Source organism: Acinetobacter chengduensis, from assembly GCF_003664645.1.
Classification (GTDB): domain Bacteria; phylum Pseudomonadota; class Gammaproteobacteria; order Pseudomonadales; family Moraxellaceae; genus Acinetobacter; species Acinetobacter chengduensis.
Genome location: NZ_RCHC01000017.1, coordinates 1 through 57,369 on the forward strand (window position 1 = coordinate 1; position 57,369 = coordinate 57,369).

At 40.4% G+C, this 57,369-nt stretch carries 58 protein-coding genes and 1 pseudogene (1 of these 59 only partly in view); 23 read left to right on the top strand and 36 right to left on the bottom strand.

The genetic code is table 11. The annotated features are described in order from the left end of the window. Positions 1–122: 122 nt before the first annotated feature. The 9 genes from D9K81_RS13745 to rplM all read right to left on the bottom strand — a co-directional run bounded on the left by D9K81_RS13745 (position 123) and on the right by rplM (position 6,160). The gene (locus D9K81_RS13745) at positions 123–548 is read right to left on the bottom strand and encodes a roadblock/LC7 domain-containing protein (protein WP_120375936.1); all 426 of its coding nucleotides are present in this window, start codon (positions 546–548) and stop codon (positions 123–125) included. A gap of 9 nt (positions 549–557) precedes the next feature. Next, a complete protein-coding gene (locus D9K81_RS13750) occupies positions 558–1,103 on the bottom strand; it encodes a GTP-binding protein (protein ID WP_120375937.1) in 546 nt (181 codons plus the stop codon). Positions 1,104–1,119: 16 nt separating this feature from the next. Beyond that, the gene (locus D9K81_RS13755; protein WP_120375938.1) at positions 1,120–2,109 is read right to left on the bottom strand and encodes a hypothetical protein; all 990 of its coding nucleotides are present in this window, start codon (positions 2,107–2,109) and stop codon (positions 1,120–1,122) included. Positions 2,110–2,205: 96 nt separating this feature from the next. Next, entirely contained in the window at positions 2,206–2,565 is a 360-nt protein-coding gene (locus tag D9K81_RS13760; RefSeq protein WP_106986564.1) for a roadblock/LC7 domain-containing protein, read from the bottom strand. Positions 2,566–3,257: 692 nt separating this feature from the next. Beyond that, on the bottom strand, positions 3,258–3,908 hold the full coding sequence (locus D9K81_RS13765; RefSeq protein WP_120375939.1) for a hypothetical protein: 651 nt from the start codon (positions 3,906–3,908) through the stop codon (positions 3,258–3,260). Between the two features lie 19 nt (positions 3,909–3,927). Beyond that, positions 3,928–4,356, bottom strand: a complete 429-nt coding sequence (locus tag D9K81_RS13770; RefSeq protein ID WP_120375940.1) for a ClpXP protease specificity-enhancing factor — start codon at positions 4,354–4,356, stop codon at positions 3,928–3,930. An 8-nt stretch (positions 4,357–4,364) separates the two neighbouring features. Beyond that, on the bottom strand, positions 4,365–5,018 hold the full coding sequence (locus D9K81_RS13775; protein ID WP_120375941.1) for a glutathione S-transferase N-terminal domain-containing protein: 654 nt from the start codon (positions 5,016–5,018) through the stop codon (positions 4,365–4,367). A 314-nt stretch (positions 5,019–5,332) separates the two neighbouring features. Next, positions 5,333–5,719 (bottom strand): 30S ribosomal protein S9, encoded by a 387-nt coding sequence (gene rpsI, locus D9K81_RS13780; RefSeq protein ID WP_106986570.1) that lies wholly within the window; start codon positions 5,717–5,719, stop codon positions 5,333–5,335. Between the two features lie 12 nt (positions 5,720–5,731). Next, the gene (gene rplM / locus D9K81_RS13785; protein ID WP_003656097.1) at positions 5,732–6,160 is read right to left on the bottom strand and encodes a 50S ribosomal protein L13; all 429 of its coding nucleotides are present in this window, start codon (positions 6,158–6,160) and stop codon (positions 5,732–5,734) included. Between the two features lie 471 nt (positions 6,161–6,631). Between rplM and pdxA the strand changes: the two genes are divergently transcribed. From pdxA to D9K81_RS13800, 3 genes are read left to right on the top strand one after another with little or no spacing between them, the layout of a single operon-like run. Further along, positions 6,632–7,600, top strand: coding sequence for a 4-hydroxythreonine-4-phosphate dehydrogenase PdxA (pdxA, locus tag D9K81_RS13790; protein WP_120375942.1), 969 nt, complete (start codon positions 6,632–6,634; stop codon positions 7,598–7,600). 30 nt (positions 7,601–7,630) lie between these two features. Beyond that, positions 7,631–8,440, top strand: a complete 810-nt coding sequence (gene rsmA, locus D9K81_RS13795; RefSeq protein WP_120375943.1) for a 16S rRNA (adenine(1518)-N(6)/adenine(1519)-N(6))-dimethyltransferase RsmA — start codon at positions 7,631–7,633, stop codon at positions 8,438–8,440. 5 nt (positions 8,441–8,445) lie between these two features. Beyond that, positions 8,446–9,294 (top strand): symmetrical bis(5'-nucleosyl)-tetraphosphatase, encoded by an 849-nt coding sequence (locus D9K81_RS13800; RefSeq protein WP_120375944.1) that lies wholly within the window; start codon positions 8,446–8,448, stop codon positions 9,292–9,294. 55 nt (positions 9,295–9,349) lie between these two features. On the opposite strand, the gene D9K81_RS13805 is transcribed toward D9K81_RS13800, so the two are convergent. From D9K81_RS13805 to D9K81_RS18785, 8 genes are all read right to left on the bottom strand, one after another. Next, positions 9,350–9,784, bottom strand: coding sequence for a DUF2147 domain-containing protein (locus D9K81_RS13805; protein ID WP_407923639.1), 435 nt, complete (start codon positions 9,782–9,784; stop codon positions 9,350–9,352). Positions 9,785–9,939: 155 nt separating this feature from the next. Then, positions 9,940–10,389, bottom strand: a complete 450-nt coding sequence (locus D9K81_RS13810) for a DUF2147 domain-containing protein (protein WP_120375946.1) — start codon at positions 10,387–10,389, stop codon at positions 9,940–9,942. A gap of 52 nt (positions 10,390–10,441) precedes the next feature. Continuing rightward, a complete protein-coding gene (locus D9K81_RS13815) occupies positions 10,442–10,891 on the bottom strand; it encodes a DUF2147 domain-containing protein (RefSeq protein ID WP_121523446.1) in 450 nt (149 codons plus the stop codon). Positions 10,892–11,051: 160 nt separating this feature from the next. Continuing rightward, positions 11,052–11,492: a DUF2147 domain-containing protein gene (locus D9K81_RS13820; RefSeq protein ID WP_120375948.1), complete on the bottom strand. Its 441-nt coding sequence runs from the start codon at positions 11,490–11,492 to the stop codon at positions 11,052–11,054. Positions 11,493–11,586: 94 nt separating this feature from the next. Beyond that, positions 11,587–12,261, bottom strand: a complete 675-nt coding sequence (locus D9K81_RS13825) for an LrgB family protein (protein ID WP_120375949.1) — start codon at positions 12,259–12,261, stop codon at positions 11,587–11,589. 10 nt (positions 12,262–12,271) lie between these two features. Further along, complete coding sequence (locus D9K81_RS13830) at positions 12,272–12,643, bottom strand: hypothetical protein (protein ID WP_120375950.1); 372 nt, start codon at positions 12,641–12,643, stop codon at positions 12,272–12,274. Positions 12,644–12,678: 35 nt separating this feature from the next. After that, positions 12,679–14,019, bottom strand: coding sequence for a ribosome rescue GTPase HflX (hflX, locus tag D9K81_RS13835; RefSeq protein WP_120375951.1), 1,341 nt, complete (start codon positions 14,017–14,019; stop codon positions 12,679–12,681). Positions 14,020–14,087: 68 nt separating this feature from the next. Beyond that, positions 14,088–14,216 (bottom strand): hypothetical protein, encoded by a 129-nt coding sequence (locus tag D9K81_RS18785; protein ID WP_265091322.1) that lies wholly within the window; start codon positions 14,214–14,216, stop codon positions 14,088–14,090. Between the two features lie 185 nt (positions 14,217–14,401). Between D9K81_RS18785 and D9K81_RS13840 the strand changes: the two genes are divergently transcribed. Beyond that, a complete protein-coding gene (locus D9K81_RS13840; RefSeq protein ID WP_120375952.1) occupies positions 14,402–15,217 on the top strand; it encodes a lysophospholipid acyltransferase family protein in 816 nt (271 codons plus the stop codon). A 28-nt stretch (positions 15,218–15,245) separates the two neighbouring features. Here D9K81_RS13840 and D9K81_RS13845 read toward each other — a convergent pair whose 3' ends face one another. Then, entirely contained in the window at positions 15,246–16,877 is a 1,632-nt protein-coding gene (locus D9K81_RS13845) for a phospholipase D-like domain-containing protein (protein ID WP_120375953.1), read from the bottom strand. Between the two features lie 103 nt (positions 16,878–16,980). Here D9K81_RS13845 and D9K81_RS13850 point away from each other — a divergent pair, with 103 nt between their 5' ends. Both D9K81_RS13850 and D9K81_RS13855 read left to right on the top strand, forming a co-directional pair. After that, complete coding sequence (locus D9K81_RS13850; RefSeq protein ID WP_120375954.1) at positions 16,981–17,991, top strand: metallophosphoesterase; 1,011 nt, start codon at positions 16,981–16,983, stop codon at positions 17,989–17,991. 160 nt (positions 17,992–18,151) lie between these two features. After that, positions 18,152–18,505: a hypothetical protein gene (locus D9K81_RS13855; protein WP_120375955.1), complete on the top strand. Its 354-nt coding sequence runs from the start codon at positions 18,152–18,154 to the stop codon at positions 18,503–18,505. 96 nt (positions 18,506–18,601) lie between these two features. Here the strand turns inward: D9K81_RS13855 and D9K81_RS13860 are convergent, their stop codons facing one another. Continuing rightward, entirely contained in the window at positions 18,602–19,912 is a 1,311-nt protein-coding gene (locus D9K81_RS13860; protein WP_120375956.1) for an MFS transporter, read from the bottom strand. A 143-nt stretch (positions 19,913–20,055) separates the two neighbouring features. Next, positions 20,056–20,700, bottom strand: a complete 645-nt coding sequence (gene trhA, locus D9K81_RS13865; RefSeq protein ID WP_171406940.1) for a PAQR family membrane homeostasis protein TrhA — start codon at positions 20,698–20,700, stop codon at positions 20,056–20,058. A gap of 108 nt (positions 20,701–20,808) precedes the next feature. Between trhA and D9K81_RS13870 the strand changes: the two genes are divergently transcribed. Further along, entirely contained in the window at positions 20,809–22,029 is a 1,221-nt protein-coding gene (locus D9K81_RS13870; protein ID WP_120375958.1) for a class I SAM-dependent methyltransferase, read from the top strand. Positions 22,030–22,053: 24 nt separating this feature from the next. Then, on the top strand, positions 22,054–22,488 hold the full coding sequence (locus D9K81_RS13875) for a GNAT family N-acetyltransferase (RefSeq protein WP_120375959.1): 435 nt from the start codon (positions 22,054–22,056) through the stop codon (positions 22,486–22,488). A 55-nt stretch (positions 22,489–22,543) separates the two neighbouring features. Here the strand turns inward: D9K81_RS13875 and D9K81_RS13880 are convergent, their stop codons facing one another. The 3 genes from D9K81_RS13880 to D9K81_RS13890 all read right to left on the bottom strand — a co-directional run bounded on the left by D9K81_RS13880 (position 22,544) and on the right by D9K81_RS13890 (position 26,548). Further along, on the bottom strand, positions 22,544–22,885 hold the full coding sequence (locus tag D9K81_RS13880) for a hypothetical protein (RefSeq protein ID WP_120375960.1): 342 nt from the start codon (positions 22,883–22,885) through the stop codon (positions 22,544–22,546). Positions 22,886–23,198: 313 nt separating this feature from the next. After that, entirely contained in the window at positions 23,199–25,331 is a 2,133-nt protein-coding gene (locus D9K81_RS13885) for a 3-hydroxyacyl-CoA dehydrogenase NAD-binding domain-containing protein (protein ID WP_120375961.1), read from the bottom strand. A gap of 11 nt (positions 25,332–25,342) precedes the next feature. Beyond that, the gene (locus tag D9K81_RS13890) at positions 25,343–26,548 is read right to left on the bottom strand and encodes an acetyl-CoA C-acetyltransferase (RefSeq protein WP_120375962.1); all 1,206 of its coding nucleotides are present in this window, start codon (positions 26,546–26,548) and stop codon (positions 25,343–25,345) included. 222 nt (positions 26,549–26,770) lie between these two features. Here D9K81_RS13890 and D9K81_RS13895 point away from each other — a divergent pair, with 222 nt between their 5' ends. Continuing rightward, positions 26,771–27,214, top strand: a complete 444-nt coding sequence (locus D9K81_RS13895) for an NUDIX hydrolase (protein WP_120375963.1) — start codon at positions 26,771–26,773, stop codon at positions 27,212–27,214. 120 nt (positions 27,215–27,334) lie between these two features. On the opposite strand, the gene D9K81_RS13900 is transcribed toward D9K81_RS13895, so the two are convergent. Next, complete coding sequence (locus D9K81_RS13900) at positions 27,335–28,345, bottom strand: AraC family transcriptional regulator (RefSeq protein ID WP_120375964.1); 1,011 nt, start codon at positions 28,343–28,345, stop codon at positions 27,335–27,337. Positions 28,346–28,555: 210 nt separating this feature from the next. On the opposite strand from D9K81_RS13900, the gene D9K81_RS13905 reads away from it, so the two are divergent. The 4 genes from D9K81_RS13905 (at position 28,556) to ygiD (ending at position 33,176) form a co-directional block, all read left to right on the top strand. Further along, a complete protein-coding gene (locus tag D9K81_RS13905) occupies positions 28,556–29,689 on the top strand; it encodes a CaiB/BaiF CoA transferase family protein (RefSeq protein ID WP_120375965.1) in 1,134 nt (377 codons plus the stop codon). A gap of 291 nt (positions 29,690–29,980) precedes the next feature. Further along, complete coding sequence (locus D9K81_RS13910) at positions 29,981–31,624, top strand: nitrite/sulfite reductase (RefSeq protein WP_120375966.1); 1,644 nt, start codon at positions 29,981–29,983, stop codon at positions 31,622–31,624. Continuing rightward, a complete protein-coding gene (locus D9K81_RS13915; protein ID WP_120375967.1) occupies positions 31,617–32,102 on the top strand; it encodes a DUF934 domain-containing protein in 486 nt (161 codons plus the stop codon). Before D9K81_RS13910 ends, D9K81_RS13915 begins: the two co-directional genes overlap by 8 nt. Before the next feature lie 219 nt (positions 32,103–32,321). Further along, the gene (gene ygiD, locus D9K81_RS13920; protein WP_120375968.1) at positions 32,322–33,176 is read left to right on the top strand and encodes a 4,5-DOPA-extradiol-dioxygenase; all 855 of its coding nucleotides are present in this window, start codon (positions 32,322–32,324) and stop codon (positions 33,174–33,176) included. A gap of 81 nt (positions 33,177–33,257) precedes the next feature. On the opposite strand, the gene D9K81_RS13925 is transcribed toward ygiD, so the two are convergent. The 3 genes from D9K81_RS13925 to D9K81_RS13935 form a co-directional block, all read right to left on the bottom strand. Further along, a complete protein-coding gene (locus tag D9K81_RS13925; RefSeq protein WP_121523450.1) occupies positions 33,258–33,710 on the bottom strand; it encodes a VOC family protein in 453 nt (150 codons plus the stop codon). Between the two features lie 291 nt (positions 33,711–34,001). Beyond that, positions 34,002–35,177, bottom strand: coding sequence for a thiolase family protein (locus D9K81_RS13930; protein ID WP_120375807.1), 1,176 nt, complete (start codon positions 35,175–35,177; stop codon positions 34,002–34,004). Between the two features lie 108 nt (positions 35,178–35,285). Next, complete coding sequence (locus D9K81_RS13935; RefSeq protein ID WP_120365738.1) at positions 35,286–35,807, bottom strand: GspH/FimT family pseudopilin; 522 nt, start codon at positions 35,805–35,807, stop codon at positions 35,286–35,288. Between the two features lie 376 nt (positions 35,808–36,183). Between D9K81_RS13935 and omp38 the strand changes: the two genes are divergently transcribed. Together omp38 and D9K81_RS13945 are read left to right on the top strand one after the other, a co-directional pair. Continuing rightward, positions 36,184–37,200, top strand: a complete 1,017-nt coding sequence (gene omp38 / locus D9K81_RS13940; RefSeq protein ID WP_120375808.1) for an outer membrane protein Omp38 — start codon at positions 36,184–36,186, stop codon at positions 37,198–37,200. Between the two features lie 132 nt (positions 37,201–37,332). Further along, positions 37,333–37,863: a cysteine peptidase family C39 domain-containing protein gene (locus D9K81_RS13945; RefSeq protein WP_120375809.1), complete on the top strand. Its 531-nt coding sequence runs from the start codon at positions 37,333–37,335 to the stop codon at positions 37,861–37,863. Positions 37,864–38,020: 157 nt separating this feature from the next. On the opposite strand, the gene D9K81_RS13950 is transcribed toward D9K81_RS13945, so the two are convergent. From D9K81_RS13950 to D9K81_RS13960, 3 genes are all read right to left on the bottom strand, one after another. Then, entirely contained in the window at positions 38,021–39,487 is a 1,467-nt protein-coding gene (locus tag D9K81_RS13950) for an amino acid permease (protein WP_121523452.1), read from the bottom strand. A 9-nt stretch (positions 39,488–39,496) separates the two neighbouring features. Next, entirely contained in the window at positions 39,497–40,522 is a 1,026-nt protein-coding gene (locus tag D9K81_RS13955; protein WP_120375811.1) for a methyltransferase, read from the bottom strand. A gap of 66 nt (positions 40,523–40,588) precedes the next feature. After that, positions 40,589–41,959, bottom strand: a complete 1,371-nt coding sequence (locus D9K81_RS13960; RefSeq protein ID WP_120375812.1) for a uracil-xanthine permease family protein — start codon at positions 41,957–41,959, stop codon at positions 40,589–40,591. A 173-nt stretch (positions 41,960–42,132) separates the two neighbouring features. Between D9K81_RS13960 and typA the strand changes: the two genes are divergently transcribed. Together typA and mscL are read left to right on the top strand one after the other, a co-directional pair. Then, entirely contained in the window at positions 42,133–43,962 is a 1,830-nt protein-coding gene (gene typA, locus D9K81_RS13965; protein WP_120375813.1) for a translational GTPase TypA, read from the top strand. 272 nt (positions 43,963–44,234) lie between these two features. After that, complete coding sequence (mscL, locus tag D9K81_RS13970) at positions 44,235–44,663, top strand: large conductance mechanosensitive channel protein MscL (protein WP_120375814.1); 429 nt, start codon at positions 44,235–44,237, stop codon at positions 44,661–44,663. 96 nt (positions 44,664–44,759) lie between these two features. Here mscL and D9K81_RS13975 read toward each other — a convergent pair whose 3' ends face one another. Next, the gene (locus D9K81_RS13975; RefSeq protein ID WP_120375815.1) at positions 44,760–45,182 is read right to left on the bottom strand and encodes a hypothetical protein; all 423 of its coding nucleotides are present in this window, start codon (positions 45,180–45,182) and stop codon (positions 44,760–44,762) included. Between the two features lie 222 nt (positions 45,183–45,404). Between D9K81_RS13975 and eat the strand changes: the two genes are divergently transcribed. From eat to D9K81_RS18440, 6 genes and pseudogenes are all read left to right on the top strand, one after another. Next, the gene (gene eat, locus D9K81_RS13980) at positions 45,405–46,844 is read left to right on the top strand and encodes an ethanolamine permease (protein WP_120375816.1); all 1,440 of its coding nucleotides are present in this window, start codon (positions 45,405–45,407) and stop codon (positions 46,842–46,844) included. Positions 46,845–46,869: 25 nt separating this feature from the next. Further along, positions 46,870–48,258 carry an ethanolamine ammonia-lyase subunit EutB gene (locus D9K81_RS13985; protein WP_120375817.1) on the top strand — a complete coding sequence of 463 codons (1,389 nt, stop codon included), beginning with the start codon at positions 46,870–46,872 and terminating at the stop codon, positions 48,256–48,258. A gap of 13 nt (positions 48,259–48,271) precedes the next feature. Further along, positions 48,272–49,090: an ethanolamine ammonia-lyase subunit EutC gene (eutC, locus tag D9K81_RS13990; protein ID WP_120375818.1), complete on the top strand. Its 819-nt coding sequence runs from the start codon at positions 48,272–48,274 to the stop codon at positions 49,088–49,090. Between the two features lie 786 nt (positions 49,091–49,876). Next, positions 49,877–51,409: pseudogene (locus D9K81_RS13995) on the top strand (mechanosensitive ion channel); the annotation flags it as partial. Positions 51,410–51,528: 119 nt separating this feature from the next. Further along, a complete protein-coding gene (locus D9K81_RS18435) occupies positions 51,529–51,696 on the top strand; it encodes a hypothetical protein (RefSeq protein WP_171406938.1) in 168 nt (55 codons plus the stop codon). Between the two features lie 149 nt (positions 51,697–51,845). Continuing rightward, positions 51,846–51,995, top strand: a complete 150-nt coding sequence (locus D9K81_RS18440) for a hypothetical protein (protein ID WP_171406939.1) — start codon at positions 51,846–51,848, stop codon at positions 51,993–51,995. Between the two features lie 100 nt (positions 51,996–52,095). On the opposite strand, the gene D9K81_RS14000 is transcribed toward D9K81_RS18440, so the two are convergent. The 5 genes from D9K81_RS14000 to D9K81_RS14020 form a co-directional block, all read right to left on the bottom strand. Then, positions 52,096–53,292: a BaiN/RdsA family NAD(P)/FAD-dependent oxidoreductase gene (locus D9K81_RS14000; RefSeq protein ID WP_120375820.1), complete on the bottom strand. Its 1,197-nt coding sequence runs from the start codon at positions 53,290–53,292 to the stop codon at positions 52,096–52,098. 217 nt (positions 53,293–53,509) lie between these two features. Further along, the gene (locus D9K81_RS14005; RefSeq protein WP_120375821.1) at positions 53,510–54,373 is read right to left on the bottom strand and encodes a 1-aminocyclopropane-1-carboxylate deaminase/D-cysteine desulfhydrase; all 864 of its coding nucleotides are present in this window, start codon (positions 54,371–54,373) and stop codon (positions 53,510–53,512) included. 85 nt (positions 54,374–54,458) lie between these two features. Continuing rightward, positions 54,459–55,574: an HlyD family secretion protein gene (locus D9K81_RS14010; RefSeq protein ID WP_120375842.1), complete on the bottom strand. Its 1,116-nt coding sequence runs from the start codon at positions 55,572–55,574 to the stop codon at positions 54,459–54,461. A 70-nt stretch (positions 55,575–55,644) separates the two neighbouring features. After that, positions 55,645–57,303: an MFS transporter gene (locus tag D9K81_RS14015; protein WP_120375822.1), complete on the bottom strand. Its 1,659-nt coding sequence runs from the start codon at positions 57,301–57,303 to the stop codon at positions 55,645–55,647. Between the two features lie 11 nt (positions 57,304–57,314). Then, positions 57,315–57,369, bottom strand: partial view of a TetR/AcrR family transcriptional regulator gene (locus D9K81_RS14020; RefSeq protein WP_120375843.1) — the final stretch only. 494 nt of this gene lie beyond the right edge of the window; the window shows 55 of its 549 coding nt (coding positions 495–549); the start codon falls outside the window, past its right edge; the stop codon is at positions 57,315–57,317.

Below are 57,369 nucleotides of genomic sequence, written 5' to 3' on the forward strand. Positions count from 1 at the left end.
ATGAGGGAATTTAGGGGGAATAAAGAAGGGTTGGGATATATCGACTGAAAATGCACAAATAAAAAACACCCAGACCAAAAGGCTTTGAGTGTTATAGATGTAAATAATGAAATTAATGCTTTTTAATCATCAAAATTTTGATCCGCATTTTTAATGGTATTACTAGAGTTTTTCAATGCATAGAGTAACTGTCCAAGTAAAACATCTTTGTCTGCAAGGACAACAAGAATCATAGGATGTTGTTTAGCTGGAACCGAACTTAATATGGCCTTACCATTTTCAGCATCTAGAGTAATCGATTGACAGCCAATTAAGTGAATCTCTTGTGTAAATGCAGTCACCATTGCAAGGATTGAGCTACTGACTGCAGCTAATTTTCCGTTATTATAGATATCTCTTTTATGTAGTGTTGCGAGTTCAAAACCATCTGTTGAACAAACCATTGCAAAATTTACGCCACGGACATTAGACATAAGATTTTGTAATTCTTGTTTTGCAACCTGAATGAGTTCAGGTGAAGCAGCACGTTTTTCTTTGATCTTAAACATAAGTGCTCCTTAGGCGCTGATATTGTGGTTAACTTCAACAGAGGTAATTAATGCTTCTAAGAGTAGAAGGGCATCATCTTTTTTACGCGCATCAATAAAAAATAAAGGTGAAAATAGATCTTGGCTAATGAGCCACTCTTTATACATACTCAAAGAATTTGTACTGGTATTGTCATCAACGTGTGTAATACCAATGGCAATGTTATCTGTGTAGTTTTGAAAGGTTTCTAAGTAACTTTCAAGCTCTTGTAGAGGAGCTTCTGTGTTGTGATCAATCAGAATAATCGCTCCGATTGCACCTTTACAAATAACAGGCCAAATAAAATCAAAACGACTTTGACCAGGTGTACCATATAGTCCAATTTTTACACCATCTTCTAAAGTCACTTCACCATAATCAATACCTACAGTGGTTTGTAATTTTTCATGGCTATCTTGATCCGTGTTGAAGGCTTCTGTTAAGAGTACAGGTACATCAGAAAGCGAGCGAATGGCTTCCGTTTTACCGGCGCCCATAGAACCTGCAAATACAATTTTGTATTGCTGTAAAATCATAGATATTCTCCCTATATCAGAACCCGAATTTTCTGCGTATTTTTCCAAAAAAACTTTTGATCATGCTCTCTTCAGGTTTTTCATCAAGAATTTCTGGTGGGTTGTAATGGTTGTCCCAAATATTAATTTTACTTAGGTTTCCTGTCGCCATATTGGCTGCAATAAACCTGCGTACAGTATTGATTGGGATGTTATGTTGTTCTGAAATTTTGGACATTTTGGCACCTTGAATGAAGCATGCAGACATTTGAAAAATTTGTTTTCGATGCTCTTTGTCTTGCGGTTTTGGCCAAAAATGTATTCGATAGTGGCCATCTTCTGGTGCAATTTGATAAAAATTTGGAGAGAACCAAAACAGGTTCCAAATCCAATCTTGCAAAATGTGACTGTCTTTTCTCGAGGCTTTGATGAGATGTGATGTAGAAGCAAATTCATAATTAAAACTAAAATCAGTCTCAAAAGATTTGCGTTCAGGATTACAGAAAACTAAGTTTTGCATAATATCAATCACACCTAAAGCACCTTGCGAATCTGAGATATACAGCTTGTGGTGGCCTTCATCGATGTTATACATTGCTTTGAAATAGCTTTCAGTATATGGGTGGTCGCTATTTAAAATAGATTGCGCTGTTTTTTTTAAAGGGATAACAGGTTCATCAAGAGGAGGAGTGAAGTCATTATGGATAATATGCTGATCTATCCATTGATTTAAATCTTGTGTACTTTGAATTGGTAAATAGAGCGTATTATTTTCCAATTTACCAGATAGGCTATTGTCTTTGGCAATTTTTAACCATGGAAAACTTTTATTATTTAAAATGCGTTGAATCCCTTCTGTATCAAAGAAATTTTCATGAATAAATAAGCAGTCTAAATTAATGTCGGTTGCAGTTTTCCATTGAATGTTAAATTTATTGTCAATTATATTGCTTAGCTGGCCTTTGAGCTCTTCAGCATCGTGAATACTTAAACCAGAAATTGCAATATTAATATATTGCTTATTCATTTTTATCTCTCTATCAACTTGAGGGAATGTGATTTAGAAATCTCTGGGAAAATAAAACCCCCTTATATACTGAAGATATAAGGGGGTACTTTTGAATCAGGTGAAATCAAGATTTTTTTCGTACGCTTTTAACTCATGGCGTGCCATTGCTAAGTTTGCTTTTGCACGATCAAGTACTAAGTATAAGAAAACATTTTCATTTTTTTCTAATGGGCGAATCAAGTGATATTGTTTGCCTAAAGTAATTAGAATATCAACGATGCTATCGTTTAGATTTAATGACTGTGCTACACGACGTTTAGCACGAACAACTTCGGTATTACCAGCAGCTGCTAATTCTAGGTCAATATCACCACCACCTTGGGTTGCTAGTGCAAGGCCACTTTCTCCGTCTACAAGTGCTGCAGCATGAAAACCATCAATACTTGTGAGTGAATCTAATGATACTTTAGCCATAGTTATTTCTCTCTTTCGGTTATACATGTTGTTTATTTATTGTTTGTAACGGTAATTAATTTCAGAGGTTAATTACTTAAATTTATTATTAGCAAAGCTGTATATCTTTTCAACGAAATTATTTTTATACGTTACAAATGCATAATTCTTAGATTAAGATTGTGAAAAAAAACGAATAAATAATGTGCTGTAGTTATCATTTGTTGTTTAAAAAATTGTTTAAATCAGACTAAATTGCTAAGTTTTTTTACAAATATTTCAATGTTACAAAATGTAATTTGTACGAAAAAGCATGAAAATTTACAGGTTTTAAAGTTTTGATTACAAAAGTACACAAAAAAGACGAATAATTGTGCGTAATATTTTGACCCTTAAAAATTAATTTGAAAAATGTATATAGAGGAAAAATCTGTTTTTATTCAAAAATGATACATATTAAAATTATATATATTAATAACTTAACTTTTAGGAAGAGTTTTAAGCTTTGCATTAGATATGTGATTTTATTTGATGCTGTTCTTTTGTTTACTTTATTAGAATAACTGCTAAGTAACTCATTTGTAATTGGCCCAAATGTGTTTTAGGCGTGTTTGTTTGGTAAATAATGGGGTAGAAAAAAGCCCAGTTTTAAGTGCTGGGCTTATCTTGAGGCGTGCAATGAGAAGCCATTGCGACAGCTTTTTTATCTTGTATTAAGCAAAAATATTGCAAGCCGCTGAGGCCAAAACCCATAAAACTGCAAGTGCTACAATCGGTTCTACAATTTTAGACCATGTTGGGATATTTGTAACAGTTTCAATTTGCTCGTGATTATCTTGTGTATGTTGCTGGCTTACCATTTGATTAAACTCCTTCATAGATGTCTCTAATGATATATCGTCCTGGGGAATTGGTTTAGAGCCAATGAGCTCTGTTAGGTTGTTTGTTGACCAAACCCAGTCATTTGCTTGCCCAGATAGATGTTCAATCTGACCAATCAGTAGCTCTCTAATACTATTTTGTGTATGGCTACCAGTATCATGCAGTTGTTTAAGTTCATGGAGTTGAAGTGAAAATACTTCACCGATGATTGTTTCGAGTTCTGCTTTAGCAAGACTTGATTGATTATGTGGAGAGGTGGTGAGGTGTCGTGCAACTTCTTGTATATACAGTGGATCAAGAGTGTTGATCTCTTGATAGACTTTGCTGTCATTTTCACGCCATTGTTGAATTAACTCACCAAGGGTTAGTGCATTAATCTCTTGAATATGCTCGCGACGTTCTTGGCGGTTAAGTTGACTTAAAAGCATTGGCTTTTGAGTGTCAATTTGTTCTGAGAAATATTGTACTAAATCAAAAGCCATGCATGTGCTCCGTAAATTTTTAATCCAGCAACCTTAAACTTGGTTTTTTCTTTGGTTGCTCTGTTTGTTCTTCATTGCTTGATTTTAAAGCATTTTGATCTGTATTGATATGTTCATATTCACTTGGATCAAAGAATAAACCTTGACCGTTTTCGCGGGCATATAATCCAATCACTGCATACATCGGAACGTATAAATCACGTGATACACCACCAAAGCGTGCAGAAAAGCTAATTGCTTCATTGCTTATATGTAGTGCGTGTACTGCATGTGGTGCAAGGTTTAGCGTGATTTGACCATCTTGAATAAATTGTTCTGGTACGCTGGTATGTGGTTGTGTGGCATCCACAAGAAGATAAGGCGTGAGTTGATTGTCACAAATCCATTCATAAATAGCACGCGCTAAATATGGGCGAGTGGGGGTAATATTTAATTCTTGTTCAGACATAATGAAACCTATGCTTTAGCTAATGACATACCATAACGATTTTTTTCCTGCAGTGTCATGGATTTGATAAATGCAGGACGGCTAAAAATACGTTGGCAATATAAGTGTATTGGGCGACAGTGCTGTGCAGGGAGTTCGATTCCCATGCTCTTTAAGCGAAGGAATATTGGTGCAAGCATGCAATCTAAAATACTTAATTGTTCAGACATAAAATACGGAAAATGTTGAAACAATGGGGTAAGTGAAATAAGCGTATCGCGTAATTGCTTTTGTGCTTTAACTCGGTTAGTTTCGTTTAGTGTATCTGGATGGCGGAGCATGATATCCGCTAATTTCATCCAATCTTGTTCAAAACGCCAAATATATTGGCGTTGCTCTGCTCGAGGCATTGGTGCATCGGCATACAGCTTATTTTGGCGATAACGATCGTCCAAATATTCTGAAATGATGGCAGTATTAAAAAGTTTTAACTCATTTTCAATCATCATTGGTAATTGGTTATAAGGATTTAGGCTGGCTAGATCCTCATCATCTTCATCAACAATAATTAAATTATATTTTATTTGTTTCTCAGCAAGGACATATCGAATCCAATGTGAGCGAAAGTCATCCGCATGGCTGTAAAGCGTAATCCCTTGGAGTGGTGCATTTTCGACTGACATAATCCGAGACGATGAGAAATGAATAAGATAGGATACTAAAAATAGACCATAAAATCACGGAAACTCTTTGATTAAGGTAGAAGTGCCTTGGTTCTCATTCGGCTTAATCATGAAAGGGTTAAAAATAGGGTGTGGGTATAGAATATTCAGAAATGGGCTAAATTTAGAATAAATTTGAGTGCTGAATTTTTAATAGTTTATTTTGAATAATCTAAAAATAGATTTTATGATAAATGGATCTGTATTTGATTTGAATCAAACATAAAAAAAGCCTTGGAACATCCAAGGCTTTTTGTCCGAATTCGAAAAACGAATTAACGTTTAGAGAATTGAGGACGTTTACGAGCTTTACGTAAACCAAGTTTCTTACGTTCAACTTCACGAGCATCACGAGTAACGAAACCAGCTTGACGTAGAGCAGGTTTAAGAGTTTCGTCAGAAGCGATCAACGCACGAGTAATACCGTGACGGATAGCGCCAGCTTGACCACCGATACCACCACCAGCAACAGTGATGTAAAGGTCATATTTAGTAGTAGCTTCTAAAAGCTCTAGAGGTTGGTTAACAACCATACGAGCAGTCTCACGACCGAAGTATTGTTCTAAAGAACGGTTGTTAATTACGAGTTTGCCTGTACCAGCTGACAAGAAAACACGTGCAGTTGCGGTCTTACGGCGACCTGTACCATAATTAGTAGCCATGTGCTGTATCCCTTAGATGTCCAAAACTTGTGGCTGTTGAGCAGCGTGTGGATGCTCAGTACCTGCATACACTTTCATCTTCTTGATCATTGCATAACCAAGAGGACCTTTTGGCAACATACCTTTAACAGCTTTTTCAAGAACTGCTTCTGGTTTGTGAGCGATTAACTTTTCAAAGTTAGTTTCGCGGATACCACCAGGGAAACCAGTGTGGCGATAGTATTTCTTATCAAGTGCTTTTTTACCAGTCACTTGTACTTGCTCAGCATTGATAACAACGATGTAGTCACCAGTGTCAACGTGAGGAGTATAAGAAGTTTTGTGCTTACCGCGTAAACGACGAGCGATTTCAGTCGCAAGGCGACCTAAAGTTTTGCCAGAAGCATCAACAACGTACCAGTCGTGTTGAACTTCAGCTGGCTTAGCGCTGAGAGTTTTCATTAAACCACTACCTATTATAGTTGGTTTGGACTATGGAAGCTGTCCAAACAAAAGGAGACGCGATTCTAAACGAAAACGTGAAGAATCACAAATGAAAATATGAATTTCAAGCGCTGTATTCTAGTATATTTCTTCAGCAATAAACAGCTTTAAATTTAAAAATGATAAAAAAGCAGATAAAAACAAAATAGGCCCGATTTAAAGCTTATTTAAGTGCTATCACCCATGTAGTGAAGGGGTATCTATTGCCTGTTTTGATAGTGCTCATCTACCTGCATTTTATTTAAATTGAATATCGATGTTTGATACTTGATGTTACCGATGTATTGATCATGTGACTGAGGGCCATTACCAGTCATTTATAAATTCACAGCGATTGTTAAAGTCGAACAATAGGGTTTATTAATTTAATTTCAGCTGAAATCAAGATCGCGCAGTATAATAAGTACATCGCACACACTGGATAAACACATGTTGCCTTTATATATTACGAGCGGCGAACCCGCGGGCATAGGACCTGATATCTGTTTAAGCTTAGCAAGCCGATTAGATGAACGGCCCATTGTGGTTCTGGTGGATAAAAACTTATTATTAAAACGTGCGCAACAATTAAAGCTAGATGTTGAAATTATTGACTATGTAGGGCAGGTCGAGGCGACAGAAGTCGGTCAATTATATGTTGAGCATGTGCCATTGGCCGAAACAGTAGTTGCAGGTCAGCTGGATGTGCATAATGCGGCTTATGTATTAGAACAACTACGCCGTTCTGCTGATTATGCCATGCGTGGAGCAAGTGTAGGTGTTGCCACAGCCCCTGTACAAAAGTCGATTATTAATGATGCTGGCATTCATTTCAGTGGGCATACGGAATTTTATCAAGAATTTGCAGGCGTAGAACGCGTTGTTATGATGCTCGCGACCAAAACTTTACGTGTGGCATTGGCTACAACGCATTTGCCTTTGCGTGCAGTTGCCGATGCGATTACGCCTGAGCGTCTACATCAAGTGATTGATATCTTAATTCATGACTTAAAAACCAAATTTAAAAAAGATCATCCGCATATTTTGGTGTGCGGTTTAAATCCGCATGCGGGCGAAGATGGCTATTTGGGTATGGAAGAGATTGAAGTGATTAATCCCGTGCTTGAGAGTTATCGTGCTCAGGGTGTAAATATAAGCTTGAGTTTACCTGCTGATACTTTATTTACCCCTGAAAATTTAAAAGATGCAGATGCGGTTTTGGCGATGTATCACGATCAGGGTCTACCTGTGTTAAAATCTCAAGGATTTGGTGAAGCCATCAATATTACTTTGGGCTTACCGTTTATTCGTACTTCTGTCGATCATGGCACAGCACTCTCCCTCGCAGGTACAGGACTTGCGAAAAGCTCAAGCTTGCATGTGGCTGTGGATTTGGCGCTTGATTTAGCGCGTCATTGATCTTGTTTTATTTACACGTTGGAAATGTCTATGTATCAAATTAATGCCCTAAACCCCAAAGACGAAGGGCATCACACGCGTAAGCGTTTTGGGCAAAACTTCTTACATGACCAACGTGTCATTGCGAAAATTGTACGTTCGGTAAACCCACGTTCTGGCGATAATGTTGTGGAAATCGGGCCTGGTCTGGCAGCTTTAACTTCACCTTTGATTGGTGAATGTGATGCTTTAACCGTGGTGGAGCTTGATCGTGATTTGGCAGCAGGTTTACCCGGGCGTGTACCACATCCTGAGCGTTTAACCATTGTAGAAACAGATGCACTGAAATACGATTTCACTGAATTGTTTGAAGATGGTCGACCGCTACGTGTAGTGGGTAACTTACCCTATAACATTTCAACGCCACTGTTATTCCATCTCTTAGAGTTTGGCGATAAAGTCAAAGATATGCATTTTATGCTTCAAAAAGAAGTGGTTGATCGTATTACGGCATCGCCAAACACCAAAGAATATGGTCGTTTGTCAGTGATGATTCAGTACTACTGTAAACCAACTTTCTTGTTTGAAGTGCCACCTGGCTCATTCAATCCACCACCAAAAGTAACCTCTGCGGTATTCCGTTTAGAACCTTATGCAGATAAACCGATTGTGGCAAAAAATGAAAAAGCCTTGGCGCGTTTGGTATCGCATGTATTTACACAGCGTCGTAAAACTTTGCGTAACAGCTTAAAAGGTATGTTGGTTGAAGATGGTTTTGAAAATGCTGGTGTTGATCCAATGGCACGTCCGGAAACATTAAGCTTAGCTCAATTTGTCGCTTTAGCTGATCAAATGGTTTAAAACGTATGACACGCGCAGTTCGATATAATTATGTAATTGGTGATGTTCAGGGCTGTTTTGAAGCCTTGAAAGCCTTACTCAAAGAAATTAAGTTTGATGCAGATCAAGATTTTATTTGGTTTGCAGGAGACTTGGTTGCCCGTGGAGAGAACTCCATTGGTGCAATTCGCTTTATCAAAAAGTTAGTTGATAATGGCGTAGCTGCAACTGTGTTGGGCAATCATGATTTAAATTTGTTGGCCGTTGCGCGTGGAATTAAAGAAATTAAGCCAGAAGACAACACTGATGATGTGATTCATGCCTTAGAAAGTGATGACTTAATCGAGTGGCTTCGTCAGCAACCTTTATGTTTATTTCCTAATGAACATACTGTGATTACGCATGCGGGTATTCCATGTAATTGGAGCGTAGAGCAAGTGGCGCGTTTGGCTAAAGAAGTTGAAGCTGTGCTGGCAAATGAAGACTTTGCGGTATTGGATGATTTTTTGGCGAATATGTATGGGAAGAAGCCAACGCTGTGGTCAGAAGACTTAACTGGTCATGAGCGCTTACGCTGTATTACCAACTATTTGACTCGTATGCGCTTAACCGATGCAGAAGGTCGTTTAGAGTTTAGCTTTAAAGATGCTTTAGATGAGCCGATGCCAGAAGGTTTTAAACCTTGGTTTGAATTTGAATCAAAAGTAGCGCAAACACATCAAATCATTTTTGGTCATTGGGCCGCATTACAAGGCAAAACGATTTCTCTGCAGATTCAAAATGTAGATGGTGGATGTGTTTGGGGTAATCAGTTGATTGCTTACCGTTTGGAAGATCAGAGTCTGTTTTCGGTAGATAATCCAGTGCAGTTGTAGATATCATAAAATCATCACAAAAAAGCCCCTATTTGTAGGGGCTTTTTTTATTGGATTAATCTAAACGAATCCAAGTTTGGTTGCGACCTAAGACCGATACGCCGATACTGGCGCGGATGGTTAAGCGTTTGCCTGTGCTATTTAAGCGGATTTTAGCGTCGTACATTTTTCCAGACAGTGGGTCAATAATACGGCCTTTTTCATAATTGTTGGTGCCTTTGATATGCTTCAAACCTTTAATGATTTCCATACCTAAAATTGGCTGATTCGTATACGGGGCAGGGCACTTATTGCAGGTCTTTTGCGGTGTATAGCCTGGGCGTGGTGTCACTTTAACAATTTTACCCGTATAAGTATTATTTTCTTCTTGTTGAATGGCAATAATTGCTTTGGCTTCACCTGATTTATCATCAATTTGTTGCCAAATACCAGAGATGTCTTCTGCAAAGGAGTGCCCTGCAAAACACAAGGTACTTATAGCAAGCAACATACTTTTCAACATGATCGTCCAAACCCCTAAAAAAGCTTTTCAATATGCGGGCCTATGTTATAAAGTTTACTAGAATAGTCAACTTTATTTTTTAAAAAATGATCAATATAAAGTAGAAAAACCGCCTTGTGGCGGTTTGTGATAGGTTTAAAAAATTAGTCTTGACGAAGCCATGTTTGGCTACGGCCGAGGGCTGAAACCCCCATATAGCCACGTAGCGTTAGGCGTTTACCATTGCCATTAATACGGACTTTGGCATCATAGACTTTGCCTGAAAGTGGGTCGATCACGCGACCTTTTTCATAATTTTCTGTGCCTTCCACATGCTTTAACCCAGTCAGGATATCCATCCCTAAAATAGGTTGATTGGTATAAGGTGCAGGGCAATTATTGCAGGTCTTTTGCGGTGTATAGCCTGGGCGTGGTGTCACCTTAATAATTTTACCTGTAAACGTACCATTACTTTCTTTGCGAATTTCTATCAATGCTTTTGGCGAGCCAGATTTATCATCAATTTGTTGCCAAAGGCCTGATAAGTCTTGAGCGGCGACAGAGCCCGCCATAAATGTACCAACCAAAAGTGAGATAATTTTGAGCTTTTTCATCATTCTATCCTTTTTATGATTTTGAGCTTATTGGGCAAAGAAAATGAAGTCATTATTCTTGGCGAATCCACATTTGTGTACGGCCAATGGCTGAAATTCCAATATAGCCACGGAGGTGTAAGCGTTTGCCATTGGACATTAACTTACCTTTTAGGCTGTACATTTTTCCAGATAAAGGATCCAGAATTTTTCCTTCGTCATAACTATTTTCATCAACTAATTTTAGGTTTTTAAATACTTCTAAGCCTAAAATAGGTTGATCTGTATAAGGGGGTGGGCAATTTACACATTTCTCACGTGGTGTATAACCAGGTCGAGGTGTGACCTTAATAATTTTTCCACTAAAAGAGCCGTTAGTATCCTTCTTAATTTCAATTAATGCTTTAGGTGAACCTGTTTTATCGTCAATCTGTTTCCAAATCCCTGTGAGGTCTTGAGCAAAACCCGATGTACTTAAAAAGAGTAAACCGATGAGAGATGCCCATTTTGTATTTTTATGCATCGTTCTTCTTCCTAGTTATTAAACCGTTCAATCTTTGAACTTAGTTTCATGTTAGGTAAGAATCTCTTGACGTGCAACTAACTTTTGGTAAAAAACTTCATAAAAAATGAATTTTGCCAAGAAAAATGTGACGAAATTCATACTTTATTTTGACGAATTATTAGTCTTGGCGAATCCATGTTTGACTACGACCTAATGCAGAGACACCCACATAGCCACGTAAAGTTAAACGTTTGCCATTTGGGCTTAATTTTGCCTTTGTGCTATAAATTTTTCCTGATAGTGGATCAAGGATTTGGCCACGATCATAATTATTGTCCGTAGTCTCACGTAAACCTGTCAGTACATCTAAGCCTAAAATGGGCTTATTGGTATAAGGTGCAGGGCAACCTACACAGGTTTCTTTAGGCGTGTAACCTGCACGTGGTGTAATTTTAATGACTTTAGCCGCATAAGTTCCATTACTGGTTTGACGGATTTCTAAAAGTGCTTTTGGTGAGCCTGTTTTATCATCAATATTTTGCCAAAGACCGGTTAAATCATTTGCAAAAGCTAAGCTAGAGAGTGAGCTAAGGACTAGTGCTGACATCAATTTAAGCATGAATAAAAGCTCCTATTTATCTGTTAATTCATTCACTTAACATAGTGTAAGTGGAATAAACGAATGAGACAATGGGGGAAAAATGATCACTCAGTCATAATTTTTGTAGCATTAAAATGAAAGTTGGTAGCCAAATTGCAGTGAATACTGCATTAACTGCCATACCAAAAGCAGCGTAACGGCCAGCCACGCTACCACGTTGCCATGCTTGTGCTGTTCCAATGGCATGTGCCGCTAAGCCTAAAGCAAGACCAGATGCACGTTCATCATTGATGTGTCTAAGAATCAAAGGTGAAAAAGCTGCACCAATGACGCCAGATAAAATCACAATTAAAATGGCGAGGCTTACAGGGGCTTGTAATAAGGTCGCAATATTAATTGCAATAGGCGTGGTCACTGCACGTGTCGCAAAGGCCATGATAGTGGCATCTGACAAGTGCAATAAATAGGCAAGACCCATTGGAAGAGCTACAGCACTGATACTAGCGAAAATAAGAATACTCACAATGCCTTTTAGTGGCAGATCATCATAACGCATGGCTGCGAGTGGTATAGCTAATGCAACCGTTACATAGCCAAGTAAGTGATTAAACACAGGGTTCACTTCAGCCATATAACGCTCATAAGGAATACCAAAGACTGCAAGAAGTGCGATGACAAAACACATGGCGATCACAATGACTGGAATTTGTGGTAGCACTTTATTAATGGGTTTGGCGCAGATATAGGCCACGAAGGTTAATGCGAAGGCGAGGAGGATGGTAAGCATGAATTTTCTCCTATAGCCATGTTTTAGAAATTTTGGCATACACCCAAAGCGGGATGAGTGTGCTGACAACCAATACGGTTAAAAATAGTGGGATTTCTTTGCCCATGTGCATGAGCATGAGCAAAGAACCAGCACTAATTGGCAAGAAAGCAAAGGCGCTTTCTTTCATAATTTTATTGTTGGTATCAATCATGCGGGCGGGTAGATGCTTGAATTTACGCCACAATAACAGCACCGCTAGTAAGCTCAATAGCCCGACTAAGTTTCCAAGTTCTGGATGGTTAAATTGGCCCATTAGCCAGACAGCACCCTCACGAAAAATAATAATCAGTGCAATTGTGCCTACCCAGGCTTTCCAATCGAGTGTTTTGATCCAATCCATTCTTGATCTTTCATTAAAATTTTATTTCTTTTGTTTTAACTGATTTGATCATCTATTTCAAATTCTTCTAGTGGACGTTGGAACTGCTGAGCACGTTCACCTAAGATTTCTTCAAGCGGTAAATGTGCTTGTTTGATTAATTGTTCAAGTTTATGTGGTGCCATAATGACATGTAATTTTAAGTTGCCATGATCATCATAGTGTTCTGATTGAATCACATTGAGTGCATAAAATTGTGTGCGTAATTTGCCATAAGCGGGTTTCAGCGAGAGTTCAAAGCTTTGCATGTGGCCCATTAAGCATTCATGCACAGCTTGACGCAAATAATTGAGTCCTTGCGAGGTATGTGCAGATACATACACGCGTTCAGGTTGGTGCGGGCAATGGTAGACAATTTTAGCTTGTTCACCAGACTGATCAATTTTGTTGTAGACCCGTAATACCGGAACATCAGCACCAATTTCATTGAGGACTTTTTCAACTGCTTCAATTTGCTCAAGCATCTCTGGGCTACTTGAGTCGATCACATGCAGTAATAGGCTGGCTTCGACGGTTTCTTCTAGCGTTGCTTTAAATGATTCAACCAAAGAATGCGATAAGTTACGTACAAAACCAACCGTGTCCGCCAAGACTAAATTACCAATCCCGTCCCAAGTTAAACGACGTAATGTTGGGTCGAGTGTGGCAAATAGTTGGTCAGCTGCGTATACATCACTGTCTGCCAAGATATTAAACAGTGTTGATTTTCCAGCGTTGGTATAACCCACTAAAGATACGGTCGGTACAGCGGCTTTTTTACGCGCAATTCGACCCTGCATACGTGTTTGACGAACTTTTTCAATGCGGTCTTTGAGTTGTCCCATACGAATTCGGAGCAAACGACGGTCAGTTTCTAGCACGGTTTCACCTGGGCCTCTTAGACCAATACCGCCTTTTTGGCTGTCTAAATTGCCACGACTTCGGATTAAGCGTGAAGACATGTGCTGTAACTGTGCTAATTCAACTTGCAACTTACCTTCATAGGTTCGCGCACGTTGTGCAAAAATGTCGAGAATCAGTTCAGTCCGATCCACAACACGGCAGTGCATAATTTTTTCAAGATTACGTGCTTGGGCAGGCGTGAGCGCATGGTCAAAAATGACCAAATCTGCTTCTAGTGCCTGTACTTCTTCGGCAATTTCTTCGGCTTTACCTGAACCAATAAACAGTTTGGCATCGGGCTTAATACGCGAGGCATGGATATGTTGTAGAATTTCAGCACCTGCCGATTGTGCAAGTAAGTGAAACTCTTCAGCATCTAGGTCATCTAGCATTTGTACTGCCACACTGACCAAAATAACGCGATCGCCACTATGCTGTTTATTCAAATGATTCACCCAGCCAATAATTTATAGATTAAAAAGCTATTTTAGGCGAAAACACAGTGTCCGAGTAAAGAACTGCTTTAAAATACCCATGAAAAAAGCAGGGCAAAGCTCAGCATAAAGCCAATATATAACAATGAAATCCCACCAATCATGGCTAAGGCTGCGTGTTTTGAAAGTTGCTCTGGTTTAAGATTCGTGTTGTGCATCAGAATGTAAATCTATTAATTCGATGATTACATGTTAATTGATTTGTTTAATCGATTGAAACAAGAAAAAGAAATCACAACTTTCGGTTTTTATGATCAATGTAAAATTTTAATCCTCAGTATAGTATGATGCAGTGAAGGCATTTCATACGACGAAATACAATATTTTTAGTAGTGATCATTTTATGACTCAACCCTTAGTACATTCACAAAAAAATTCTAAAGGCTTCTCCAGATTTGTTCTTTATGTTCAAAAAGTCGCGGCTATGTTGGTTGCTGTGAGTGCTGGGTTTTATTTGGTATTTCGTCACCGTTTATATAAAGATCCGAACAATCCTAAAAATACCCGTTATGTACAGTACTTTTGTCGAAAACTTTGTAAGGTATTTAACATTGATGTGAAAGTACATGGTGAAATACCGCGTGAACCTGCACTTTGGGTGAGTAATCACATTTCTTGGTTAGATATTGCAGTTTTGGGATCAGGCGCACGAGTGTTCTTTTTAGCCAAAGCAGAAATTGAATCTTGGCCTTTATTGGGTAAATTAGCCAAGGGTGGCGGGACTTTATTTATTAAACGTGGCTCAGGCGATTCCATGCGAATTCGTGAGCAAATGACCGATTTTTTAAAACAAGATAGCCCAGTGTTGTTTTTCCCAGAAGCGACTACGACAGATGGCACACGAATTAAAAAAGTACATGGGCGCTTATTAGGTGCAGCAATTGAAGCCAATAAGCCTGTGCAAATTTGTTTAATTTGTTATGTGAATCAGCAGGGCGAACTCGATATGGTCGCGCCATTTATTGATGACATGACTTTTGCACAGCATGTACAAAATGTTCTCGAAATGCCACAAGTTACTGCGCATTTGATGAGTTTACCTGCCATTGATTCGGCAGGGCATACAGTGGACAGCTTAACAGCAGAAGTACAGCAGAAGATGAATGAGGGATTGATTGAGCTACAAGCTCAAGTGCTTCGTAAGCCTGCTGTTGTTTAAGCATATTTAGGTTTTTGCCAAGTTGGCTTTACATAAAGCCTTCAATTGGTAGCCATGCAATCATTTTCATGCCAGCACGTTGCCACCATTTCATGCGCGGTTCTTTTTTGTAGATTCGGGTTTTCTCATTGGCCAGCTTAATTTTCCAATTAATATTTTGGTTGGCATCTAAAACTAATTTGTAGGCAAACTTACTTAAATTTTCATCCATTGTTTGGTGTACTGCTTTGGCCAATTGTGGGCTGTAAAGTAGTACGCCAATTTCAGTATTTAAATAAGCTGAGCGTGGGTCAAAGTTAAATGAGCCAATAAATACTTGCTTTTCATCCAGTGCCATAAGTTTGGCATGTAGACTTGAACGACTTAACCCTTTAATGCTGACTTTGGCTTTCTTGGCCAATTCATCGGTATTGGAATTTAAGTTTTCAATATTTGGGTTGGCCAAAAACTCATATAGTTGCACGTCATTTTTAAGCAAATCTTCCCGATATTTTGCATAGAATGCGTGTACCACGGGCACGTCATTGGCTTTAAATGAGTTGGTTAGAATGCGGACTTTTGTACCATTTGTCGCCAACTCTCCTAATTGTTTTGCACCTTTTTTCTCTGGTACAAAATATGCAGAAACAATATCTACACTTTGATTAGGGCGTTCTAAATGATTAAGCAATTGGAAGTTTAAGTGTTCTTCTTTTTTTGCTTTGGCTTTAATCTTACTAGGTGAATCTTTGACGACTTCTGCTTTAACCCAGTCCAGTTGAATGCTGTTGTTGAGCCAGTTTTCAAAGGCATGTGAGCGTGTGGCCAAGTTTAAGTAGTTTTGAACTGTTACTTCTTGATCGTGTTTTTCTAACTGTTGCTTTAAATCTGGAAAGCGCAAAGTGTAATGGCGTGCGTTGACCAATTGTTTAACTGGAAATGCATAGTCATCGTTCCAGTATTCATCAAAAGAATGCACAATTTCATCGGATGCTGAGCCAACCAACATCACATCAACATCAGAAAATTGATAGTTATCGCTGACATTGTAATATTGATTGCTCATATTACGACCACCAATTAAGGCGATTTGATTATCCGCAATAAAGCTCTTGTTATGCATACGACGGTTAATGCGTTTTAAGTCGAGTAGCATATCCATCGCTCGATAATGCCGAAAGCGATAGGGATTATAGAGTTTGACGTCAATATTGGTATGTTGGTCGAGCGCCAGATAAATACCTTCCATCTTTTTAGAATTGTTATCGTCAATTAATAAACGAACTTTCACACCACGATCTGCTGCTTGAATAATTGAATGCAGGGCCATGGAGCCAATTTTGTCATTGTCCCAAATGTAATATTGTAGATCGAGGGTTTTTTCTGCTTTATTGATTAATTCTAAGCGGGCTGCTAGTGCTTCTAGTGGATCATACAAGACGTGATAGCCTGTTAAACCTGGGTTGGCATCACGTAATGGAGTAATAATTTTACCTAAAGTGGTTTGCTCTGTTGGAATACTAAAACCGTATTCAACAGGTTGTTGAATTTGCTTGGGCAGTGTTGTACATGCAGGAATACCTAAACATAAGCTCACACTGAGTAAAACCGCAGTTCTAGTGGTTGGACGCGATGTTTGACTGGTGGCTAAGTGCTGAGCTTTGGGCTGGGCATTCGTCATATAGTAAGCAAATTTAAAAATTAGATTTGAGTATAGTGTCGAGCTATGAAAAGATAAATATAGTGACTAAGAAAACTGATCGATTAACTGATAGAGCAGATATATGTGGAATATGAATTCCGTGGTGATTTATTTTTATATAGCAATGGGACTCTTGGCCATTTGGGCCATATCTCAAGCATGGCTGAGTCAATCACGAACGGAAACAATTCATCCTTTTAAAGCCTTTATTCACCTGTTGGCTTTTTACTGCTCTTATTTATTAATTCCCCTGTTTTTCTTTAGCTTTTATGCAGGATGGAGCGGTTATTACGCCGTACACGAAGCTGTTTTTATTGCTCTTATTACGGGGTTATTATGCTATGCACGCTTTATAGAGCCCCATTACATACAGGTCAAAAAGCTCAAATATCAGCTCCATGAAGACCGTAAAATGCTGAAGCCAGTCAAAATTGCACTGATCGCAGATTTACATATCGGTTTATTTTCAGGGCATGAACGTCAGCTCAAGCAAATTGTTCAAAAATTAAATGAACAAAAGCCTGACTTAGTGGTGGTTGCTGGTGATTGGACTTATGAGCCTGAACATAAACTGGCTGAAGAACTGGCCGTACTACAGCAAATTGATGCACCTGTTTATTCAGTCAATGGTAATCATGACGAGCAATATCCAGGGCCACCCATACAAGAGCTACTTCACCGTGCTTTAAGCCAAAACAAAGTGATGGACATTGAAGGACAGGTGGTTGAGTTTAATGAATTTCGTTTAATTGGTATTGGCGATTTATGGGCAGGTAAAGCAGATATGCGCTTTATGCCTCAGCTCCCACAAGATAAGCCTTGGATTATTTTATCGCATAATCCAGATACCGTAGATATGGTGCCTGAGCTTCCAACACGGCCATTAATGTTGTCTGGTCATACCCACGGCGGGCAAGTGGAATTACCATGGCTGACTGATTATGTCATGAAAAAAGTATCTATATTGGGCCATAAAAAAGGCTTATATCAGCATGAACATGCAGATGTGTTTGTGACTGTGGGGACAGGAATGGTGGGTGTACCATTTCGTTTTCGTGTACCCCCAACCATCGATATTATTGAATTGATTTAAATTCAGCTCTTGTGAACAGATTCGTAGATTCTTTATATTAGAGCAGTGCTGGCTAAAAATGATAAATGCAACGTCATCATGATTTAAAAACATAGCTTTATGCTAACAGGGTAAACGTGGTTTTAGCACAAAATTATTTTAATCACTTGAGAATAATTATATGTCAGAATTTTATAAAGAAGTGGGTACGTTATTTGGCTTAGATGAGCAACAAGCTGAGCATTTGAACCTAGGATTGGTACAACTTGCACAAGAGTTTAACAGTGCGCAAGAAGTCAGTGATCAAGCTTTTTCTGCTCAGTTTTACCAAAAATTTGAGCAATTGGCGCGGACCAGTGGCATTCAAGAAGACGAAATTGAAACCTTGGTGAATGTGTTGTATTTTAATGATCAACACCAGCAAGTGGTCACCTATATTGTGCCGAGTTATTATAATTCGGGTGGTGATCATGAGCAGTTCTCGGATACTTACCAACTGATGATGGATGATTTACAGCAAGAATTAGAAGATTAATTTAGATATCTGTTGAGGTTTTTTCTCAAATATAGACAAATAATTCTAAATAAAAACGCCAGCATGATTGCTGGCGTTTTATATGAATGGCAGGACTTAGATTTGGTTATTTACGTCATCATTTTTTGTTTCACGGATAAGCAAGAATGCTATCAATGAAAGAATAGATGCTGCAGTAAGGTAGTAACCCACTGCATATAAACCATAACCTGTAGCCAGTTTAGTTGCGATTAATGGCGCGAAAGAAGCACCAAAAATACCAGCTAAGTTGAAGGTTAATGCAGAGCCTGTATAGCGTACTGAAGTCGGGAAGATCTCAGACAATACTGTACCAATTGGACCGTAAGTTAAGCCCATAATGGCTAAACCAATACATAAGAATAGAAACACAATGGCTGTGCTACCAGACTCAAGTAAGCTTGAGAACATTAAGCCAAAGATTCCTGACACCACACATACAGCGATAGAAGTTGTTTTACGGCCAAATTTTTCGGCAAAAACTGCTGATAATGGAATGAATGCCGCAAAGCACAGCGTTGCCACCAATTGCAATTTCAGGAATTCTTCGCGTGTATAGCCGAGTTGCGTTGTTCCCCATTGCAGAGCAAATACAGTGGTTAAGTAAAACACCACAAAAGTACAGATCGCTGCAATGGTACCTAAAATCAGCATGCCCCAATGTTTAGTCATAACTTCTTTAAATGGTACATTTACTTCTTTTTGTTTGTTTAAAACATTTTGGAACGCAGGCGTTTCATGGAGTTGCAAGCGAATCCAAAGGCCCATAATCACTAGCAATGCACTAGAGATAAATGGAATACGCCAGCCCCATTGCATAAAGTCTGCTTCAGACATGAAGTGACCTAAGATGAGGAATGAACCTGTCGCAAGAATGAAGCCGAGAGGTGCCCCTAGTTGAGGGAACATACCATACCAAGCACGTTTTCCTTCAGGCGCATTTTCAGTCGCTAAAAGCACTGCACCTGACCATTCACCACCTAAACCTAAACCTTGGCCTAAACGGCATAGTGCTAACAATAACGGCGCCACAATACCAATTTGTGCATAAGTAGGAAGTAAGCCAATACATACGGTGGAGATACCCATGGTCAGCAAGGCTGCGACCAAGGTGGCTTTACGACCAATTCGGTCGCCTAAATGACCAAAGAGTGCTGCGCCAATCGGGCGAGCAATGAAGGCAATTGCAAATGTAGCCAAAGACTGAATGGTCGCCGTCATAGGATCTGTACTTGCAGGGAAGAACAAATGCGGGAAAATGATAACGGCAGCCGTTGCATAAATATAGAAATCAAAAAATTCGATTGTAGTACCTACAAGGCTGGCTGTAAGTACGCGAAATTTTGAATTGGTTGCTGGCGCTTGCGCAGCAGAATTTGTTGACGCCATGATAGACCTTACACTTACTAAAAATAAAAAAAGCTTAGTTTTAAAAGCGTAATCTTTTTAAAAAAGGCGTAATTTCTTAAAAAAACAACAGCAATCTTCTCTGTTCTACTCGCTCAGGGTCGCTGAAATGAAGAAAGAGATGATTAAATCACGTAGAGATAGATAGACAGGAAGTGTGATCCTGCACCTAACAATACAAAAATATGCCAGATAGCGTGGGTATATCTTACTCTTTTTAATGCATAAAACAATGCGCCAACGGTGTAAGAAAGCCCACCAATGATTAAAAAGGTTAAAGCTTGAGCGCTTAAAAAGTGTTTCATATCATCAATTACCAGTAAAGCCAGCCAGCCCATGGCCAAATATGCAAATAGGGATCCCTTCTGGAATGAATTAATGAATATTAATTTGAATAATGTACCAACTATGGCGATCACCCATAAGGCAATCAATAAATAATGTGCTTTGGCTGTAGGAATCGCGATGGCCAAAAACGGTGTGTAGGTACCTGCAATTAAATAATAAATAGCCGTGTGGTCGAGTTTTTTATAAAAATAGCGTCGATCGGCAGTGGTCGACATGTGATAAAGCATAGATGCAGAAAATAATAACACCATGCTCAAGGCATAAACCCAAAGACCAAACCATTGCCATGTAGGCAAATAAGCCCCTTTAATGACCAATAAAATCCCAGCAATAATGGATAAAACGGCACCTACACCATGGCTGAGGTAATTAATTCGTTCTTCAAGAGGATCATAATCTGGAATGAGTGGAGCGTTGTTTATCATTTAATGTCGCCCGATATTTAAAATATACAGATGTATAATAATTGAAATTTGCATTTGTCGTAAGAAGATTTAAACTTTAGCTGCAATTATTTTTAGGTTCAAAGTATGTCTGCTTCGGCTTCTCTCTTTCCACAGGAACAGCAACTCCTTGATGTATTTCAGCAAGCGATTGATACACATCAATTTGAGCGCTTGATTCTGAGTCAATACAAGGGCGAACTTGAGCAACTTGAAAAAATGACTTTACGGGTCATTTCACTACAGCAGCAACCCATGTTGAGTATTTTATACCGTTATAAAACTCAAGATGTCACTAAAAACTATCCTTTAAGTGAAGCGTTGGATCTTTCTCGTGAGTTATTGTTGTGTTGTAAACAAGCCAATTTATTTACGGCTACTGAAGAACTACAACTAAAGAAGAACAAGAAAAAAGCCATGCTCACTGTGACGCAAAACAAGGCTACTGCTAAATCTGGATCTGAACAGCAAGGTCATGACCGTGTGAAACACCGTTATGTTGATCAGGATAGTTTATTTCTACAACCACTCGGCATTACAGATGCCAAAGCGCAAATCATTCCAAGCATGGCGCGTAAATGGAAGCAAATTAATAAGTTTGTAGAGATCTGTGCGGGCGCAGTCGAACAAATTCAGCAGACTGATCAGCCATTGCATGTGGTCGATTTTGGTTCAGGCAAGGGCTATCTGACTTTTGCACTCTATGATTATTTGGCAAAACACCAGCAAACGCCTTTTGTTACAGGTGTGGAACTGAATCCGAAAATGGTTGAATTTTGCCAGAATGTATCTGCTCAGGCAGGTTTTGAGCAACTCGGTTTTTTCCAAGGCGACGTACGTACATACGAGCCAGAACGTTTAGATGTAATGATCGCGCTACATGCTTGTGATGTAGCAACGGATTTTGCCATTCATACTGGTATTCGTTTAAATGCACAGATGATCATGTGTGCGCCGTGCTGCCATAAAGAATTGCGTCCACAGCTGACTGCGCCAAAAGTGCTGTCACCCATGCTACAGTTTGGTATTCATGCAGGGCAGCAAGCAGAAATGTTGACCGATACGATTCGTGCTTTACTTTTAAAAGCCTACGGCTATGAAACGAAGGTTTTTGAATTTGTGGCGCTTGAGCACACCAGTAAAAACAAAATGATTTTGGCTATTAAGCGTCAAGATTATAGTGAGCCAGATCAGGCGGTTTTAGCGCAAATAAAAGCATTGAAAGAAATGTATGGGATTCAAAAGCATTCTTTAGAGTTACTCTTGAATGATCAATGGGATCAGCAAGATATTGGTTGTAAATGCTAAGCATAGCAATAAAAGAGCAGGAAAATGACAGACATTCAAATTAGATCAGGTCATTGGGATCAACTTGCACCAGACTTGAAGCCGATACGTGAGCAAGTGTTTATTCAAGAGCAACAGATTGCACCTGAAGATGAATGGGATGCTGACGATGCTATTTCGCTCCATTTTGTGATGTATTCAAATGCTAAAGCGATTGCGACAGCGCGTTTATTAGATAATCATCATATTGGGCGTGTCGCGGTATTGAAGGCATTTCGTGGCTTAGGACTTGGCCATGTGTTAATGCTTGAAATCATTGAGCAGGCTAAGCGAGAAAAGCGACCGTATTTAAAGTTATCTGCTCAAGTGCAGGCAGTTGCGTTTTATCAAGGCTTGGGTTTTCAGTCAGAAGGTGATACTTATTTTGACTGTAATATCCCGCATATCGACATGGCTATGTCCTTAGAGGACTCAATTTGATAACTTAAGAGATAAAAAAAGCGCTGAATATCAGCGCTTTTTAAAATTCATTGGATCAGTGGCCGTGAGCGGTTTCTGATGAAGCCTCATGTGACATACCGTTCATATTGGCATGTTCAGCTTCACTCATATTCATCTCTTCAGCAGTTGGATTTTGCACAGCTTCACGCGCTTGTTTTTGCTGCTGTGCTTCAGCCATTTGCTCTTGAGACATTGCAGGTGCATTTTTAAAAGCATGCTGCTGGGTATTGTCTTTCTTTTGCTGGCTTGGCATGTAATCTGGTTCACTGCTGACAGCAAGCCAAAAGAAGCCCATAAATAAGGCGCCCAAAATACAGGAAATAATTAGTGCTTTCCAACCCCAAGGCGATTTTTCAGGAGATGTAGAATCAGTCATGATGGATTCCAATAATCAAAGGATCAAAGAGATGTTATCTTATAACATGGAATGACGGAATTAGGGATCATTATCTAGGAAAGTCATGATTATTTTAAGGTTTTTATTTGTTCAGAATATGTTGTCTAATGAAGCAATAGATTTTGACGTATTTAGGTATTTGTTTTTATTGAAAATACGATGGCTTCAGTAATATCTCATTATGATGAGATTTGTTTTTTCTCTACGAGTTCAATTAATTGGGTCCTTAAAATGGCTTAGTATGAAATCAAAAAGGAGCGCTTGGCTCCTTTTTAATGATGAAATGAATGACTTAAATCAGTTCACCCTTTGTAATTTTGTCCTTAAGTAGTTGCGGTGCTTTAAAACGTTCGCCGTATTTCGCTTCCAATGTATTGGCACGAATGAGCGCTTTTTCTAAGCCGTATTGATTTAAGAATTGCAAAGCACCGCCTGTCCACGGCGCGAAACCAATCCCGAAGATTGAACCGACGTTACCATCAACTGTCGACTCCAAAACACCTTCTTCGAGACAACGTAAGGTATCAAGTGATTGCACAAACAGAAAACGGTCTATCATCTCTTGTTCAGACATGTTGGTGTCTTTTTGCCATTTGCTTAAGCCAGCCCATAAATGCTTTTTGCCACCTTCTGGATAATCATAGAAACCTGCACCTGCGGCTTTGCCTTTGCGCTCAAATTCATGAATCATGCTATGAATAACGTCATCTGCACCAGAGCGTGGCAAGTCTTTACCTTCAGCTTTTAATGCTTTACGCGTCTCTGATGCAACGTGCTCAGATAGAGTCAAAGAAACTTCATCTTGAATCGCTAGTGGGCCAACAGGCATGCCCGCCTTGAGAGCTGCCATTTCTATGCGGGCAGGGTGTACGCCCTCTGACAACAGACGTAAGCCTTCCTGTACAAAAGTGCCAAATACACGGCTGGTAAAGAAACCACGACTGTCATTCACAACAATTGGCGTTTTGCCAATTTGCTGTACAAAGTCATAGGCTTTAGCCAAAGTCTCTGCTGAGGTGTTTGCGCCTTTAATGATTTCGACCAATTGCATTTTATCGACTGGGCTGAAAAAATGTAGGCCGATAAATTTTGCTTGATGCTTTGAGGCATTCGCCAAGCCAGAAATTGGCAAGGTTGAGGTATTGGATGCAAAAATACCTTCAGCACTCAAATAAGGTTCAGCCTCTTGAGTTACTTTAGCTTTCAGCTCATGATTTTCAAATACTGCTTCAATAATTAAATCACAGCCTTGTAAGTCTGATGCTTCTGTAGTGGCATGAATTAATCCTAAAACTTGATCGCGCTGTTCTGAACTTAAACGGCCTTGCGAGACTTTTTTATCCAGCAGTTTTTGGCTATAAGCTTTACCTTTTTCAGCAGCCTCAAGCGAAACATCCTTTAATACCACGGCTATGCCTTTACTGGCTGCACTATAGGCAATACCAGCGCCCATCATACCTGCACCTAAAATACCGACTTTGCTGGCTTTCCATTTTGCAACATCTTTTGGACGGCTTGCGCCAGATTTAATCGCATTTAGGCCATGCCAAAACGTGCCAATCATATTTTTAGAAATTTGACCTGTTGCTAAATAGGTAAAATAGCGTGATTCAATGGTCAGTGCAGTATCGACATCGACCTGAGCACCTTCCACAGCCGCGGCCATAATCGCTTCAGGTGCTGGGTAACAACCTTTGGTTTTATCGCGTAACATGGCAGGTGCAATGGCCAGCATTTGTGCCACAGCAGGCGTAGAGGGTGTACCACCCGGAATTTTATAGCCTTTCACATCAAATGGTTGCTGTGACTTTGGATTGGCTTTGACCCAAGCAATGGCTTTATCCAATAGCTCTTGTTCAGTTTGTGCTGTATCGTGAATCAAGCCGAGCGATTTAGCTTTATCTACGCCAAACTGTTTGCCTTCCATCAAAAATGGAAACGCATTTTGTAGGCCAAGCAAGCGGGTCATACGGACAATACCACCGCCACCTGGTAGTAAACCCAAAGTTACTTCTGGCAAGCCAAATTTTGCTTTGACATCATTGAGTGCCACACGGTAATGACAGCCTAAAGCTAGCTCCCAGCCACCGCCAAGCGCCGTACCATTGAGTGCTGCTACTACAGGAATACCACGCGTTTCAATGTAACGCAGTTTGGCTTTCATCTCTTCAATCATATTGAAGAAGTCTGTTGCATGTTCAGGCGTGGCTTGAATCAGTTCGTCTAAATCACCGCCTGCAAAAAAAGTTTTTTTGGCTGAACGGAAAATAATACCTGCAATATTTTCATCGGCTTGCAGTTTGTTCACGGTTTCGCTGAGGGCCGTGCGGAAGTCAGCATTCATGGTATTGGCAGACTGGTTTGGAGAATCCAGTGTGAGGATGACGATGTGATCGGCATTTTTTTCAAATTGAATTGCGCTCATTTTTATTCTCCTTATACCAACTCAATAATGGTAGCAATGCCCATACCGCCACCTACGCACAAAGTGGCTAAACCGCGTTTTTTACCTTGGCGCTCAAGCTCATCTAGTAATGTGCCTAAAATCATTGCACCCGTTGCACCTAAGGGATGGCCCATCGCAATTGCACCGCCGTTCACATTGACTTTGGCAGGGTCGACGTTAAGTTCATTTATAAAACGCATAACAACAGCTGCAAAGGCTTCATTCACTTCAAATAGGTCAATATCGTCAATGGTAAGGCCCGCTTTGGCTAAAGCTTTAAGTGCTGCAGGTGCAGGGCCAGTGAGCATAATCGTTGGGTCAGCGCCCACCAGTGCGGTTGCTAAAACTTTAGCGCGTGGTTTTAGACCTTGTTCTTCCACCGCTTTTTCTGACGCAAGTAATACGACTGCAGCACCATCGACAATGCCAGATGAATTACCTGCATGGTGTACGTGATTGACTGCACCTACTTCAGGATATTTTTGCAGTGCAATCGCATCAAAACCCATTTGTCCCATCATGGCGAAACTTGGGTTAAGTTTGCCTAAGCCTTCAGCTGTGGTGGTGGGTTTAATAAATTCATCTTGGACCAATATTGTCACGCCTGCTTTGTCTTTCACGGGTACAACAGACAGGTCAAAATAACCTTTCGCTTGTGCGTTGGCCGCTTTTTTCTGAGATGATGCTGCAAAGGCGTCGACATCGGCACGGGTATATCCATCAATGGTCGCAATCAAATCTGCACCAATACCTTGTGGAATAAAGTCACAGGCCATATTGGTTTCAGGGTCGAGCGCCCACGGCCCGCCGTCGCTACCCATCGGCACGCGTGACATAGATTCAACACCGCCCGCTACCACAAGGTCTTCCCAGCCAGAACGCACTTTTTGCGCGGCCATATTCACCGCCTCTAAACCTGATGCACAGAAACGATTAATTTGAACACCGGCTACATCATTGTCCCAGCCTGCGGCAATGGCTGCTGTTTTTGCAATATCTGCCCCTTGATCGCCAATTGGAGTCACACAGCCTAAAACGATGTCATCTACAGCTGCGGTATCAAATTGATGGCGATTTTGCAGTTCATTTAATAAACCTGTCAGTAGGCTGATGGGTTTGACTGCATGTAATGAACCGTCTTTTTTCCCCTTGCCACGCGGTGTGCGGATGGCATCAATGATGTAAGCCTCGCTCATATTTTGTCCCTTTTATTGAAGCGTTAATTTTTTATATGTTTTTGAGTGTACGCATAAATTGGACAAGCGCAATGACAAGAACGGATCAGGTCAGATGTGATTTTTTGCCAGTTTGATTTTTTAGCTTTAGCATAGAAAAGTGATATTTAAATGTTTGCCTGAAATAATTTTAGTATTGGTACTACCTGCATTAAGATGTGTTTCCTTCAATAGGAGCAACCCATGAGCCACATACGTGCAAAAGCAATTTGTCTATTTCGACACCAAGATCAGGTTCTTTTAGCTCAAGCCTTTGATCCCACAAAAAACGAGCATTATTTAATGCCTATAGGTGGTGGTATCGAGTTTGGAGAACGTGCTATTGATGCCATTCGAAGAGAAGTACAAGAAGAAATTCAGCAAGACATTAGCCAATTGCACTATTTAGATGTATTCGAAAATATTTTTACTTTTGATGGACAGGCAGGCCATGAAATAGTCTTTGTATATGTTGCAACATTTGTAGACCAGCGTGTGTATGCTCAGCCTATGGTGAAAGGTGTGGAGTCGAATGGCGAAGAATATCAAGCGGCTTGGTACACTCAGGAGCAGTTGGCGCAATTGAAATTACCAATTTATCCTTTTGGTATAGCATCTCTGTTGTTTAAACCTGAGTTTGAAGCATGATTACTATTATTTGAGTCTAACTTAGCTCAGTAAGATAAAAAGCCCAAGCATCGTGCTTGGGCTTAAAGAATCACACAGAATAATCAGACAGTGGATCAATCTAAAGATCTATATTTCAGCTTAGTGATAGCCGTGTAATTGACGATATAGACCCGGTGTTACACCTGTCCATTTTTTAAATGCACGGTGGAAAGTACTGGTTTCACTAAAGCCTACTTGCTGTGCCACATCTTCTAAAGTTAGAGATGGGTTAAGTAGCAAATGAATCGCGGCGTCACGGCGTAGTGCATCTTTTACGCCTTGATAGCTTTTGCCTTCCGCTGCTAAGCGACGGCGAAGCGTTTGCGGTGAAAGGTAAAGCATAGAAGCTACATCGTTGAGTGTAGGCATTTCTTCACCAATTTGGCTCTTTAATACTTCACGGATACGTGAAGTCAGAGAGTTGGTGTTTTTAAATTTGACCAATAGCTGTGCAGGGGCTGCTTTTAAGAACTCTTCTAAAGACTCTTCATTTTGACGGATTGGTAAATCCAAATAATCAGCAGCAAAAGTGATTTCTGTGCGTGGTGCATCAAACTGCATCACGGGGGCAAAGAACAGTGCATCGTACTCATCTGCATGATCTGGGCGACTGTAGCCGAAATGTACGCGTTCTAAAGGCAGGCGACGCTCAATTAGCCAAGAGGCTAAGCCATGCCAAATCATCAGCATACTTTCAGTAATAAAATGGTCTGGATCCATAGTTTTTGGAATCAGTGGTACCAGTCGCGCTTCATGCTTATCACGCTCTAGGGTCACAGACCATTCATCGCCGAATAATTTATAAAACTGAGAGGACAGCTCTAATGCATCACCTAAGGTTTTGGCGTGAATAATCAGCTGACACATAATGGCAAAAGTGCCTAAACGACGTGGTTGCATATCAAAACCGACGTGTTCGTCTTGGGTCACCATCCACAACATTTTAATAAAACGCGTGTATTGTTCTGGAGAAATACGCGCTTTAGGTTGGCGCAGTAGTTCGGCTTCAATTCCGACGTGAGACAATAAAGTTTCGACATCCATGCCTAAGCGTTTTACACCAGACAAAGCAGCATTGACGAAATGGATACTGATCGTATCGCGGCTCATGTTGATTCCTTCAGGCTCTTTAATGTTCACAAATTTTGACCTAACTGACACTTAAAAAAATAAATATGGCAATTTACAACAGCTAAAATACCATTTTTACATGGTAAATTGCCGAAACTATCAAGGTAAATGGCTGAACATGACATTGTTTTGTATCATTTATATTTCTATGATGCATAAAAAATCAACATAAATAGAGTAAAAACTCCAATGTCAGCACCCCTAAAAGGCTTGAAAGTTCTTGATTTTTCCACACTTCTACCCGGACCATTCGCTACTTTGTACTTGGCAGATCTGGGTGCAGAGGTTGTGCATATTGAATCACCCACACGTCCAGACTTAGTCCGTTTGATGCCACCTTATGCGCATGGGCAGGCTGTCGCACATAGTTATTTAAACAGAAACAAGCAATCTATTGCACTCGATTTAAAAGACCCAAACAGTATTGCATTGTTGCATCAAAAAATATTAGAAGTCGATATTGTGGTTGAACAATTCCGTCCAGGGGTGATGCAACGCTTAGGTTTAGATTACGCAACTTTGGCCCAATTGAATCCTAGATTGATTTATTGCTCCATCACAGGCTATGGGCAAACTGGGTTATATAAAGATAAAGCAGGCCATGATATTAATTATTTGGCCTTGTCGGGAATCGCAGGATACAGTGGTCGCCAGCACAGTGGGCCACCGCCATTGGGCATACAAGTCGCCGATGTTGCAGGCGGTTCTATGCATGCTGTTATGGGGATATTGGCGGCAGTGATTGAACGCTATCAAAGTGGTTTAGGGCAATATATAGATATCTCGATGACAGATTGCGCGGTGGCCCTCAATAATATGGCTGCTGCGAGTAGTTTGGCAGGTGGCGAGCATGCCGAAGCCGAACAGACACATTTGAATGGCGCAACATTTTATGACTATTACCAAACACAAGACGGACGCTATTTTGCAGTGGGTAGTTTAGAGCCTCAATTTATGCTTGCTTTGGGGCAGGCGTTAGAGTTACCCGTTCTTTTGCAGAAGGGGACATCATTTGATGTAGATGATCGGGAAGAAGTAAAACAAGCGTTATGTGACAAATTTGCATCAGAGCCATTTGCTGTATGGCAAACCTTGTTTCAGCAGTTAGATGTATGTGTAGAACCAGTGTTATCGCTACAAGAAGCTTTAAGTTCACCTTTGGCTGAGGCTCGAAGCTGGGTCGTGAATGTTCCCTTAAATACTGATAGCACAGAAACCGAGCCACAGCTGGCATGTCCAATCAAATTTTCACGTTCTCAGGCGAGTTATCAGTATATTGGTCAGGCTTTAGGTGTTGGTGATTGGTTCAAGTCTGAGCACTAACATTGATGTGCCTATATGGATAAATCTAGACCCGAGTGGATATAAAGTGGACTGAATTAAAGAAAAGCCTTCGAATTGGGCTTTTCTTTATGAAAAAAAATGCTAAAGAATAAATAAAATAATCAATAATGAAAAAAGTGAATACAAAAGCCCTGAAAGGGCCTATATCAATGATATTGAAATAGTCTTATCAATAAAACCGCTATTAAATATGTAAAAAACGCATTTTCTTGATAGATCAAATCTCGTTATTCTGTGCGTCGTTATAATAGAAACTACTAGCTGTACGCCATGTATTTATATACTGATTTTGATCAGCAACTGATTAATGAACGTGTTGCACAGTTCCGTGACCAAACGGAACGCTATTTAGCAGGTAAATTGACAGAAGACGAATATCGTCCGCTTCGTCTACAAAATGGTTTATATGTGCAACGCTATGCACCTATGCTCCGTGTTGCTGTGCCTTATGGTCTAATGAACTCGAAGCAACTACGCAAAATTGCGGAACTTGCAACTGAGTACGACCGTGGCTATGCACACGTTTCTACCCGTCAAAACTTCCAATTTAACTGGCCAGCACTTGAAAATGTGCCAGATATGTTAGAAGCGTTGGCATCAGTACAAATGCATGCAATTCAAACATCGGGTAACTGTATTCGTAACACGACCACAGACCAATATGCAGGTGTCGTGGCAGGTGAAATTGAAGATCCACGTGCGACGTGTGAATTGATTCGTCAATGGTCGACTTTCCACCCAGAATTTGCTTTCTTACCACGTAAGTTCAAAATTGCAGTATCTGCACTTGAAGAAATTGACCGTGCTGCAACTGCATTTCATGACATCGGTGTTTACATCGTACGTAATGAAGCTGGTGAGATGGGCTATAAAATTAAAGTGGGCGGTGGTTTAGGTCGCACCCCAATTATTGGTAGCTTTATTCGTGACTTCTTACCACGTGAAGATTTAATCGCGTACTTAGAAGCAGTACTTCGTGTTTATAACTTGCATGGTCGTCGTGATAACAAGTACAAAGCACGTATTAAAATTTTGGTAAAAGCATTAACGCCAGAAGTATTTGCAGAGAAAGTGGAAGCTGAATTTGCACATACCATCAAAACATTAAAAATTGATGCGGCTACTTTGGCAAAAATGGACGCAAACTTTACGCCATTTAATTACCAAGATTATGCAGATGAAGACTTCACTGCAAAATTCGCGGAATATCCAAAATTCAAACAATGGTTCAATATCAACACCAATGCACATAAAGTGAAAGGTTACCGTATCGTAACAATTTCACTCAAACGTGCAGGTATTGCACCTGGCGACGTGACCACTGAAGAAATGAACTTGATAGCAGATCTTGCAGACAAGTATACATTTGGTGAGTTACGTACCACACATGAACAAAACATTGCGCTTGTGGATGTTCCACAAAAAGACTTGTTTGAACTTTGGCAAGTGCTGGATGCAAAAGATTTAGCGCGTGCGCATATTGGTTTTATTACTGACATTATCTGCTGTCCAGGCGGTGACTTCTGTTCATTGGCAAATGCGAAATCAATTCCAATTTCTGAAGCGATTTCACGTCGTTTTGATGACTTAGATACGATTTATAACCTAGGCAAACTTGATCTGAACATTTCAGGTTGTATGAATGCGTGTGGTCACCACCATGTGGGCAATATTGGTATTTTAGGCGTAGATAAAAAGGGCGCAGAATTCTACCAAATCACCCTTGGCGGTAATGCGGATCATGATGCATCCATTGGTGACATCTTAGGACCATCGTTTGCAGCTGAAGTTGTACCAGATATTATTGAAGAAATTCTAAATACCTATCTTGATCTTCGTGCTGAAGGTGAAGACTTTATTGATACCTATCGCCGTGTTGGTATTCAACCATTTAAGGAGCGTGCTTATGCTTAATACCGCACTACAAGTGCTCTCTAAAGATGGCACAATTGCAGATAACAGCTATCAAATCATTGCAGAAGATGGCGTATTACCACAAGGTGATGTGCTGTTAACCGTTGAGCAATTAGATCAGCTTGCAAATATCACGGGCAAAAAAGCTTTATTCTTAACGGTCGATGCATCTCCTGAAAGCAATGAATTTCCGTTAGATCAACTCGATGCGATTTTTATTGATTTTGCAGGCTTTAATGACGGTCGTGGTTATTCATTTGCTGCATTGTTGCGTCGCCAAGGCTACCAAGGTGAACTTCGTGCAACAGGTGATGTCTTCAAAGATGTTTTGAATTATATGAAACGTGCAGGCTTTGACACTTTTGTGGTCAAAGAAGGCAAAGACATTCAAGAAGCGGCTGCTGGCTTAGGTGATTTTACCAATCCTTATCAAGCTTCAACGGCTGTACCGCAAGCGCATTATCAAACCGGTGCTTAAGCATTTAAGCTAAAAAGCTGGACTTTGGTCCAGCTTTTTTTATGCACATGGAATGCTCTTAAGATGGGTAACTAAGCTAAAAATGAATTTTAAGTCGTTCTGTTGGTGATTAATTTGGGCTTATCGTTCTATTTTTGCAATGTTGTATTGACGTAAACAGACTATCGAGAAATGCATCAACTTTGCATAATAAAAATATCCATCACATAGGTGAATATCATGCACATGCAAACAGGCGATTTATCTCTTCTTAAAAACTGGAATGCAACACTTCCAGACACTGTACCTATGCCTGTGCTATTTTTAGGGCATGGTTCACCTATGAATGCCATTCAAGACAATGAATTCACTCGTGAATGGAATAGAGTTGGAGCAACGCTAGAGACAGCACCAACGGCTATTTTGTGTATTTCAGCCCATTGGCTCACTCAAGGTGGAACTGCGGTTACAGCCATGCAGATGCCACGAACCATTCATGACTTTGGTGGCTTTCCACAAGCTTTGTTTGATATGCAATATCCAGCATCAGGCAATCGTGCTTTGGTCGATGCAACGGTTGATGCAATTCAAAGCATTGATATTCATCATGATCATGAGTGGGGCTTAGACCACGGGACTTGGGCTGTGTTATGCCATGTGTTTCCAGAAGCGAATATTCCTGTGGTGCAATTGAGTATCGACTATAGCGAAGGTGCTCAATATCATTATGATCTGGCAAAACAGCTGGCAGGTTTGCGCCGTAAAGGTGTGCTTATTGTGGCTAGTGGTAATTTAGTACATAACTTGGGTCGTGTTGCATTTGATAAAATGAACCATGAATATGGTTTTGATTGGGCCTTAGAAGCTGATCAAAAAATGCAGAATTTTTTGTTAGAACGCAATCACCAAGCACTGATTGATTGGGATAAACAAGGCACTGCTTTTAAACTCGCCATTCCAACACCTGATCATTATTATCCAATGATTTATGCACTGGCTTTACAAGAAGAGCGAGACCAGTTGAGCTTATTTAATGCCAAAGCGGTGGGTGGTTCACTCACCATGACCTCGTTTAGATTGGATCAATCTGCATAAAGTGACATGGTCACTATGCAAAAAAGCGACCTTTGATTGGGTCGCTTTTTTGTATCGAAGGAGCTGAGATGTTTACATCAATTACGCAGTTTCTAATTGGCAATTGATCATCCATTGAATGCCAAATTGATCGGTGAGTGCACCATATAAAGCCCCCCAGAATGTTGGACTCAAAGCCATTTCAACTGTGCCATTGACGGCAAGTGCATCAAACAGTCGTTTTGCCTCATCATGTTCACTGGCATCCAGATTAATCGAAATATAATGATTGGTGCCGATGGTAAATGCTTTATTGGTTTGAGCACAAAATTGTTCGCTAATATCTGAGGCCATTAAAACGGTATATTCATTAATAGGTAGAGAAATGTGCATAATTTTTTGACGGTCTGCCTCAGATAAAGGGGATTGACCTTCTTGTGTGGGCGCATCGCTATAACGCATAACAAATAAAAACTCGCCACCAAAGACAGACTTATAAAAATTAAATGCCGCTTCAGTATTACCTTTAAAGTTTAAATAATGATTGAGTTGCATGTGAGCACCGCGTTTTTTGTTGTTGTGGTAACTTAAGATTAAGCTGAAATTCTTAAGCCAATGTGATTGCTGTGTTCAAAATTGTAATTGCTAGCATGCAAGCTTTATTAAAATGACGATAAGAAATTTTGATTTGAAGTTAGTATTAAAAAAATCCCCCATGACGGAGGATTTTATACAGAATTTTTATGAGTGAAGATTTATATAGGACTTAAAGTCTTGCTTTAAAAAGGAATGGAATAGATGTTGTACATCTGCCTAAATTCCTTAAGAAAGGAGAGCTTTAAATTCTTAAAGTACTTCAATCGCGATAGCAGTTGCTTCGCCACCACCAATACACAGTGCAGCAATACCACGCTTACCGCCAGTACGCTTAAGGGCATGAATCAACGTTAAAATAATACGTGAACCTGTAGAGCCCACAGGATGGCCTAGGGCACACGCACCGCCATTGATATTGACTTTTTCAGCATCCAGCTTGAACTCATCCATTGGGCACATGGTCACCATGGCAAAGGCTTCATTAATTTCCCAAAGGTCAACGTCTTGAGCATCCCAACCGGTAGCATTTAACACTTTTTGAATTGCACCCACAGGAGCAATGGTAAATTCTGAAGGATGCTGTGAATTAGACGCATACGCGACAATTTTAGCCAAAGGATTTAAGCCTTTTGCTGTCGCTTGATCCGCCGAAGTTAACACTAAAGCTGAAGCACCATCAGAGATTGAACTCGCATTGGCCGCTGTAATTGTGCCATCTTTAGCAAAAGCAGGGCGCAATGTTGGGATTTTATCAATATTGGCATTAAAGGGTTGTTCGTCTTTATCAATGACCACATCACCTTTACGTGTAGATACTGTCACTGGCACGATTTCATCTGCAAAATAGCCTTCAGTAATTGCTGTTTGTGCACGTTTTAAAGAGCGAATGGCAAAATCGTCCATTTGTTCACGTGTATAGCCTTTAGCATTTGCCATGTCTTGTGCAAATGAACCCATTAAACGACCAGTTTCTGCATCTTCAAGACCATCAAGAAACATGTGGTCTTTAATTTCGCCATGACCCATACGGAAGCCACCACGTGCTTTAGGCAATACATAAGGTGCATTGGTCATAGATTCCATACCACCAGCAACCACAAACTGAGCAGAACCTGCTTTAATCATGTCTGCTGCTTGCATAACCGCTTTCATACCAGAGCCACACAATTTATTAATAGTGACTGCTCCAGTTGAATCTGGTAAACCTGCAAGGCGCATGGCTTGGCGTGCAGGACCTTGTTTTAAGCCAGCAGGAAGTACACAGCCCATAATGACTTCTTCGATATCTGTTGCTTGCAGACCTGAACGCGCAATAGCTTCCTTAATTGAAGCTGCTCCTAATGTTGGGGCTGTTACACTTGCTAAGCTTCCTTGAAAGCCACCCATTGCAGTACGCGCACCATTAACAATTACGATATCAGTCATTGTGATTTCTCCGAATCTGTTTTATTAAAATAGTTAAAACCACAGCAGTATATAAAAAAAAGCCGTGGAGAAAATGACCTTTGTGCCATAACTTTAGACCCACCAGTTCTAACAAATGTTGATATTTTCTAAACGCACATGGCCCATTTTACTCATGATGATTTTTTGATGAGGAAGTTCGGTGAGTGAACAATGAAAAAAACTGCCGTTGGAACCGAGCGGAATACCTGTTGTTGCTTGAAATGTGAGGCTTGGAATGCTGAGTGTGCCATGCCAATCTAGTGTGCTGTATTTCAGGTCGAGTTTTTCCTGATGAAGAATGCTTTCAGTGCTATCAATTTGTCGATTTTTATTTTGATCAACAAAAACTACAAAGCCAGAGCTCCATTTGCTGGGCTGACATTGAGTGAAATTTTCACTCGGACAGATCACAATATTGGAATTTTGAATGGAGGCAAGATTTTTAGCTTGACGTGTAAAAGTTTGTATTTTCTTGGCTGTAACTTGCATTTCTTGCGTAGCTTGATGGCGATGAAACGCAGGTAAGGCATAGCTTGAAATGATACAAATAATTGCCACGCACACGATAAGTTCCAACAGTGTGAAACCATTTTTTACTATAAAAAACATTGGATTGAACCTTGTATTTAGTATTTATTTTTATTAATTCATGTTATTAATAATGTGCTTTGACACATTTTGGGGTTGAGCATAAATTTTTATTACTCAAGTTTTAATAAAACTGCTAAAATATTTAGCAAGTGAAAAATAAGCGATTCACAAGAATAAATTGAGTAAAAAATTACCGAATTACAACGGAAATTGTAAGTAATTTTGTCAATAATTTACTTGATTAAATTAATCAAGCACTTGGAAAACTATTGAAGTGTTTGTATGATTCGGCGTGAATAGCTTAAAAAATAAAACTGGGGTATTAGAAAGCCTATCTCAGGATGCCGGTATTTTTAGGCTTGAACAACAATTGTTATCTCTGGAGGATAAATCCATGAAAATGAGTCGTATTGCTTTAGCAATGCTCGTAGCTGCTCCTTTAGCGGCTGCAAACGCAGGCGTAACTGTTACTCCATTAATGCTTGGTTACACATTCCAAGACACTCAGCACAACAATGGTAAAGACCATTTGACTTCTGGTCCTGAACTTCAAGACGATTTGTTCGTTGGTGCAGCGCTTGGTGTTGAATTGACTCCATGGTTAGGTTTCGAAGCTGAATACAACCAAGTTAAAGGCGACGTAGAAGGCGCTGGCGTTCCAGCTGGTGCTGAATACAAACAAACTCAAATCAATGGTAACTTCTATGCTACTTCTGATTTGATCACTAAAAACTATGACAGCAAAGTTAAGCCATACGTATTGTTAGGTGCTGGTCACTACAAATACACTGGTGACAACCTAGCTAAAGACGAAGGTACTTTAGGTAACGCGGGTGTTGGTGCTTTCTGGCGCTTAAATGACGTTTTATCTCTTCGTACAGAAGCTCGTGCTACTTACAACATCGACGAAGATTTCTGGAACTACACAGCTTTAGCTGGTCTTAACGTAGTTCTTGGTGGTCACTTGAAACCAGCTGCTCCTGTAGTTGAAGTTGCTCCTGTAGCTCCTGTAGCTCCAGTTCAACCAGCTCCACAAGAGTTGACTGAAGACCTTAACATGGAACTTCGTGTGTTCTTTGATACAAACAAATCAAACATCAAAGATCAATACAAACCAGAAATCGCTAAAGTAGCTGAAAAACTTTCTGAGTATCCAAACGCTACTGCTCGTATCGAAGGTCACACAGACAACACTGGTCCACGTGCACTTAACGAACGTTTATCTTTAGCTCGTGCTAACTCTGTTAAAACAGCACTTGTTAACGAATACAACGTAGATGCAGCTCGTTTATCTACTCAAGGTTTTGCTTGGGATCAACCGATCGCTGACAACAAAACTAAAGAAGGCCGTGCTATGAACCGTCGTGTATTCGCGACTATTTCTGGTAGCCGTACTGTTGTAGCTCAATAAGATTCAATAATTCTTTATTGAATTGAGTTAAAAAAGCAGCCGAAAGGCTGCTTTTTTTATTGGGCTACGTTTAAATGAATTTGTTAACATAGCTCGAGTTAAAAAGCTGTTGTCTATGGACTGTGAGTAAATATGGGATTGAAGATACCTGAGGCGTTGTTAAAGCTAAAATCAAATAGTGGTGTCTATGCGGTATGGATGGTGTTACAACACTATGGAATACAGGCAGATATTCAACGCTTGGTGAAACTCACGGGTTATGATGGCGAGGGAGCTTATAGCATTGGTTTGGCATTGGCATTGCAAAAACTAGGCTGTAAAACCAGTTTTCACACAGCACCAGATCCAGATAAGCAACCTAAAGAAATCGAATATTATCAAGAAGCCAAGCAACTTAATATTCCAATTCAATCTGCTTTAACGTATGAGCAAATTAAAGAGAAGCTTGATCAGGGCTACTTTGTGATTGTGTACTACGATACTGTGGAAGATATGGGACACCATTCTTTGGTGTATTCGATCAACAGCCGTGAAATTTGTTTCTTTGATAATTTTACAACTTTATCTGCGCGAACATTTGAAAAAAGACGTAAAGTAGAAGGTATTTGCCGTCAGGCGATTGTGATTGATGGCTCAAAATTAGCCGATATAAAATTGAATTAATTTTTTTTAAGTGAAATGCAAAATTTAGAAATACGCTTAATTACTTCTTGTCATTAATTGGATGAGTATAAATTTTAATACTTTGATTAAATTGAAATTTTAAATAAATGGCGCATAAAAAAGCTACACCACGGTGTAGCTTTTTTTATGTAATTTATTATGCCTCTTTATCAACATTCATTGGACGTACATCCATTTCTTGATAAGAAACCATTTTTGATTTGTATTTCCACTTATAGCCTAGCCAAATTGCTAAGAATAAGAAAATACCAATATAGGTGGAAATAACAGCTAAGATGTCACCATCGAGTACCGCTTGATAGTTTTGACCTAGAACAACAATCGCACACAAAACGAAGGCAAACCACGGCGCAAACGGGAAGAATTTAGCACGATAAGCCAAATCTGAAAGTTTGTAGCCTTGCTGTACATAGCCTTTACGGAAGCGGTAATGTGAAATTGCAATGCCTAACCAGACAATGAAGCCACACATACCAGACATATTCAGAAGCCAGTTAAATACAGCCTGTTCACCAATAAACGTGGTCAGGAAGCACAGTGCAGCAATTGCAGTTGTCGCATAAAGTGCATTCATTGGCACACCACGGCGATCCAATTTTGAAAATACTTTTGGTGCACTGCCATTTTTTGCCATATCAAACAACATACGTGTTGATGAATACATACCTGAGTTACCTGCAGATAAGATTGCAGTTAAAATCACGGCATTCATCACGGAGGCAGCAAAAGCAAAGCCTGCTTTTTCATGCAATAGTGTAAATGGTGAAAGAGCAATATTTTCGCTGGCTGCAGCTTGTAAAAGTCGTGGGTCATCGTACGAAATGAGTGTTCCGATAATGAAGATACACACTACATAGAACAATAAAATACGCCAGAAAATTTGCTTGATTGCTACTGGAATGGTTTTCTTTGGATCTTTAGATTCGCCTGCAGCAACCCCAACCATTTCTGTACCTTGGAAGGAGAATCCGGCAATCATTGCAACACCAATGAGAGCAGATAGACCACCTACAAACGGTGCTTCACCTTTAGTCCAGTTGGCAAATGTTTCTACACCAGGGGTGAGCATGATTTTACCAATCATGAAAATACCAATGATAATAAAGACAACAATTGCTAGCACTTTAATTAAAGAGAATAAAAATTCAGACTCACCAAAGCCTTTGACTGTGAGGGCATTAATACCAAACACGATCGCAAGGAAGAGGGCACTCCAATAAAATCCAGGTATATCTGGGAACCAGAATTTCATAATGAACTGAACTGCAACGAGTTCGAACGCAACGGTAATTGCCCAGTTGTACCAGTAGTTCCAGCCCAAAGCGAAGCCGAAACCGCTTTCTACATACTTTGTACCGTATGTGAAGAAAGCACCAGAGGTGGGATTATGTGTTGCAAGCTCGCCTAGGCTGGTCATGAGGAAATAAATCATTACCCCAATTAAACAATAGGCCAGCAGTGCACCACCTGGACCAGCATTCGCAATGGTTGCACCAGAGGCAAGGAATAAACCTGTACCAATAGAGCCACCAATGGCAATCATATTTAGATGGCGGGCGCCAAGCTTACGCTTGAGTTGCGCCTGTTGATTCGTTTCGCTCATCGTTATTCCTTAAGATTTTTTTTGAGTGCTAGCGAAGAGCACTTTAAAGCCTTGTTGATCAGCCTTGGTAATACACTGACCAAAACTTTGTTCAATTAAAACGGGATAATTTAAAAAACGGTTGGCAACAATCCACAGCTCACCATCCGATTTGAGATGGCGACGTGCAGTTTTGCATAAATTTTCACTGGCATTGTAGTCGGTTTGAATCCCTTGATGAAAGGGCGGATTACTGACGATTGCGTGTAAAAATAGTGGCGCATCTTCTATGCCACTCACCGCTTTAATCTCAAGTTGTTCTGGAACAAGAGAATTTTCTTCAAAAGTCATTTTAGTTGAAGCGAGAGCAAAGGCATCGACATCCATCGCAAAGATACGATTTTTAGGGTTTAATTTGGCCAAATAAGCACTAATTACACCTGCGCCACAGCCGAAGTCTGCAATTTTGCCAGAGCTTACTTTAGATAAATACGGTAAGAATACGGCAGTGCCTACATCTAAACGATTTTGACTAAACACACCTGGTAATGCACAAATGTTCAAATCACCTTGTGGTGTTGCAACGGTATAACGCTGTGCCCAATCTTCCAATGCTTTAGCGGTGGTATTTTTTTCCAGCACGGTTTGCCACATTTGGCAATGTCGCGCACTGTCAAGCTTCAGAGATTTACCATAAGGAAGAAGCTGTTTAGATGCGCGTTCTACGCCACCTTTTTTCTCACCTACTAAAAAGATTGAAGCACCTAGACTTAAGCGACTAGCAAGGTTATACAGAATGTAGTTGAGTAGTTCTTTCGATTTTGGAACAAAAACAATGGCTTGATCAAACTCACCTTCAGGCAATTCAACACCAAAATGCACAGTTGCTTGACGGGCCTGAAAATATTGAAAATCGTTAAAATTCCAAGTCCAAACACTTGCATTAATGTTTGACGCTAAATTGCTGAGTAAGTCATCTGTGGGTGCATTCACCAACAATACGCGGCCACCAAGAAACTCTTCTTGACGAATCACCACTTCACTTTGAGGAACCATTTTTTATTTCTCCATTACAAAAGCACCGCCAAGGGATTTTGCCTGACGGTGCTTGAGTGAAATGAATTATTTCTTCACTTCAGGAAGAATAATATTCAATATAAGGGCAGCAATACCACCAGTTGCGACACCAGAACTGAAAATGTTGCGAATGAGTTCAGGCAAGTGTTCAAGAATTTGTGGTACTTGAGCAACACCTAAGCCGAGTGCCAAAGAAATAGCAATGATGAGTAGGGCACGACGGTCTAACTGAATGCCAGAGAGAATGTTAATCCCTGATGCAGCAACTGCGCCAAACATCACCATCACCGCACCGCCTAATACCGCTTGAGGCACAGCTTGAATTACACCTGCAACCGCTGGAAGTAGACCTAGAAGCACCAATAAGGCTGCAATCCAAATACCGACGTAGCGACTAGCTACACCTGTTAGCTGGATAACACCGTTATTTTGCGCAAATACAGAGCTTGGGAAGGTGTTAAAAATACCTGCTAGGAAAGAGTTCGCACCGTTAACTAGAACACCACCTTTAATACGTTGCATCCATTTTGGACCATTAACAGGCTGGTTAGATAATTTTGAGGTTGCTGTAATATCACCAATCGCTTCTAAAGAAGTCACGAGGTAAATAAAGGCCATTGGAATAAATAAGCTCCAAGAGAAGCTTAAACCAAAGTGCATTGGTGTTGGAATTTGTACTAAGGGCGCATCTTTTAAACCATCAAAGTTTAAGTGACCCATAAAGCCTGCAAGGATATAACCCACAACCAATGCAATTAAAATAGCTGAGCTTTTTACCCACGTAATACGTACACGGTTGAGTAAAATAATTAAAGCCAATACTGTACATGACATGATGAGGTTATCGGCATTGGCAAATGTTTTATCTCCCATAGCTTGATAACCACCACCCATTGAAATCAAACCTTCTTTGATTAAGGTTAAACCAATAAGCAGTACCACAATACCAGTCACCAGTGGGGTAATCAGTTTTTTAATCCATGGCAAAATTTGTGATACGCCCATTTCAATGAATGCGCCTGCAATCACCACACCAAAAATAGAAGCCATGACCGCTTCTACAGGCGTGCCCGCAGCCACCATTGCTGAACCAATACCAATAATTGGGCCAATAAAGTTAAAGCTGGTACCTTGAACAATTAGTAAGCCTGCACCGAAAGGGCCAACTCTTTTACATTGTAGGAAGGTTGCGATGCCTGAAATGACCAATGACATCGACAAAATCATATTGGTGTCTTCTTTAGAGACACCTAAAGCCAAACAGATTAAGAGGCCAGGCGTCACGATTGGAACAATAATGGCCAATAAATGTTGGAAGGCTGCTAAAAAAGCGATGAATGGTTTAGGTCGATCATCGAGTCCATAGACTAAATCGAGTTGATCTTTAGGGTCAGGAGATTGGTTCAAATCAGACATAAGGTACAGCAAATTAAGGCTAGGTGGCGCTATTCTAATCTGTTTACATCCCTTTACAAAATTAAAAGGAGCCGTATGGCGAAAAAAAGTGATCATGTCAATAAACTGTCACTACTAAAATCTATATTTTTTCTGTATAATTTGCCCTCAAACTTTAGGCGTATCGAATACACATGTCAGATATTAAAACTCTCCGTAACATTGCCATCATTGCGCACGTCGATCATGGTAAAACGACTCTTGTAGACAAACTTTTACAGCAATCAGGTGCTCTTGGCGATCGCGCAGGCGAGATCGAACGTGTAATGGATTCTGGCGCTATTGAGTCTGAACGTGGTATTACCATTCTTGCAAAAAACACTGCAATCAAATGGTTAGACAAACGTACTGATACTGAATATCGTATCAACATCGTGGACACCCCAGGACACGCCGACTTCGGTGGTGAAGTTGAACGTGTAATGTCGATGGTTGACTGCGTACTTCTTCTTGTAGACTCACAAGAAGGCCCAATGCCACAAACGCGTTTCGTAACGCAAAAAGCGTTCGCACGTGGTTTGAAACCAATCGTGATTATCAACAAAGTGGACAAGCCAAACGCGCGTCCTGATTGGGTCATTGACCAAGTATTTGATTTGTTCGACAACCTTGGCGGTACTGATGAACAATTAGACTTCCCAGTCGTTTATGCATCAGGTTTACGTGGTGTTGCGGGTCCTTCTCCAGAAGAACTTGCTGAAGACATGACTCCATTGTTTGAAACAATTGTAGATATCGTTGAACCACCAGCAGTTGACGTTGATGGTCCATTCCAAATGCAAGTGTCTTCACTTGACTATAACAGCTTCGTAGGCGTTATCGGTGTTGGTCGTATTCAACGTGGTTCAGTGAAATTAAACACACCTGTCACTGTAATCGACAAAGACGGTAAAACACGTAACGGCCGTATCTTAAAAATCATGGGTTACCATGGTCTTGAGCGTATCGACGTAGAATCAGCTTCTGCTGGTGATATCGTTTGTGTAACAGGTATTGATGAACTTCATATCTCTGACACAATCTGTGATCCTAAAGCAGTTGAAGCTCTTCCAGCGCTTTCTGTAGACGAACCTACAGTATCGATGACATTCCAAGTCAACAACTCACCGTTTGCGGGTAAAGAAGGTAAATTCGTAACTTCACGTAACATCCGTGAACGTCTTGACCGCGAATTGATTCACAACGTAGCACTACGTGTTGAAGATACTGACAGTCCAGACCGTTTCAAAGTATCTGGTCGTGGTGAACTTCACCTTTCAGTACTTATTGAAAACATGCGTCGTGAAGGTTTCGAAATGGGCGTATCTCGTCCACAAGTAATCTTGAAAGAAATCGATGGTGAAAAACAAGAACCTTACGAAAACGTAACGTTTGACGTTGAAGAACAGCACCAAGGTTCTGTAATGGAACAAATGGGTCACCGTAAAGGCGAAATGACTAATATGGAAGTTGACGGTAAAGGCCGTATCCGTATTGAAGCAACTGTTCCTTCACGTGGCTTAATCGGTTTCCGTTCTGAATTCTTAACGATGACTTCTGGTACTGGTATCATGACGTCTAGTTTCTCGCATTACGGTCCGATGAAACAAGGTACTGTTGCGAAACGTCAAAACGGTGTATTGATTTCTATGGTTCAAGGTACTTGCTTGGGCTATGCATTATTCAGCTTACAAGACCGTGGTCGTCTATTCGCTCGCCCACAGCTTGAAGTATATGAAGGTATGATCGTAGGTATTAACTCACGTTCAGACGACATGGTTGTAAACCCAACTAAAGCGAAACAGTTAACAAACGTACGTGCTTCTGGTACTGATGATGCGTTGACACTTGTTCCAGCAATTGAATACACGCTTGAACAAGCGCTTGAATTCATTGAAGACGACGAATTAGTTGAAGTAACACCGAAGTCAATCCGTATCCGTAAACGTTGGTTGACTGAAAACGAACGTAAGCGTAACAAATAAGTTAAGCTGATCTTCGGATTAAAAAACCGCTGATGCAAATCAGCGGTTTTTTTATGTACAAAGATATAATTTAATTTTAGGTTTAAGCTGATTTAAAATAAAAGCACGCCAGATCAGTTGCTCTAATTGTACATAAGTTTAAAAAATTGTGTGTTTTTTTATATTTGGCATTTAGTCATAGATAAAAACCAAGTAAATTAGGCGGAAATAGAAATACATCATTAATGTATACTTGATCACATAATTAAAGTGAAAAAATTTCTGGAGACGATATGAGTATTATTCAAGAATTTAAAGAGTTTGCTGTCAAAGGCAACGTTATGGATTTGGCTGTGGGTGTCATCATTGGTGGTGCTTTCGGTAAAATTATTGATTCCATGGTAAAAGACATTATTATGCCTTTTATTTCTTGGATCCTCGGCGGTGACGTTGATTATTCAAATTGGTTCTTGGTATTGGGCGATAATCCAAACAATTTAACCACGCTAAAAGCGGCTCAAGATGCAGGCCTCAATGTTTTGGCATACGGTAACTTCTTAACTATTTTGATTAACTTCCTATTATTGGCATGGGTGGTATTCTTGCTTGTAAAAGTGATGAACAAGATGCGCCGTCAACAGCCTGTTGAAGAAGCACCAGCTGCAACACCTGAAGATATTGAGTTACTTCGTGAAATTCGTGATGAATTGAAAAAACGTTAATCATCATGATGCACATAAAAACGGCGCTTTAAGCGCCGTTTTTTGTTTTGAATCCGGACGAATAGACATACGATATATGCCAAAATCGCCGATGTGTTAATGCACAAACATATCCATAAATTCACGAATTTCTTGAATGGCAGTTTCTACATCAGTGGTGAGCCAAGTCGGTTCAAAGAAACCAGCATAATGGTCTAAGCGGTCTTGTGGTACAACCAAGCGAACAGGGCATTCTTCTTCTAATAAGCGCCAAGGAATAATCGGAACCTCATTGTCTAAGAAGGCCGATACGTTACGAATATCGATCACCATCGCATTGATGCATTCAGGAAATGGCATCACCGAGAACTCTTCTGTACGACGACGGAAATATTCTAAATCGCCCCATCTTAGCAAAAAGCTCGGTTTGTTAAATTCCATGATCCCAATCAAATGCTGATCACGGGTGTAGTGTAATGTACAGTGATGAGTGACGTCAGTGTCAAGATCAAGCGTTACACTTTGTTGACTATACGCCATAAATAATCAGTGCATAAAAAATGAAGTGCATAATTATAGCCCATTTCTATTTAGAAATGCAGACTTTCCCATCATGGTCAGATGGGTGTACTAAAATACTTAAAACACAATAAATTTGAATAGGATAACAAATTAGAACATCGCAAATTTGACTGAAAATTCAAAATTGGTATAGCTTGTGCTTATCACTGAATGAAAATAAACATAAGATCAGAGGTGCCTATGTCTGAATTAAAATCTGCTGTTGCACCATCGACAGCGCATACAGAAACAACGGATTATTTTGCCCAACGACAACTTAAAAAAGGGGCTGTAGGCTGGTTGCTTTTAGTGGGCTTAGGGGTGGCATACGTTATTTCTGGTGATTTTGCAGGATGGAACTTTGGTCTAGCCCAAGGGGGCTGGGGCGGGATGTTTATTGCAACTGTTGTGGTCGCATTCATGTACTTGTGTATGTGTTTATGTATGTCGGAAATGTCGACCATGCTACCCACAGCGGGTGGTGGTTATAGCTTTGCTCGAACTGCATTTGGTCCGATGGGTGGATATCTTACAGGTACTGCAATTCTGATTGAATACGCAATCGCACCTGCCGCTATTGCGTGTTTTATTGGTGCTTATTGTGAGTCTTTATTCGGCATTGGTGGATGGATCATTTATTTGGTCTGTTATCTGTTGTTTATGGGCATACATTTAAAGGGTGCTGGTGAAGCACTCAAAATCATGTTCGTGATTACAGCGGTGGCTGCAGTCGCGCTCATGGTGTTTATTTTTGCCATGTTACCTGCATTTAAAAGCGCCAACTTATTTGATATTGCTGTAAATACAGAGGTGGCAGGTGCAAGTGCTTTTTTACCACTGGGCTATTTGGGCATTTGGGCTGCAGTGCCTTATGCTATTTGGTTCTTTTTGGCCGTTGAAGGTGTGCCATTGGCGGCGGAAGAAGCCAAAGACCCTGAAAAATCTTTGCCTAGAGGCTTGATAGGTTCAATGCTGATTTTGGCATTTTTTGCGCTCAGTATTTTATTTTTAGGCCCAGGTGCTGCGGGTGCCGATCTATTAAAAAACTCTGGTGCACCATTGGTGGATGCATTAAAAGCAGTTTATGGTGCAAATACTTGGCTGGCGAGTTTTGTTAACTTTGTCGGCTTAGCTGGCTTAATCGCAAGTTTCTTTTCAATTATTTATGCTTATTCACGTCAGATTTTTGCACTATCGCGTGCAGGCTATTTACCTAAAAAATTGTCCTTAACCAATAAAAACCATGCCCCCCATTGGGCCATTATTGTGCCAGGTGTGATTGGTTTTTGTATGTCTTTATCGGGGGAAGGTGATTTACTTATTTTAATGGCCGTTTTTGGTGCAACAATTTCTTATGTGCTGATGATGCTGTCTTATATTAGATTAAAAACCTCAAAAGCTGATTTAGTTCGTCCTTATAAAGCACCGGGTGGTGTTGTGACGGCCAGTATCGCGCTGGTTTTAGCAGCAATTGCTGTAGTGGCTGGTTTTGTGGTGGATCCCAAAGTATGGCTGATGGCAGCTGCCATTTATGTGGGATTTATTGCGTATTTCCTATTGTATAGCCGTCATCATTTGGTTGCAGGTACACCCGAAGAAGAATTTGCCAATATTCAACAAGCAGAACAAGAACTGAAATAACAGTGTAAGTGACGAGGAGGGAATCATGCTCTACCAAATCAATGTGGCACATCATCATTATGTATTTGCCGATTTAAAAACCTTAATGGCTAAGGCAACGCCTGAACGATCTGGGGACCAGTTAGCAGGTATTGCTGCTCAAGATGCGACCGAGCGAGTGGCGGCACAAATGTGTTTAGCTGATGTGCCTTTAAAGGAGTTTTTAAATGAAGCATTAATTGATTATGATCAAGATGAAGTGACACGCCTCATTATAGATGAGCATGATGCCTTGGCCTTTTATCCTATTTCACATTTTACAGTAGGAGATTTTCGTGATTGGCTATTAAGTGCAGATGCCAGCACAGAAAAACTTCAGGTGCTACAAGCGGGACTCAGTCCTGAAATGGTGGCTGCCGTCAGCAAAATTATGCGTAATCAAGATCTGATTTTGGTGGCCAAAAAATGCCGAGTCGTGACGCAGTTTCGTAATACGATTGGTTTAGAAGGGCATTTATCTACGCGCTTACAGCCTAATCACCCCACAGATGATGTACTGGGTATTTCTGCCAGTATTTTAGATGGACTGATGTACGGCAATGGCGATGCTGTCATAGGTATTAATCCTGCAACAGATAATTTGCAGAATCTGTCAGAGCTACTCAAACTCATTGATTATATTATTCAAGAATACGATATTCCTACGCAGTCTTGCGTGCTTACCCATGTCAGTTCTGGCATACAACTGGCCAATCAAAATGTACCAGTCGACTTAATGTTTCAGTCGATTGCAGGCACACAAAGTGCGAACACAGGATTTGGGATAGATCTGGCTTTATTACAAGAAGGTTATGAGGCGGCACTCAGTCTAAAGCGCGGTACAGTCGGACAAAATGTCATGTATTTTGAGACTGGGCAAGGCAGTGCATTATCCAGTAATAGCCACTTTGGTGTAGACCAGCAAACTTTAGAAGCACGTGCGTATGCTGTTGCACGTAAGTACAAGCCATTTCTGGTCAATACAGTAGTAGGTTTTATTGGGCCTGAATATTTGTATAACGGCAAACAGATTATCCGTGCAGGTTTGGAAGACCATTTTTGTGGCAAATTGCTAGGTGTTCCGATGGGTTGTGATATTTGCTATACCAACCATGCCGATGCTGATCAAGACGATATGGATGTATTACTAACGTTGCTGGCCAATGCAGGGTTAAATTTCATGATGGGTATTCCCGGCTCAGATGATGTGATGCTGAATTATCAAACCACATCCTTTCATGATGCTTTATACATTCGGCAACTTTTGGGACTACAGCCAGCACCTGAATTTACGCTGTGGTTAGAACAACAAGGCATACTGAAACAGCAAGCACAACACTTGCACTGGCCAAGCCAAATGCCAGATCAATTTGCACGACTGTTAAGGTCTTCATAGGGAGTTGAAGCACATGAAATTACAAGCAGATATTCAGTTTCAAAAGCAGTTTGAAGCCAATGCATGGGAGCGACTAAAACAGTTTACAGATGCACGAATTGCTTTAGGTCGAGTCGGAGGGAGTTTACCTACACAGCCAGCATTAGCTTTTCAATTAGCACATGCGCAAGCAAAAGATGCCGTATTAAAGGCGCTAGATATTGAGGCCATGCAATCACAAATTACAGCGTTTGCTAATGATGTTTTGCAGGTCGAAAGCTGTGCACCAGATAAAGATATTTACCTGAAACGGCCAGATTTCGGTCGTGAACTTTCAGAAGCTTCTCGTCAGTTGCTTAAGGACTATCAACGAAAACATCCAAATACTTATGATGTGGTGATTGTGGCGGGAGACGGTCTTTCTGCTCGTGCTATAGAAGATAATGCGCCGTATTTTATGCAACAGTTTTATGCAAGCTGTGAGCAAGAGCAATGGCGGGTAGCGCCTATTGTACTTGCGACCGAAAGCCGTGTTGCATTGGGTGATGAAATTGCTGAAATTTTACAAGCAGACATGCTGGTGATGCTGATTGGTGAGCGCCCTGGATTAAGTTCACCTGATAGCATGGGGATTTATTACACATGGAAAGCACATCGCGGTTGCCACGATGCCATGCGTAATTGCATTTCAAATGTTCGGCCAGCAGGATTGTCTACCCAAATTGCGATACAGCGTCTATTAGCATTGATGAAAAAATCAAAACAACTGGGGCTATCTGGTGTGCAATTAAAAGATGAACATGAAATGGCACTAGATACACAGGATGTGGCACGGCCTAAGCAATTGTTTTAGGTGGCGGGTTGACGCATTTATTTTAAAAGTTTAAGACCCTATCAAGATAGATAAATCGCTTATTTACAGGTTTTCACCAGATGTTAAGGCATTTATACAGTGTGTAGAGTTGAGCTTGATAAAATAAGATGGTCAAAGGACATCAGGTGTAAAGATTATGATGCATGATTTTAAAAAACCACCTTATAGTACGAGTCAAGCAGACATAAAACATAAAGAAAAATTGCCAGTCTATATTTTAATGTTAGTGGGATTTTTCTTAGTTGCCTTGTTATTGTATATGTTTGCTGGAATGAGACCTTAGCTAAAAGCGTTGGATCCATTGGCATATTTTCAACATTTAAAATGTGGAAATTAAATATTCAACAGACCATTTGATTCATTGTATTTTTAATTTTATTGACCCAAGTTTATTTAAATGACGCCCGATAGAGCCGATTTTAAATACAGATGCTTATCAATCCCAAGTGATTATAAGCGTTGTATAACCATGATAAGGTGATCAAGTTCAAGAAAATGTGATGATGCATTTCGTGTATATGCATTTTAAGCCCTTAAAAATACATTATTTTTCAATCAAAGACCCAGCCAATGTGCTGGGTCTTTTGCAATGCTCTGTGCTCTTTTGTTGTAGTTATGCATTTAGCTATTGTCTAAAAAGTAGACAAAACTTAATGTTAAACGGTTATATAAAAAGATAACTGTGTCACAGATATAAAGACCTCGTAAAACAAGTATTAAAGCGTGTTACGACATGATTTCTAGGAATAAAGAGGGCCAGACAAAATGAATGAATACGTTAATCGCCCCAATGGGCAATTCGATGCAATGTATTACTGGGATCAATTCCATCCAATTTTAAGTGCAGTGGCCATTTTATTGATTGGTTGGGTCATTGCCTTATTGGTTGCAGGAGCAATTAAAAAACTTTTGCAAAAACTCGGTACAAATCAAAAATTATCGAATGCAACAGGGCATCGCTCGAATATCGAAAGCATTGTGTCTCGGATTGTGTTTTGGATTATTTTGGTGATTGCTGTGATTGGCGCACTGAATGTGCTGAATCTAAACAGTATTAGTGGTCCATTTAGCAATATGATTCAGCAGTTCCTGCTATTTGTGCCTCAGCTTTTGGCAGCCTTGGCCGTTGGTTTTATTGGCTGGATTGTGGCCAATTTGGTGAAAGTTGGTTCTCAAAAACTCTTAGACAAAACGCAACTAGATGAAAAACTCAGTTCTGATGTCGGTGTGAGTCCAATCAGTGAAAATATCAGTAATATTGTTTACTGGCTTATTTTGTTGCTGTTTTTACCGATTGTACTGTCGATCTTAGGTCTTAATGGCTTGCTGTATCCTGTACAAAATATGGTGAATGTTGCCGTTTCATATTTGCCAAATCTGTTTATTGCAGGTGTGATTATCTTCGTTGGCTATATTTTGGCAAAAATTGTGCGTGGCATTGTCGAAGGTTTGGTCAGCAGTTTGAGCATACAACAGCAAGCTGAAAAACTGGGCTTGTTTAAAAATGGCAATGTTGCACGCTTACTTGGCTCATTTGTATTCGCAATTATTATCTTTACGGCATTAATTGTGGCATTTGAAGCATTAGGCATCGATGCGATTTCGCAACCTGCGACCGCAATGTTGCATGAAGTGATGTACGCCATTCCAAATATTATTGCTGCAGGGCTGATTTTAATTTTGGCTTATGTAGTATCTCGTTTGGTGGCGCGTTTAGTTGCAGAAGTTTTGGCAGGTACGGGTGTTGATAATGTGCCAGCAAAAGTGGACTTACAGCGCTTCTTAGGCAACACGAAGCTGTCCGATATTGTGGGTTATTTAATCGTATTCTTTACCATGCTATTTGCAGTATCTGAAGCGGCGAACCGTTTGGGCTTTGCGCAAATCAGTGATTTAATTGCCATGTTTATTCACTTTGGTGCCAACATCTTGTTAGGCGCTGTAATCTTGGTGATTGGTTTTTGGCTGGCAAATGTTGTGGCAAATGTCGTACAACGTGGAGAGTACAATAGTTCGCGTTGGTTAGCTAATCTAGTGCGTGTACTGATTATGGGCTTGGTTGTGGCTATGGGCCTACGAGCTATGGGCATTGCAGATTCAATTGTGAATCTAGCTTTTGGCTTAACCTTGGGCGCAGTTGCTGTTGCGTTTGCTTTGGCCTTTGGTTTAGGTGGCCGTCAACCCGCAGAGCGTTTATTGTCTGATTTATTAGATAAGGCTAAAAAAGAAGCTGAAAAGCCAGCAGAAGTTAAGGCTCAGTTAGTAGCACCACCAACGCCAATTATTACACCACCACCTCCAACAGATACGCCTGAATGACCTGAAATAACCTATACAATTAGACTTGAAATAACCACTCTAGGGTGGTTATTTTAATGAATTCACATTCAATCTATACATCAAAAAAGGTAAAAATAATGTCTAAGAAAGCCCCAAATAAATTTTTTGCGCCTATTGTGATTGCAGGCATTACCATTGGATTTCTTGCCAGTGCATATCAGTTTATTTTTGCACAAAAAAAGCGCAAGGAAAAACAAACGCCCGTGGCAGAACAAGTTGAAAATGAACAAGAAGTTCAAAAATAATGGTTGAAATTTAATCTCATTTTGATATTTTAGTGACTGAATTGAAGCATACAGAATAAAAGATAGGGCCTTGTTTTCATCGGATTGAAACAGGCATGAATTATGCTTTCAATAATATAAATGGAGTTAAAATAATGGGGGTATTCCACATGGTCAATAAATTAGTCAACCGAATTTGGTCAAGCACGATTGTAGCGCCGAGCTATATCCAACAAGCTGTGGTCAAAATGGATCGAACTATTCATCGCATGGACACCAGTCATCATGTACAATTGTTTAAAACCGATTATTTAGAATAAGTACAATTCAACGATCAAACCCATACATGGTGATCGATAAAAAAAAGAGGCTGTTTAAACACACAGCCTCTTTTTATTTAAATTTTAGATGAACGTAGTATTAAACATATTCTGAAGCTGCATGTGCAGATGACCATGCCCATTGGAAGTTGAAACCACCTAAGTGGCCCGTTACATCCAAAATTTCACCCACAAAAAATAGGCCTTTTTGCTTTTTACTTTCCATGGTTTTTGATGATACTTCAGTGGTATCTACACCGCCAAGCGTGACCTCTGCAGTACGATAACCTTCTGTGCCTGATGGTTTAACTTCAAATGCAGACAAGCGCTGTGCGATTTGTTCTAACTTCTCATCACTGATATTGCCAATTGCGGTGTCGGCATGTTCTAACCAGATTAAGTTTTGTAATTCAGTCACCACGCTTTTAGGTAAATGCTCAACCAATAAAGTGCGCAGTAGGACTTTGGCTTGGCTTTGCTTTTTCGACTTTAAAAAGTCGAGTAAATCTAGGCTAGGTAAGAAATCGATTTTAAAACTTTGGCCTGCATCCCAATAATTTGACAATTGTAGTGAACTTGGCCCACTCAAACCGCGATGGGTAAAGAGTAGTGCTTCAGTAAAGCTATTTAAATGGTTAGATAGCGTTGCTTCAACGGCATTGCCACTTAAGCGCGTAGTGATTTCTTTAAAGCCGTCCGAGAACATAAATGGAACCAAGCCTGCGCGTGTAGGATAGACATGATGACCAAATTGCTTGGCAATATCATAACCAATGCCTGAACCGCCTAGGGTAGGAATAGACAAGCCACCAGAGGCAACAACTACAGATTCAACTTCGAAGTAGCCCAAAGAGGTTGCGACTTGAAAACCTTGATCTATAGTATTTACAGCTTTGACTTCACAGCCAGTTTTAATCTCAACCAAGCCTGTTTTTTCACATTCCGACAGTAACATAGCCAAAATTTCTTTAGCACCATTTAAGGTGAAAAGCTGACCGTGTTTGCGTTCTTCATATTCAATGCCGTACTCACACACCATGCCAATAAAGTCCCAATTGGTATAACGCGTTAAAGCAGAAATCACAAAATGCGGATTGTGTGAGATGAAGTTTTCAGGCTCAACATACAGGTTGGTAAAGTTACATTTACCACCACCTGACATCAGAATCTTTTTGCCCACTTTATTGGCTTTTTCGACCACGACCACTTTACGGCCACGTTGAGCTGCCATATATGCTGTCATTAAACCCGATGCACCAGCACCTAAAACTAAAACATCGTAGTGATTTGAAGACATGACAAACTCAATGAAACAGAAAAGCAGAGCATTATAGACGCTTTTCACGCGAAGCCGAATGTTGTTTCAATTTTTAAGAATAGATTGAGAGCGCATTCAAAGCTGTATGACTTTATTTAAAGTTGATAAGGCCTTCAAATATCACAACTCATCGAATGAACATTAGCCGTAAATGAAGGCCAAATTTTATTCAGCATATTTTGAGATACCTTAACTTTTATGGATTTAACCGACCTTGTAGACCGCCCGTGTGAATGACGAGCAGTTTCTGTTCGGGGCTAATGATGCCTGTCTGTATCATGTGTTCGAGTCCAAACATCATTTTAGCCGTATAAATCTGCTCAAGTGGAATGCTGTACTGGGTCTCGAAGCGTTGAATAAATTGCATCAGTTCAGGTGTGGTTTTGGCATAACCACCACAGCAGTAATCATCGATAATTTTCCAATTGCATTTGCTCGTGAGCCGCGCGACTTCATCATTTAAAAAAAGGCCTTTTAAAGCCGAAAATCCTAAAACATGCTGATGAGATTGACTGGCTTGAATCAGCCCCGCAATAGTGCCACCTGTGCCTACGGCACAGCAAATCAAATCAAACTGCTGATCATCGGGTTTTAATATTTCTGTACAGCCCAAAATGGCCAATTGGTTTGTGCCACCTTCAGGAATGATGTAATGCTCTGGGAATTGTTGTTGTAGCTGTGCCAAATAGTCTGGGCTTTGCTTGAGCCGATATTCCTCACGACTGACAAAATGCACTTGCATGCCTAACTGGCTGGCCGTGGCCAAAGTAGGGTTGAGCGGTTTATGTTTGAGTTCTTCACCACGAATGATCCCCACACTTTGAAAGCCAAATTGATCTGCAACAAAAGCAGTTGCGGCGATGTGATTTGAATAGGCACCTCCAAAGGTCAAAAGTTTACGATAGCCTTGTTGCTTCGCTTCTAAAAAGTTGTATTTGAGTTTAAAAAACTTATTGCCCGAAATTTGTGGATGGATCTGGTCTAAGCGTCGAATGGTGACCTGTATGCCATGCAACTGAAGGTGTTGATCTTGAATTTTTTGGGCAATAGCATCAAACATAGCGAAAGTGGACTGAACAGGAGCTTTTGTATTGTAATCGATTCTGTGCAGTCCGACGATGAGCCAAGCAAGTGCGTGGCCTAACTTAATTGGCTGAATTGGATGCAGTGTCTACCGAAGCGACAACCGACATGCCAGGGGCTAAACGAGCTAAATCTTTTTGATTTGGGTCAATTTCAATACGTACAGCAATACGCTGGACCACTTTGGTGAAGTTCCCTGTGGTGTTATCTGGCTTTAACACGCTAAATTCTGAGCCTGTTGCAGGTGAAATGCGTGATACTTTCCCTGTAAATTTTTGATGATTCAGTGCGTCAACACTAAACCATGCAGTTTGCCCAATTTTCATATTGGCAATTTGGGTTTCTTTAAAATTTGCAGTCACCCAGCGCTGTTGAGGTATAAGAGACATGAGCTGTGTGCCAGCGGCAACATATTGGCCTATACGCGGGCTGACTTCGCCCAGTTGTCCATCCATTGGGGCTAAAATGATGCTGTAATCTTTGGTGGTCACGGCTTGATCAAACTGTGCTTGGGCACTGCTGACTTGTGCTTTTAAACCCGTTTGGGCTACTTGCGCTGTTTTTAAGGCTTCTTTCGCTACTAACACATTCGCTTCTGCTTGATGAAGCAGTGCAAGATTATTTTTGACATCGGCACAGGCTTTATCTTGCTCGGTTTGTGAGGTTGCGCCTGAATCGCCTAATTGTTGATAGCGTTTGAGTTGCTGGAGTGACAGCATATAACTGGCTTCGGCTTGATCGGCCTTGGCTTGTGCAGCAATGATATCGGCCTTGCGTTGCTGAATCGTTTGACTTTGATTGGCTAAACTATTTTTTGCTTGATCGATACCTGATTGTGCCTGAGTGACTTTTTGATTATAGGTTGTAGCATCGATGTGCATTAAAGGCTGGCCCTTTTTGACCGTTTCAAAGTCTGTGACCAGAACATCTTTTACATAGCCGTTAATTTGTGAAGAGAGCACCGTGGTTTTACCTTTAATGTAACTATTTTCAGTCGATTCAATCGCGCTATGAAAAGGACCTAATTTCCATGCCCACAAAATTAAACTGATACCCACTAACAATACAAAAAACATCAGCACCAATACGCGTTTATCGGTTGGAATTAATTTGCTACTGGGCACTACAGGTGCGGGCATGGTAGGTGTAGGTGAAGCTAATTTTTCTTGTTCTGGCATGAACATTTTCTCTATATTCGCTAAATTTTGATGGGTATAAGGACATTTAAAGGGTGCGGAATATAGGATGTTAACTGGTGTTGTGGTGTAAACGTTTTAGGCTACGATAATGACGGTAACGGTTGCTACCTATAGTGTAGAGCCCCCAAAAGAACAGCAATACCGCAAAAATTTGATTAAGAAGAATTACATCATTGTAGGCACGGACCTGTGCCTCTTTGGTCACTGTTTGATTGAGGGTGCGTAAAGCTTGGTTGTATTGTAATTGTGGATCAAGGGTATAACGATGAGCATTCAGATTGTATATTTCTAAACGTTGTTCAACTTGAGGACTGGTGAGCGGTAAATCATTAATAATTTCAGCTTGATAATGCTGTGTACGCATTTGTTGGTAACTTGAATAAAAGGACGATCCGACCAAGCCACCGAAGGTTTGGCTGGCAGAAAACAGCACAATAAATGTGACCATGTGACTTGGTCCTTTTTGCAATGCACTAATAATGCCCGTCAGTAATAAGGGACCAATAAACATGCCACTGGCAAAGCCCACTAAAAACTGACTTGGGTAGAAGTTTTCAGGGCGTACATCAATAGTTAAATGGTGGTCAAAGGCGCTAGCAATCAGAATAAGAAATACAGCACCCAATAAATGGAGTACCATTTTTTCACGGGAAAAGGTGAGTGCACTAAACAAAGTCCCTAATATAATGCCCGCCATAATCACTACATAAAATGTCACAAATTGGTCAGGCCCCATGCCCATAGTCTTTAAAAAATTGACCGCAGCATAACTTTGTTCGGACATTAAAAATCGAATGGCAAATGCACCAATAATAAAACGTATCGTCGCAGAGGTACTCAGCCAGCGTGTAATAATCAGTGGGTTGACGCGAAAGTGTTCATAGCATAAGCCAATGCAAATCAGCACCCATGCTGCAATAAGTAAATAGGCCAGCCATTCGGCATTTTGCCACCACAAAATAGGACCTTGCGTCAGTACGACACATAAGCAAGCAAAGCCAGTCGCTAGTAACACAAAGGTAAAAATATCTTGAAATTCAAACACAGCAATACGTAAGCTACGGGGCAATTTGAGTGAAACGACCATGGCTAAGCAACACAGTGCCAAACCTAACTCGAAGGTATATAGCAGCGCCCAATCATTCACGTCGACTAAATACGGCGACATAATCCATGCCAAGGGAATACCCAGTTGCTGAAAGCCCAATGCCAAATATAAGCCACGACCAAAATTGACACGTGTAAAGGCTTGCATAATGTAATACATGCCTAATGAGCTAAGTGGCGCGGCCACCAAACCGCTGACAATGCGGACAAATACCGCCATTTCAAAGGTATGCACAAAAAGATGTAAAATGAGAACCACAATAAAGGCGACTAGACCAATTTCAGAAAATAACCGTAGACCATATTGTTGGCGAGCTTTAAATAAGATGAGGTTTGAGCTGACATTCGCCATCACGTATGCAGCTGGAATCCAAGCTACCTCTGAGGGCGTTAGGCCATATTCACCTTGAATAAGGGGTAAATTTGCCGTAATAAAACCATTGCTTAAGCTCCCCGAAATTGCAACAAACAGGCCAATACAAAAGTACAGATAGCGCTTATAAGTTGGGTGTGCGATGGCTGCCGGAGACCCTGGCAAAGTTGGTTTTTCTTCAGCAGTCCAATCTGGAGCGGGCTCGAGTAGGCGTGGTGGTTGGCTCATATAAAATTGACCTAAGCACGAATACCATTAAGTAATAATTCGACGGCACGCGTGGCCAATTTTTCT

Excerpts from the sequence above, each read along its gene's own strand:
- D9K81_RS13805 (WP_407923639.1), bottom strand. The coding sequence starts at position 9,784 with ATGTTGCTTGCTATAAGTACCTTGTGTTTTGCAGGGCACTCCTTTGCA.
- D9K81_RS13825 (WP_120375949.1), bottom strand. The coding sequence starts at position 12,261 with ATGCTTACCATCCTCCTCGCCTTCGCATTAACCTTCGTGGCCTATATC.
- D9K81_RS13915 (WP_120375967.1), top strand. The coding sequence starts at position 31,617 with ATGCTTAATACCGCACTACAAGTGCTCTCTAAAGATGGCACAATTGCA.
- D9K81_RS13860 (WP_120375956.1), bottom strand. The coding sequence starts at position 19,912 with ATGGCGTCAACAAATTCTGCTGCGCAAGCGCCAGCAACCAATTCAAAA.
- rsmA (WP_120375943.1), top strand. The coding sequence starts at position 7,631 with ATGTATCAAATTAATGCCCTAAACCCCAAAGACGAAGGGCATCACACG.
- D9K81_RS13745 (WP_120375936.1), bottom strand. The coding sequence starts at position 548 with ATGTTTAAGATCAAAGAAAAACGTGCTGCTTCACCTGAACTCATTCAG.
- D9K81_RS14000 (WP_120375820.1), bottom strand. The coding sequence starts at position 53,292 with ATGTCTTCAAATCACTACGATGTTTTAGTTTTAGGTGCTGGTGCATCG.
- D9K81_RS13985 (WP_120375817.1), top strand. The coding sequence starts at position 46,870 with ATGCTCTACCAAATCAATGTGGCACATCATCATTATGTATTTGCCGAT.
- mscL (WP_120375814.1), top strand. The coding sequence starts at position 44,235 with ATGAGTATTATTCAAGAATTTAAAGAGTTTGCTGTCAAAGGCAACGTT.
- D9K81_RS18435 (WP_171406938.1), top strand. The coding sequence starts at position 51,529 with ATGTCTAAGAAAGCCCCAAATAAATTTTTTGCGCCTATTGTGATTGCA.
- D9K81_RS13975 (WP_120375815.1), bottom strand. The coding sequence starts at position 45,182 with ATGGCGTATAGTCAACAAAGTGTAACGCTTGATCTTGACACTGACGTC.
- rplM (WP_003656097.1), bottom strand. The coding sequence starts at position 6,160 with ATGAAAACTCTCAGCGCTAAGCCAGCTGAAGTTCAACACGACTGGTAC.
- D9K81_RS18785 (WP_265091322.1), bottom strand. The coding sequence starts at position 14,216 with ATGCACAACACGAATCTTAAACCAGAGCAACTTTCAAAACACGCAGCC.
- D9K81_RS13845 (WP_120375953.1), bottom strand. The coding sequence starts at position 16,877 with ATGACGAATGCCCAGCCCAAAGCTCAGCACTTAGCCACCAGTCAAACA.
- D9K81_RS13800 (WP_120375944.1), top strand. The coding sequence starts at position 8,446 with ATGACACGCGCAGTTCGATATAATTATGTAATTGGTGATGTTCAGGGC.
- D9K81_RS13760 (WP_106986564.1), bottom strand. The coding sequence starts at position 2,565 with ATGGCTAAAGTATCATTAGATTCACTCACAAGTATTGATGGTTTTCAT.
- D9K81_RS13955 (WP_120375811.1), bottom strand. The coding sequence starts at position 40,522 with ATGGTTCCTCAAAGTGAAGTGGTGATTCGTCAAGAAGAGTTTCTTGGT.
- D9K81_RS13750 (WP_120375937.1), bottom strand. The coding sequence starts at position 1,103 with ATGATTTTACAGCAATACAAAATTGTATTTGCAGGTTCTATGGGCGCC.
- D9K81_RS13930 (WP_120375807.1), bottom strand. The coding sequence starts at position 35,177 with ATGACTGATATCGTAATTGTTAATGGTGCGCGTACTGCAATGGGTGGC.
- D9K81_RS13905 (WP_120375965.1), top strand. The coding sequence starts at position 28,556 with ATGTCAGCACCCCTAAAAGGCTTGAAAGTTCTTGATTTTTCCACACTT.
- pdxA (WP_120375942.1), top strand. The coding sequence starts at position 6,632 with ATGTTGCCTTTATATATTACGAGCGGCGAACCCGCGGGCATAGGACCT.
- typA (WP_120375813.1), top strand. The coding sequence starts at position 42,133 with ATGTCAGATATTAAAACTCTCCGTAACATTGCCATCATTGCGCACGTC.
- D9K81_RS13945 (WP_120375809.1), top strand. The coding sequence starts at position 37,333 with ATGGGATTGAAGATACCTGAGGCGTTGTTAAAGCTAAAATCAAATAGT.
- D9K81_RS13900 (WP_120375964.1), bottom strand. The coding sequence starts at position 28,345 with ATGAGCCGCGATACGATCAGTATCCATTTCGTCAATGCTGCTTTGTCT.
- D9K81_RS14015 (WP_120375822.1), bottom strand. The coding sequence starts at position 57,303 with ATGAGCCAACCACCACGCCTACTCGAGCCCGCTCCAGATTGGACTGCT.
- D9K81_RS13910 (WP_120375966.1), top strand. The coding sequence starts at position 29,981 with ATGTATTTATATACTGATTTTGATCAGCAACTGATTAATGAACGTGTT.
- eat (WP_120375816.1), top strand. The coding sequence starts at position 45,405 with ATGTCTGAATTAAAATCTGCTGTTGCACCATCGACAGCGCATACAGAA.
- D9K81_RS13820 (WP_120375948.1), bottom strand. The coding sequence starts at position 11,492 with ATGCTTAAATTGATGTCAGCACTAGTCCTTAGCTCACTCTCTAGCTTA.
- D9K81_RS13935 (WP_120365738.1), bottom strand. The coding sequence starts at position 35,807 with ATGTTTTTTATAGTAAAAAATGGTTTCACACTGTTGGAACTTATCGTG.
- D9K81_RS13815 (WP_121523446.1), bottom strand. The coding sequence starts at position 10,891 with ATGCATAAAAATACAAAATGGGCATCTCTCATCGGTTTACTCTTTTTA.
- D9K81_RS13950 (WP_121523452.1), bottom strand. The coding sequence starts at position 39,487 with ATGAGCGAAACGAATCAACAGGCGCAACTCAAGCGTAAGCTTGGCGCC.
- D9K81_RS13810 (WP_120375946.1), bottom strand. The coding sequence starts at position 10,389 with ATGAAAAAGCTCAAAATTATCTCACTTTTGGTTGGTACATTTATGGCG.
- ygiD (WP_120375968.1), top strand. The coding sequence starts at position 32,322 with ATGCACATGCAAACAGGCGATTTATCTCTTCTTAAAAACTGGAATGCA.
- D9K81_RS13840 (WP_120375952.1), top strand. The coding sequence starts at position 14,402 with ATGACTCAACCCTTAGTACATTCACAAAAAAATTCTAAAGGCTTCTCC.
- D9K81_RS13885 (WP_120375961.1), bottom strand. The coding sequence starts at position 25,331 with ATGAGCGCAATTCAATTTGAAAAAAATGCCGATCACATCGTCATCCTC.
- D9K81_RS13755 (WP_120375938.1), bottom strand. The coding sequence starts at position 2,109 with ATGAATAAGCAATATATTAATATTGCAATTTCTGGTTTAAGTATTCAC.
- D9K81_RS13855 (WP_120375955.1), top strand. The coding sequence starts at position 18,152 with ATGTCAGAATTTTATAAAGAAGTGGGTACGTTATTTGGCTTAGATGAG.
- D9K81_RS13895 (WP_120375963.1), top strand. The coding sequence starts at position 26,771 with ATGAGCCACATACGTGCAAAAGCAATTTGTCTATTTCGACACCAAGAT.
- D9K81_RS13870 (WP_120375958.1), top strand. The coding sequence starts at position 20,809 with ATGTCTGCTTCGGCTTCTCTCTTTCCACAGGAACAGCAACTCCTTGAT.
- D9K81_RS13775 (WP_120375941.1), bottom strand. The coding sequence starts at position 5,018 with ATGTCAGTCGAAAATGCACCACTCCAAGGGATTACGCTTTACAGCCAT.
- D9K81_RS13830 (WP_120375950.1), bottom strand. The coding sequence starts at position 12,643 with ATGGATTGGATCAAAACACTCGATTGGAAAGCCTGGGTAGGCACAATT.
- D9K81_RS13880 (WP_120375960.1), bottom strand. The coding sequence starts at position 22,885 with ATGACTGATTCTACATCTCCTGAAAAATCGCCTTGGGGTTGGAAAGCA.
- omp38 (WP_120375808.1), top strand. The coding sequence starts at position 36,184 with ATGAAAATGAGTCGTATTGCTTTAGCAATGCTCGTAGCTGCTCCTTTA.
- D9K81_RS13890 (WP_120375962.1), bottom strand. The coding sequence starts at position 26,548 with ATGAGCGAGGCTTACATCATTGATGCCATCCGCACACCGCGTGGCAAG.
- D9K81_RS13960 (WP_120375812.1), bottom strand. The coding sequence starts at position 41,959 with ATGTCTGATTTGAACCAATCTCCTGACCCTAAAGATCAACTCGATTTA.
- D9K81_RS13850 (WP_120375954.1), top strand. The coding sequence starts at position 16,981 with ATGTGGAATATGAATTCCGTGGTGATTTATTTTTATATAGCAATGGGA.
- D9K81_RS13770 (WP_120375940.1), bottom strand. The coding sequence starts at position 4,356 with ATGTCTGAACAAGAATTAAATATTACCCCCACTCGCCCATATTTAGCG.
- D9K81_RS14010 (WP_120375842.1), bottom strand. The coding sequence starts at position 55,574 with ATGCCAGAACAAGAAAAATTAGCTTCACCTACACCTACCATGCCCGCA.
- D9K81_RS13765 (WP_120375939.1), bottom strand. The coding sequence starts at position 3,908 with ATGGCTTTTGATTTAGTACAATATTTCTCAGAACAAATTGACACTCAA.
- D9K81_RS14005 (WP_120375821.1), bottom strand. The coding sequence starts at position 54,373 with ATGTTTGATGCTATTGCCCAAAAAATTCAAGATCAACACCTTCAGTTG.
- eutC (WP_120375818.1), top strand. The coding sequence starts at position 48,272 with ATGAAATTACAAGCAGATATTCAGTTTCAAAAGCAGTTTGAAGCCAAT.
- D9K81_RS13925 (WP_121523450.1), bottom strand. The coding sequence starts at position 33,710 with ATGCAACTCAATCATTATTTAAACTTTAAAGGTAATACTGAAGCGGCA.
- D9K81_RS13875 (WP_120375959.1), top strand. The coding sequence starts at position 22,054 with ATGACAGACATTCAAATTAGATCAGGTCATTGGGATCAACTTGCACCA.
- D9K81_RS18440 (WP_171406939.1), top strand. The coding sequence starts at position 51,846 with ATGGTCAATAAATTAGTCAACCGAATTTGGTCAAGCACGATTGTAGCG.
- rpsI (WP_106986570.1), bottom strand. The coding sequence starts at position 5,719 with ATGGCTACTAATTATGGTACAGGTCGCCGTAAGACCGCAACTGCACGT.